Annotated in this window: 57 protein-coding genes, 1 tRNA gene, 1 pseudogene and 1 riboswitch (1 of these 60 running past the window's edge); of the genes and pseudogenes, 26 read left to right on the top strand and 33 right to left on the bottom strand. The window is 62.7% G+C overall.

Annotated elements, in window-relative coordinates; translation table 11 throughout:
- Positions 1-447 carry the 3' portion of an MFS transporter gene (locus tag J4P02_RS25560; RefSeq protein WP_426195546.1) on the top strand. The gene continues 771 nt to the left of window position 1, outside the view, so the window shows 447 of its 1218 coding nt (coding positions 772-1218); the start codon falls outside the window, past its left edge; it ends in the stop codon at positions 445-447.
- Positions 448-564: 117 nt separating this feature from the next.
- On the opposite strand, the gene J4P02_RS25555 is transcribed toward J4P02_RS25560, so the two are convergent.
- Entirely contained in the window at positions 565-1455 is an 891-nt protein-coding gene (locus tag J4P02_RS25555) for a helix-turn-helix domain-containing protein (RefSeq protein ID WP_426195544.1), read from the bottom strand.
- Positions 1456-1646: 191 nt separating this feature from the next.
- On the opposite strand from J4P02_RS25555, the gene pobA reads away from it, so the two are divergent.
- Both pobA and J4P02_RS25545 read left to right on the top strand, forming a co-directional pair.
- Entirely contained in the window at positions 1647-2834 is a 1188-nt protein-coding gene (gene pobA / locus J4P02_RS25550) for a 4-hydroxybenzoate 3-monooxygenase (RefSeq protein ID WP_426195542.1), read from the top strand.
- Positions 2835-2966: 132 nt separating this feature from the next.
- Complete coding sequence (locus tag J4P02_RS25545) at positions 2967-5021, top strand: TonB-dependent receptor domain-containing protein (protein ID WP_426195540.1); 2055 nt, start codon at positions 2967-2969, stop codon at positions 5019-5021.
- Positions 5022-5078: 57 nt separating this feature from the next.
- Here the strand turns inward: J4P02_RS25545 and ychF are convergent, their stop codons facing one another.
- The 8 genes from ychF to J4P02_RS25505 form a co-directional block, all read right to left on the bottom strand.
- Positions 5079-6179 (bottom strand): redox-regulated ATPase YchF, encoded by a 1101-nt coding sequence (gene ychF, locus J4P02_RS25540; protein ID WP_426195538.1) that lies wholly within the window; start codon positions 6177-6179, stop codon positions 5079-5081.
- Between the two features lie 22 nt (positions 6180-6201).
- Positions 6202-6786, bottom strand: coding sequence for an aminoacyl-tRNA hydrolase (gene pth, locus J4P02_RS25535; protein WP_426195536.1), 585 nt, complete (start codon positions 6784-6786; stop codon positions 6202-6204).
- 168 nt (positions 6787-6954) lie between these two features.
- Positions 6955-7551 (bottom strand): 50S ribosomal protein L25/general stress protein Ctc, encoded by a 597-nt coding sequence (locus tag J4P02_RS25530; RefSeq protein WP_426195534.1) that lies wholly within the window; start codon positions 7549-7551, stop codon positions 6955-6957.
- Positions 7552-7690: 139 nt separating this feature from the next.
- Entirely contained in the window at positions 7691-8632 is a 942-nt protein-coding gene (locus J4P02_RS25525) for a ribose-phosphate pyrophosphokinase (RefSeq protein ID WP_003171603.1), read from the bottom strand.
- Between the two features lie 47 nt (positions 8633-8679).
- Positions 8680-8754, bottom strand: a tRNA-Gln gene (locus J4P02_RS25520).
- A 37-nt stretch (positions 8755-8791) separates the two neighbouring features.
- A complete protein-coding gene (ispE, locus tag J4P02_RS25515; RefSeq protein WP_426195532.1) occupies positions 8792-9643 on the bottom strand; it encodes a 4-(cytidine 5'-diphospho)-2-C-methyl-D-erythritol kinase in 852 nt (283 codons plus the stop codon).
- Between the two features lies 1 nt (position 9644).
- Positions 9645-10262, bottom strand: coding sequence for a lipoprotein insertase outer membrane protein LolB (lolB, locus tag J4P02_RS25510; RefSeq protein ID WP_426195530.1), 618 nt, complete (start codon positions 10260-10262; stop codon positions 9645-9647).
- A gap of 4 nt (positions 10263-10266) precedes the next feature.
- Positions 10267-11991 (bottom strand): tetratricopeptide repeat protein, encoded by a 1725-nt coding sequence (locus J4P02_RS25505; protein ID WP_426195528.1) that lies wholly within the window; start codon positions 11989-11991, stop codon positions 10267-10269.
- Between the two features lie 180 nt (positions 11992-12171).
- On the opposite strand from J4P02_RS25505, the gene hemA reads away from it, so the two are divergent.
- From hemA to J4P02_RS25475, 6 genes are all read left to right on the top strand, one after another.
- Positions 12172-13446 carry a glutamyl-tRNA reductase gene (hemA, locus tag J4P02_RS25500; RefSeq protein ID WP_047285350.1) on the top strand — a complete coding sequence of 425 codons (1275 nt, stop codon included), beginning with the start codon at positions 12172-12174 and terminating at the stop codon, positions 13444-13446.
- Complete coding sequence (prfA, locus tag J4P02_RS25495) at positions 13446-14528, top strand: peptide chain release factor 1 (protein ID WP_426195525.1); 1083 nt, start codon at positions 13446-13448, stop codon at positions 14526-14528. Before hemA ends, prfA begins: the two co-directional genes overlap by 1 nt.
- Entirely contained in the window at positions 14529-15359 is an 831-nt protein-coding gene (gene prmC, locus J4P02_RS25490; protein WP_426195523.1) for a peptide chain release factor N(5)-glutamine methyltransferase, read from the top strand.
- Positions 15353-16108 (top strand): molybdopterin-synthase adenylyltransferase MoeB, encoded by a 756-nt coding sequence (locus J4P02_RS25485; protein ID WP_426195521.1) that lies wholly within the window; start codon positions 15353-15355, stop codon positions 16106-16108. The genes prmC and J4P02_RS25485 overlap by 7 nt, the downstream gene beginning before the upstream one ends.
- Positions 16101-16892, top strand: a complete 792-nt coding sequence (gene murI, locus J4P02_RS25480; RefSeq protein WP_426195519.1) for a glutamate racemase — start codon at positions 16101-16103, stop codon at positions 16890-16892. The genes J4P02_RS25485 and murI overlap by 8 nt, the downstream gene beginning before the upstream one ends.
- A gap of 115 nt (positions 16893-17007) precedes the next feature.
- On the top strand, positions 17008-17526 hold the full coding sequence (locus tag J4P02_RS25475; protein WP_426195517.1) for an acyloxyacyl hydrolase: 519 nt from the start codon (positions 17008-17010) through the stop codon (positions 17524-17526).
- 8 nt (positions 17527-17534) lie between these two features.
- Here J4P02_RS25475 and J4P02_RS25470 read toward each other — a convergent pair whose 3' ends face one another.
- The 12 genes from J4P02_RS25470 to J4P02_RS25415 all read right to left on the bottom strand — a co-directional run bounded on the left by J4P02_RS25470 (position 17535) and on the right by J4P02_RS25415 (position 27570).
- Positions 17535-17840 (bottom strand): YkgJ family cysteine cluster protein, encoded by a 306-nt coding sequence (locus J4P02_RS25470; protein ID WP_426195514.1) that lies wholly within the window; start codon positions 17838-17840, stop codon positions 17535-17537.
- Positions 17841-17894: 54 nt separating this feature from the next.
- The gene (locus J4P02_RS25465) at positions 17895-18410 is read right to left on the bottom strand and encodes a DUF2878 domain-containing protein (protein WP_426195512.1); all 516 of its coding nucleotides are present in this window, start codon (positions 18408-18410) and stop codon (positions 17895-17897) included.
- Positions 18403-19674: a class I SAM-dependent methyltransferase gene (locus J4P02_RS25460; protein WP_426195510.1), complete on the bottom strand. Its 1272-nt coding sequence runs from the start codon at positions 19672-19674 to the stop codon at positions 18403-18405. Before J4P02_RS25460 ends, J4P02_RS25465 begins: the two co-directional genes overlap by 8 nt.
- On the bottom strand, positions 19661-20476 hold the full coding sequence (locus J4P02_RS25455) for a DUF1365 domain-containing protein (RefSeq protein ID WP_426195508.1): 816 nt from the start codon (positions 20474-20476) through the stop codon (positions 19661-19663). The genes J4P02_RS25460 and J4P02_RS25455 overlap by 14 nt, the downstream gene beginning before the upstream one ends.
- Positions 20473-21720, bottom strand: coding sequence for an NAD(P)/FAD-dependent oxidoreductase (locus tag J4P02_RS25450; RefSeq protein WP_426195506.1), 1248 nt, complete (start codon positions 21718-21720; stop codon positions 20473-20475). The genes J4P02_RS25455 and J4P02_RS25450 overlap by 4 nt, the downstream gene beginning before the upstream one ends.
- Positions 21717-22487 (bottom strand): SDR family NAD(P)-dependent oxidoreductase, encoded by a 771-nt coding sequence (locus J4P02_RS25445; protein WP_426195504.1) that lies wholly within the window; start codon positions 22485-22487, stop codon positions 21717-21719. Before J4P02_RS25445 ends, J4P02_RS25450 begins: the two co-directional genes overlap by 4 nt.
- Positions 22484-22909, bottom strand: a complete 426-nt coding sequence (locus J4P02_RS25440) for a nuclear transport factor 2 family protein (protein ID WP_426195501.1) — start codon at positions 22907-22909, stop codon at positions 22484-22486. Before J4P02_RS25440 ends, J4P02_RS25445 begins: the two co-directional genes overlap by 4 nt.
- On the bottom strand, positions 22902-24347 hold the full coding sequence (gene phrB / locus J4P02_RS25435; RefSeq protein WP_426195499.1) for a deoxyribodipyrimidine photo-lyase: 1446 nt from the start codon (positions 24345-24347) through the stop codon (positions 22902-22904). The genes J4P02_RS25440 and phrB overlap by 8 nt, the downstream gene beginning before the upstream one ends.
- A gap of 13 nt (positions 24348-24360) precedes the next feature.
- Positions 24361-25296, bottom strand: a complete 936-nt coding sequence (locus J4P02_RS25430) for a MerR family transcriptional regulator (RefSeq protein WP_426195497.1) — start codon at positions 25294-25296, stop codon at positions 24361-24363.
- 3 nt (positions 25297-25299) lie between these two features.
- Positions 25300-26250, bottom strand: a complete 951-nt coding sequence (locus J4P02_RS25425; RefSeq protein WP_426195495.1) for a YbgA family protein — start codon at positions 26248-26250, stop codon at positions 25300-25302.
- A gap of 121 nt (positions 26251-26371) precedes the next feature.
- Positions 26372-26587, bottom strand: coding sequence for a TIGR02450 family Trp-rich protein (locus J4P02_RS25420; protein WP_426195493.1), 216 nt, complete (start codon positions 26585-26587; stop codon positions 26372-26374).
- The gene (locus J4P02_RS25415) at positions 26584-27570 is read right to left on the bottom strand and encodes an NAD(P)/FAD-dependent oxidoreductase (protein WP_426195491.1); all 987 of its coding nucleotides are present in this window, start codon (positions 27568-27570) and stop codon (positions 26584-26586) included. Before J4P02_RS25415 ends, J4P02_RS25420 begins: the two co-directional genes overlap by 4 nt.
- Positions 27571-27764: 194 nt before the next feature.
- Between J4P02_RS25415 and J4P02_RS25410 the strand changes: the two genes are divergently transcribed.
- Positions 27765-28667, top strand: coding sequence for a TIGR01777 family oxidoreductase (locus tag J4P02_RS25410; protein ID WP_426195489.1), 903 nt, complete (start codon positions 27765-27767; stop codon positions 28665-28667).
- A 13-nt stretch (positions 28668-28680) separates the two neighbouring features.
- Positions 28681-29703 (top strand): ferrochelatase, encoded by a 1023-nt coding sequence (hemH, locus tag J4P02_RS25405; RefSeq protein ID WP_426195487.1) that lies wholly within the window; start codon positions 28681-28683, stop codon positions 29701-29703.
- 64 nt (positions 29704-29767) lie between these two features.
- On the opposite strand, the gene J4P02_RS25400 is transcribed toward hemH, so the two are convergent.
- Positions 29768-31042, bottom strand: a complete 1275-nt coding sequence (locus J4P02_RS25400; RefSeq protein WP_426195485.1) for a uracil-xanthine permease family protein — start codon at positions 31040-31042, stop codon at positions 29768-29770.
- A 2-nt stretch (positions 31043-31044) separates the two neighbouring features.
- Positions 31045-31683 (bottom strand): uracil phosphoribosyltransferase, encoded by a 639-nt coding sequence (gene upp / locus J4P02_RS25395; protein WP_011063386.1) that lies wholly within the window; start codon positions 31681-31683, stop codon positions 31045-31047.
- A gap of 164 nt (positions 31684-31847) precedes the next feature.
- On the opposite strand from upp, the gene J4P02_RS25390 reads away from it, so the two are divergent.
- The 4 genes from J4P02_RS25390 to J4P02_RS25375 all read left to right on the top strand — a co-directional run bounded on the left by J4P02_RS25390 (position 31848) and on the right by J4P02_RS25375 (position 33779).
- The gene (locus tag J4P02_RS25390; RefSeq protein ID WP_426195483.1) at positions 31848-32405 is read left to right on the top strand and encodes a hypoxanthine-guanine phosphoribosyltransferase; all 558 of its coding nucleotides are present in this window, start codon (positions 31848-31850) and stop codon (positions 32403-32405) included.
- A 3-nt stretch (positions 32406-32408) separates the two neighbouring features.
- Positions 32409-32882, top strand: a complete 474-nt coding sequence (locus tag J4P02_RS25385; protein ID WP_426195481.1) for a WbuC family cupin fold metalloprotein — start codon at positions 32409-32411, stop codon at positions 32880-32882.
- Positions 32883-32942: 60 nt separating this feature from the next.
- Positions 32943-33428: a hypothetical protein gene (locus tag J4P02_RS25380; protein ID WP_426195478.1), complete on the top strand. Its 486-nt coding sequence runs from the start codon at positions 32943-32945 to the stop codon at positions 33426-33428.
- A 63-nt stretch (positions 33429-33491) separates the two neighbouring features.
- Entirely contained in the window at positions 33492-33779 is a 288-nt protein-coding gene (locus J4P02_RS25375) for a PA4642 family protein (protein ID WP_426195476.1), read from the top strand.
- 74 nt (positions 33780-33853) lie between these two features.
- Here J4P02_RS25375 and mqo read toward each other — a convergent pair whose 3' ends face one another.
- Both mqo and J4P02_RS25365 read right to left on the bottom strand, forming a co-directional pair.
- Positions 33854-35365 (bottom strand): malate dehydrogenase (quinone), encoded by a 1512-nt coding sequence (gene mqo / locus J4P02_RS25370; RefSeq protein ID WP_426195474.1) that lies wholly within the window; start codon positions 35363-35365, stop codon positions 33854-33856.
- 737 nt (positions 35366-36102) lie between these two features.
- Positions 36103-36336: a hypothetical protein gene (locus tag J4P02_RS25365; protein ID WP_426195471.1), complete on the bottom strand. Its 234-nt coding sequence runs from the start codon at positions 36334-36336 to the stop codon at positions 36103-36105.
- Between the two features lie 206 nt (positions 36337-36542).
- Here J4P02_RS25365 and J4P02_RS25360 point away from each other — a divergent pair, with 206 nt between their 5' ends.
- Positions 36543-37127, top strand: a complete 585-nt coding sequence (locus J4P02_RS25360; protein ID WP_426195469.1) for a YajG family lipoprotein — start codon at positions 36543-36545, stop codon at positions 37125-37127.
- Positions 37128-37209: 82 nt separating this feature from the next.
- Here J4P02_RS25360 and J4P02_RS25355 read toward each other — a convergent pair whose 3' ends face one another.
- Complete coding sequence (locus J4P02_RS25355; RefSeq protein ID WP_022640865.1) at positions 37210-37416, bottom strand: hypothetical protein; 207 nt, start codon at positions 37414-37416, stop codon at positions 37210-37212.
- A gap of 190 nt (positions 37417-37606) precedes the next feature.
- On the opposite strand from J4P02_RS25355, the gene J4P02_RS25350 reads away from it, so the two are divergent.
- The gene (locus J4P02_RS25350) at positions 37607-37894 is read left to right on the top strand and encodes a hypothetical protein (protein ID WP_426195467.1); all 288 of its coding nucleotides are present in this window, start codon (positions 37607-37609) and stop codon (positions 37892-37894) included.
- 62 nt (positions 37895-37956) lie between these two features.
- On the opposite strand, the gene J4P02_RS25345 is transcribed toward J4P02_RS25350, so the two are convergent.
- Entirely contained in the window at positions 37957-39123 is a 1167-nt protein-coding gene (locus tag J4P02_RS25345; protein ID WP_426195465.1) for a 1-acyl-sn-glycerol-3-phosphate acyltransferase, read from the bottom strand.
- A gap of 139 nt (positions 39124-39262) precedes the next feature.
- On the opposite strand from J4P02_RS25345, the gene J4P02_RS25340 reads away from it, so the two are divergent.
- The 3 genes from J4P02_RS25340 to J4P02_RS25330 are packed head-to-tail and all read left to right on the top strand — an operon-like array spanning position 39263 to position 40372.
- Positions 39263-39445: a CPXCG motif-containing cysteine-rich protein gene (locus tag J4P02_RS25340; RefSeq protein WP_426195463.1), complete on the top strand. Its 183-nt coding sequence runs from the start codon at positions 39263-39265 to the stop codon at positions 39443-39445.
- Between the two features lie 10 nt (positions 39446-39455).
- A complete protein-coding gene (locus J4P02_RS25335) occupies positions 39456-39716 on the top strand; it encodes a putative signal transducing protein (protein ID WP_426195461.1) in 261 nt (86 codons plus the stop codon).
- Positions 39717-39751: 35 nt separating this feature from the next.
- A complete protein-coding gene (locus J4P02_RS25330; protein WP_426195459.1) occupies positions 39752-40372 on the top strand; it encodes an SOS response-associated peptidase in 621 nt (206 codons plus the stop codon).
- A gap of 6 nt (positions 40373-40378) precedes the next feature.
- Here J4P02_RS25330 and J4P02_RS25325 read toward each other — a convergent pair whose 3' ends face one another.
- Both J4P02_RS25325 and J4P02_RS25320 read right to left on the bottom strand, forming a co-directional pair.
- Entirely contained in the window at positions 40379-41122 is a 744-nt protein-coding gene (locus J4P02_RS25325; RefSeq protein ID WP_426195673.1) for a methyl-accepting chemotaxis protein, read from the bottom strand.
- 111 nt (positions 41123-41233) lie between these two features.
- Positions 41234-41431, bottom strand: a pseudogene (locus tag J4P02_RS25320) (HAMP domain-containing protein); the annotation flags it as partial.
- Between the two features lie 1361 nt (positions 41432-42792).
- Here J4P02_RS25320 and J4P02_RS25315 point away from each other — a divergent pair.
- Positions 42793-43611, top strand: a complete 819-nt coding sequence (locus tag J4P02_RS25315) for a M48 family metallopeptidase (RefSeq protein WP_426195457.1) — start codon at positions 42793-42795, stop codon at positions 43609-43611.
- Between the two features lie 84 nt (positions 43612-43695).
- Here J4P02_RS25315 and J4P02_RS25310 read toward each other — a convergent pair whose 3' ends face one another.
- The 3 genes from J4P02_RS25310 to J4P02_RS25300 all read right to left on the bottom strand — a co-directional run bounded on the left by J4P02_RS25310 (position 43696) and on the right by J4P02_RS25300 (position 46541).
- On the bottom strand, positions 43696-44280 hold the full coding sequence (locus J4P02_RS25310) for a TMEM165/GDT1 family protein (RefSeq protein WP_426195455.1): 585 nt from the start codon (positions 44278-44280) through the stop codon (positions 43696-43698).
- Between the two features lie 88 nt (positions 44281-44368).
- Positions 44369-44492: riboswitch (yybP-ykoY riboswitch) on the bottom strand.
- Between the two features lie 51 nt (positions 44493-44543).
- Positions 44544-45542: a methyltransferase gene (locus J4P02_RS25305; protein ID WP_426195453.1), complete on the bottom strand. Its 999-nt coding sequence runs from the start codon at positions 45540-45542 to the stop codon at positions 44544-44546.
- A gap of 33 nt (positions 45543-45575) precedes the next feature.
- Complete coding sequence (locus J4P02_RS25300) at positions 45576-46541, bottom strand: 2-hydroxyacid dehydrogenase (RefSeq protein WP_426195451.1); 966 nt, start codon at positions 46539-46541, stop codon at positions 45576-45578.
- An 84-nt stretch (positions 46542-46625) separates the two neighbouring features.
- Here J4P02_RS25300 and J4P02_RS25295 point away from each other — a divergent pair, with 84 nt between their 5' ends.
- A complete protein-coding gene (locus J4P02_RS25295) occupies positions 46626-47255 on the top strand; it encodes a LysE family translocator (RefSeq protein WP_426195449.1) in 630 nt (209 codons plus the stop codon).
- Here J4P02_RS25295 and J4P02_RS25290 read toward each other — a convergent pair.
- Complete coding sequence (locus tag J4P02_RS25290) at positions 47239-48012, bottom strand: AraC family transcriptional regulator (protein WP_426195447.1); 774 nt, start codon at positions 48010-48012, stop codon at positions 47239-47241. The two genes, J4P02_RS25295 and J4P02_RS25290, sit on opposite strands and share 17 nt — an antisense overlap.
- Positions 48013-48096: 84 nt before the next feature.
- Here J4P02_RS25290 and J4P02_RS25285 point away from each other — a divergent pair, with 84 nt between their 5' ends.
- The 4 genes from J4P02_RS25285 to J4P02_RS25270 all read left to right on the top strand — a co-directional run bounded on the left by J4P02_RS25285 (position 48097) and on the right by J4P02_RS25270 (position 54721).
- Entirely contained in the window at positions 48097-49281 is a 1185-nt protein-coding gene (locus J4P02_RS25285; RefSeq protein ID WP_426195445.1) for an MFS transporter, read from the top strand.
- Positions 49282-49426: 145 nt separating this feature from the next.
- The gene (locus J4P02_RS25280) at positions 49427-51109 is read left to right on the top strand and encodes a fatty acid--CoA ligase (protein ID WP_426195443.1); all 1683 of its coding nucleotides are present in this window, start codon (positions 49427-49429) and stop codon (positions 51107-51109) included.
- A gap of 327 nt (positions 51110-51436) precedes the next feature.
- The gene (locus J4P02_RS25275; RefSeq protein WP_426195441.1) at positions 51437-53326 is read left to right on the top strand and encodes a DUF1302 domain-containing protein; all 1890 of its coding nucleotides are present in this window, start codon (positions 51437-51439) and stop codon (positions 53324-53326) included.
- Between the two features lie 30 nt (positions 53327-53356).
- Positions 53357-54721, top strand: a complete 1365-nt coding sequence (locus J4P02_RS25270) for a DUF1329 domain-containing protein (protein ID WP_426195439.1) — start codon at positions 53357-53359, stop codon at positions 54719-54721.
- The last annotated feature ends 178 nt before the right edge of the window (positions 54722-54899 follow it).

Below are 54899 nucleotides of genomic sequence, written 5' to 3'. Positions count from 1 at the left end.
TTCGACCTGTCGATGGCCAGCTCACAGCTGCACCTGTTCCTCTTCCTCGGCGCGGTGGCGGCGGGGACCTTCTTCGGCGGGCCCATTGGCGACCGGATCGGGCGCAAGGCAGTGATCTGGTTCTCGATCCTCGGGGTGGCGCCGTTCACCTTGCTGCTGCCTCACGTGGACCTGTTCTGGACCAGCGTCTTGAGCGTGGTGATCGGCTTTATCCTGGCCTCGGCGTTCTCCGCCATCGTGGTCTACGCCCAGGAGCTGGTGCCGGGCAATGTCGGCATGATCGCCGGGGTGTTCTTCGGCCTGATGTTCGGTTTTGGCGGGATCGGCGCGGCGCTGCTGGGGCGCCTGGCGGACATCCACGGCATCGAGCAGGTGTACTTCCTGTGCTCGTTCCTGCCGCTGTTCGGGGTGCTGGCAATCCTTCTGCCGCGCACTCGGAAAGCCTGATGGCTTGAGGCGGGGGCAGCGATAAAACCCCCGGGGCACTGCCGGCCCCGCGGGAGCAAGCTCCCTCGCCACACCTACAGTGCTGTCCTTACTAGGCCTCGTTTTTTTGCGTGTGCTTCAGCTGCCCTGGCGCCTGTGCCCGGCGTCCTGGCGGAAGGCATGGGGCGACTGGCCGCTCAGGCGCTTGAAGAAGCGCGAGAAGTAGGTGGGGTCGCTGAAACCCAGGTTATCCGAGAGCTGGCTGATGCTGATGTTGGTGTAGATCAGCGCGCGCCTGGCTTCCAGCATCAGGCGCTGGTGGATGATCTGCAGCGCGCTCTGCCCGGCCAGTTCGCGGCACAGGGTATTGAGGTGCACGCTGGACAGGCCAATGCGGTGGGCCAGGGCTTCCACCGTGGGATGCTCCTGATAATGCTGCTCCACCAACTTGATGAAGTGCCCCAGCAACTGCTGCTTGCGCTCGCTGCGGGTGCCAGGCACCACAGGCTGCTGGCCACGGCGGGCGATCCACACCAGCAGCACATTGACCAGGGAATGCAGCAGCAGCTCCCGGGCCGAGGCGCTGCCTTCGTATTCATCCAGCAATGCCTTGAACAGTGTGTTGAGGCTGTGCCGGTCACGGCCCACCTTGTAGCAGCCGGGGGCGGCGAGCACGGCCAGGGGGGCGCCCAGCTGGGTTTCCAGCTGAGCCACCAGCGCGGCGCCCAGGGTCAGTACATAACCCTCGATGTTCTCGGAAAACCGGAAGCCGTGGACCATCAACGGCGGCACCACCTGGATCGCCGCCTCACGCACTTCCTGGCGACTGCCTTCGACCTCCAGCAGCGCCTGCCCACGCTGCACATACAGCAGCTGGTAGAGGTCGGCATGGCGGTGCGGCTTGATCTCCCAGTGGTGCAGGCTGCTGCGTTTGGGGATGGATTCGCAGTGCAGCAGATCCAGTGCCGGCCAGGCCTGGTTTTCGCCGTAGAGCTTGAATACTGGAATGCCGGAGAGGCTGGCCTTCATGGCAAGCGACCTTTCTGACTGAGGGGCTGGAGTGCTCGATAATCGAACGCTATTTGCAAAAGTGCATTTTTTGGCCGGTTAATCACCATTTTCGCGGATTTTTCTCAGCAAAAATGCAGGGGTACAACAATAACCATAAATTCCAGCCGGCGCCTATGGCGTGACTGGAATGCCCTAGTGAGGCAACAACAATGAAGACTCAGGTTGCGATCATCGGTGCCGGACCTTCCGGCTTGCTGCTGGGCCAGCTGCTGCATCAGGCCGGTATCGACACGCTTATCCTTGAACGCCAGACCCCGGACTACGTGCTCGGCCGCATCCGCGCCGGGGTGCTGGAGCAGGGTACGGTGGACCTGCTGCGCGAGGCCGGCGTGGCCCGGCGCATGGACGCCGAGGGCCTGGTTCACGAGGGGGTGGAGTTGCTGGTGGACGGCAAGCGCGTGCGCATCGACCTCAAGGCCCTGACCGGCGGCAAGACGGTGATGGTCTATGGCCAGACCGAAGTCACCCGCGACCTGATGCAGGCCCGCGAGGCTTGCGGGGCGCCGATCATCTATTCGGCGGACAAGGTGCAACCCCACGACCTGCAGGGCGCACAGCCCTATATCACTTTCGAGAAGGATGGCCAGGTGCAGCGGGTCGACTGCGACTACATCGCCGGCTGCGACGGTTTTCATGGGGTGGCGCGCCAGAGCATTCCCCAGGAACTGCTGACCCACTACGAACGCGAGTATCCCTTTGGCTGGTTGGGGCTGTTGGCCGATACCCCGCCGCTCAACCATGAACTGATCTATGCCCAGCACGAGCGCGGTTTCGCGCTGTGCAGCCAGCGTTCCCTGACCCGCAGCCGCTACTACCTGCAAGTGCCGCTCGGCGATCGGGTCGAGGACTGGTCCGATGAACGCTTCTGGAATGAATTGCGCAAGCGCCTGCCGCAGGAGGTGGCGGCGGACCTGGTGACCGGCCCGGCGCTGGAGAAAAGCATCGCCCCGCTGCGCAGCTATGTGGTGGAGCCGATGCAGCACGGCAAGCTGTTCCTGGTGGGCGATGCTGCCCACATAGTGCCGCCCACTGGCGCCAAGGGCCTGAACCTGGCGGCATCCGACGTGTGCTACCTGTACCGCATTCTGCTCAGGGTCTACCGGGAAGGGCGCGTCGACCTGCTGGAAAAGTACTCCGAGCTGGCCTTGCGGCGGGTGTGGAAGGGCGAGCGTTTCAGCTGGTTCATGACCAACCTGCTGCACGACTTTGGCGAGCATCAGGACGCCTGGGCGCAGAAGATGCAGCAGGCCGATCGCGAGTATTTCCTCAATTCCCACGCAGGGCTGGTGAATATCGCCGAGAACTATGTGGGCCTGCCTTATGAGGAGCTTGATTGAGCCGGGGCAGGGCGGAGGTATCTGATTTGTCACAATTCTGTTTCTAAATGATATTCATTAGCATTACACTCCGATCCCTCTCTCCCTTAGTGCACCTTAAGGGTGCATTGAAACGACAAGGATCGTGTGCCAATGAAAGTCAGCTCCTGCCTGTTCCATACCCTGTTGCTGAGCGCCGGTGTCAGCCTTGCTGCCCCGGCGCTGCACGCCAACGAGGCCGACGAGGGCGTCGCGCCTGCGCCACTGGAACTGGATACTTCGTTCGTCACGGCCAGCGGTGGCGCCACCGATCTCAAGGATGCGCCGGCCAGTGTCAGCGTCATCACCCGCGAGGAAATCGAGCGCCAGCCGGTCTACGACCTGGGCACCCTGTTGCGTCGGGTGCCGGGGGTGACCGGCGGTTTCGGCCCGGTGGGCGAGCAGTCGAAGATCAAGCTGCGGGGGCTGGACGACAAGTACACGCTGATTCTGGTGGACGGCAAACGGGTCGGCAGTTCCGGCGACCTGAGCTATCGCCGTGACCTGGCGCGCCAGGACCTGAACTGGATCTCGCCGAACATGATCGAGCGCATCGAGATCGTGCGTGGGCCGATGTCGTCGCTCTATGGTTCGGATGCCATGGGCGGGGTGATCAATATCATCACCCGCAAGGTTTCGCGGACCTGGAGCGGTTCGGCCAGCACCAACACCACCGTGCCCAAGGATTCCGATCGCGGCCAGACCACCCAGTACAGCGCCAACCTGGCGGGCCCGCTGACGGAGTCCCTGGGGTTGCGCCTGGGGGCCAACGTGACTCGGAGGGCAGCGGACGAGGTGGAGGCACGGCGTGATGCCCAGGGCGAGTTCATCTACAGCGACGGTGCCGGCGGTTCCAAGGACCAGAGCATGAACGCCTTGCTCGACTGGCAGATCAATGACCAGCAGAGTCTGTCGTTCGAGGCGGTGCATGGGGTACAGCGTTCCTGGTCGTCGAAGAAGACCTTTGGCGACTGGGGCGACACCGTAGGGGGAGCCTTTGGCCCCAGTCGCCTGACTCGCGACAGCTACATTCTTTCCCACACCGGCGACTGGGGTTTCGGTACCTCGAAACTCGATGCCTACCTGAACAAGTACCGCAACGATATCGACTGGGGCAAGGCCAACTCCGAGGAGAAAATCGTCGAGGGCAGCCTCAATATGCCCTTCGAATTATTGCTGGATCAGCGGGTGACGGTGGGCGGGCAATGGAAGCGCGAGGAGCTGACCAATACCGACACCCTGGGCACCGTGCCAGTGGATTACCAGGGGGCGCCGGTCAGTGGTTCGACCTTGAAAGGGGACTACTCGGCGGCCTTTATCGAGGATGAACTGTTCCTGCTGGACAACCTGTCCCTGACCCTGGGCAACCGTTTCGACCACAGCGACAAGTACGGCAATCACAACAGCCCGCGGGCTTATGTGGTCTACCACCCGCACCCGGACTGGACCGTACGCGGTGGCGTGTCCAAGGGCTTTCGGGCGCCGAGCTTGAAAGAAGGCAGCGCTGGGGCGGCGACTGAATCCGGTGGCCGGGGCTGTGGTTCGCTGAAGCCATTGGGCTACACCAGCGGCAGTTGCTGGATGGCCGGCAATCCGAACCTGGCGCCGGAAATCAGTACCAACAAGGAGCTGGGGCTGTCCTTCGAACATGATGGCTGGGAGGCCGGCTTGACCTACTTCCACACCGACTTCACCGACAAGATCGAATACGGTCCGCTGGGCCAGTATCAGGGCCGTTGGTGGACCATGCTGGAAAACGTCGACAAGGCCCGCACCCGTGGCTGGGAAGGCACCGCTCGGGTTCCGCTGGGGGACTCCCTGAGCTGGCGCACCAACGCCACCTACATGCTGGAGAGCAGGAACCTGTCCACCGGCGAAGACTTGATCAGCTCGCCCAAGCTGTCGGCGTTCAGCGCCCTGGACTGGCAGATCAACGACCGAGTGAGCACCGAGCTATCGGCGCAGCATGTGGGCAAGCAGCGGGGGCTCGGCAATGATTTCGTGCAGTCGTACACCACCTACGACCTGACCGCGAACCTGGCGCTGACCAAGTGGCTGACCTTGAATGGCGGCGTGCAGAACCTGATGGACAAGGACCTGCGGGACGGTTCGACCAACTTCTATGTGCCCGGACGGGCGTTCTTCGCGGGGGCGACCACTTACTTCTGAGGTCGCTGGATAAAGCGGGGCATCAGCCCCATTGCCAGGCAATGGGGCTGAGGGGCATCAGACGTTGAAGCGGAAGTGCATCACGTCGCCATCCTTGACGATGTATTCCTTGCCTTCCAGGCGCCATTTGCCGGCTTCCTTGGCACCGGCTTCACCCTTGAACTGGATGAAGTCGTTGTAGGCGATCACTTCGGCGCGGATAAAGCCTTTCTCGAAATCGGTGTGGATCACGCCGGCGGCTTGTGGTGCGGTGGCACCGACGCGGACGGTCCAGGCGCGGACTTCTTCGACACCGGCGGTGAAGTAGGTCTGCAGGTGAAGCATTTCGTAGCCAGCGCGGATCACGCGGTTCAGGCCAGGCTCTTCCAGGCCCAGGGCCTCGAGGAACATGTCTTTCTCTTCACCGTCGTCGAGCTCGGCGATCTCCGCTTCGATCTTGTTGCAGACCGGAACAACCACCGCGCCTTCTTCTTCGGCAATGGCCATGACCACGTCGAGGTGCGGGTTGTTGTCGAAGCCGTCTTCGGCAACGTTGGCGATGTACATCACCGGCTTGGTGGTCAGCAGGTGGAAGCCCTTGATCACGGCTTTCTCGTCGGTGCTCATGTTCTTCATCAGGCTGCGTGCAGGCTTGCCTTCGGTGAAGTGAGCGATCAGTTGCTCCAACAGGGCTTTCTGAACGACGGCGTCCTTGTCACCACCCTTGGCGTTGCGAGCGACTTTCTGCAGTTGCTTCTCGCAGCTGTCGAGGTCGGCGAAGATCAGTTCCAGGTCGATGATCTCGATGTCGCGCTTGGGGTCGACGCTGTTGGAAACGTGGATCACGTTCTCGTCTTCGAAGCAGCGCACCACGTGGGCGATGGCATCGGTCTCGCGGATGTTGGCGAGGAACTTGTTGCCCAGGCCTTCACCTTTCGAGGCACCGGCTACCAGGCCGGCGATGTCGACGAACTCCATGGTGGTCGGCAGGATGCGCTTCGGATTGACGATGGCTGCCAGTGCGTCCAGTCGTGGGTCCGGCATCGGCACGATGCCGCTGTTGGGCTCGATGGTGCAGAAGGGGAAGTTCTCGGCCGCGATCCCGGATTTGGTCAGGGCGTTGAACAGGGTGGACTTGCCGACGTTAGGCAGGCCGACGATGCCGCAATTGAATCCCATGGTATTTCCCCTCGGATAAGAGTCAGGCCTTCTGGCTGTGCAGGTTTTTCATCGCCCGGTTCCATTCACCGGCGAAGATATCCGGCAGCACGCCGAGGGCAAAATCGATGCTGGCATCGAGCTTTTCCTGTTCGGCGCGTGGCGCACGACCCAGGACAAAATTTGAAACCATACTGGCAACGCCCGGGTGGCCGATGCCGAGCCGCAGGCGGTGAAAGGTATTCTGATTGCCGAGCTGGGCGATGATGTCGCGCAGCCCGTTGTGCCCGCCATGGCCGCCGCCGGTCTTGAGCTTGGCGACGCCTGGTGGCAGGTCGAGTTCGTCGTGAGCCACCAGGATTTCTTCGGGCTTGATCCGGAAGAAACCGGCAAGTGCCGCCACGGCCTGGCCGCTGCGGTTCATGTAGGTGGTGGGAATCAACAGACGAATGTCCTGACCCTGGTGACTGAAGCGCCCGGTCAGGCCGAAATACTTGCGGTCGGCGACCAGGCTGACGCCTTGCTTGTCGGCGACGCGCTCAACAAAAAGGGCCCCTGCGTTATGCCGGGTCTGTTCGTATTCGGTGCCTGGATTACCCAGGCCAACGATCAGTTTGATGGCAGTCACGATAGGGGCCCTTCTGTGGAGTGGTGGATGACATCGCCGCAACCGGTGCTACGGCGAAAGGGGACGACAAAAACTCGGTTGCCTTGCGGCTAACTTCGCGTTCTCGCCCGCTTTCTCGCTACGTTCCAGTCCGCGATGTGTTCCGCTCAACTCCCGCCGAGAGTGAAATTACTCTGCAGCGCCTTCAGCTTCTGGAGCAACACGTGGAGCGTGGACGTTGGCTACTGCCAGGTCGTTGCCGTGTGCCAGAGCGACGAACTCAACGCCTTTAGGGGCCTTGATGTTCGACAGGTGAACGATGGTGCCGATTTCAGCGTCAGCCAGGTCGACTTCGATGAACTCAGGCAGATCTTTTGGCAGGCAGGAAACTTCGATTTCCGACACTACGTGGGAGATCTCGCCGCCTTTCTTCACAGGAGCTGCTTCGTTGACGAAGTGCACTGGAACGATGGCGGTCAGTTTCTGGCCGGCAACTACGCGAACGAAGTCAGCGTGCAGCACGTGGCCTTTGGCTGGGTGACGTTGCAGGGCCTTGATCACGACGTTCTGCTTGGTGCCACCGACGTTCAGCTCGATGATGTGGCTGTAGGCAGCTTCGTTTTCCAGCAGCTTGGCGATTTCTTTGGCCAGCATGCTGATGGATTCAGGGGCTTTGTCGCCACCGTAAACAACTGCTGGAACCAGGCTAGCGAGACGACGCAGGCGGCGGCTCGCACCTTTCCCCAGGTCGGAACGCTGTTCAGCATTCAGAGTAAAATCGTTCATTGTGTATCTCCAAAATAACCACACTCGCCCTAGCGTTTGCGACCAGCGCTAAAGACGATATGGGCAAAAAAGCCCCGTCCCAACACAGGTTGGGACGGGGCGCTTTTCGTCAACGAGAGGTTCTGCCAGGGACTGACCCTTAGCGGAACATCGCGCTGATCGATTCTTCGTTGCTGATACGGCGAACCGCTTCGGCAACTACCGGGGCGATATCCAGTTGACGGATACGCGCACAGGCTTGTGCTGCGGCGGACAGCGGGATGGTGTTGGTCACCACCAGCTCGTCCAGCACGGAATTTTCAATGTTCTCGATGGCCCGGCCCGACAGCACAGGGTGTGTGCAGTAGGCAAAGACCTTGGCTGCGCCATGCTCTTTCAGGGCCTTGGCCGCGTGGCACAGGGTGCCGGCGGTATCGACCATGTCGTCGACCAGAATGCAGGTGCGTCCTTCGACGTCGCCGATGATATGCATCACTTCGGAGTGATTGGCTTTCTCACGACGCTTGTCGATGATCCCCAGATCCACGCCCAGGGACTTGGCCACGGCCCGTGCACGCACGACGCCGCCAATGTCCGGGGACACGATCATCAGGTTTTCGAAACGCTGGTCTTCGATGTCATCCACCAGAACCGGGGAGCCGTAGATGTTATCTACCGGAATATCGAAGAAACCCTGAATCTGGTCAGCATGCAGGTCAACCGTGAGTACACGGTCGATGCCGACTACGGTGAGCATGTCAGCCACGACTTTCGCGCTGATAGCCACACGTGCGGAACGCGGACGGCGATCCTGACGGGCATAACCAAAATAAGGAATAACAGCAGTGATACGAGTCGCCGAGGAACGACGGAAGGCATCAGCCATCACGACGAGTTCCATCAGGTTATCGTTGGTCGGAGCGCAAGTCGGCTGAATAATGAAGACGTCTTTACCGCGAACGTTTTCATTGATCTCGGCAGTAATTTCGCCGTCGGAAAATTTTCCAACAGAGATGTCACCGAGAGGGATATGCAGCTGACGTACGACACGCCGAGCCAGATCGGGGTTAGCGTTCCCCGTAAAGACCATCATCTTGGACACGCGCAGTACCTGAAGGCTGAGGGTATACCTGGATGAGTATAGGAAAATGGCAGGGGCGGCTGGATTCGAACCAACGCATGGCAGGATCAAAACCTGCTGCCTTACCGCTTGGCGACGCCCCTGTATCTGTTGCTTCGAGTGCCTGGCACTCGGTTCCTTTTAGAGCAGACTTTGCAGCTTGCGATGCAACATCGAAACGTTGCTTCCTTTGGCTACAAACCCTGTAAGGGTCTCTGTAAGAAGGGCCGAGACTTTATCAGCTTCAGCTTTGCTTGGGAAGCCCCCAAACACACAACTTCCAGTTCCAGTCAGTTTTGCTTCGGTAAATTTACCTAACAAATTCAATGCGTTACGTACTTCTGGATAACGCCTTGCGACTACCGGAAGGCAGTCGTTTCTGCTGTTTCCCTTGGGAACGGGGCGCACTTTAATGGGCGGCGTGTTACGTGTCAACAGTGGGTCGGAAAAAATTTCTGCCGTACTTACAGAGACTTGCGGCACCAGTACCAGGTACCAGGGTTCTTCCGGGTGTTCAGGGGTGAGTTTTTCCCCCACACCTTCGGCGAATGCGGCATGTCCGCGGACGAAAACCGGAACGTCGGCGCCCAGGGTCAGCCCCAGTGCGGCCAGTCGGTCCTCGTCCCAGCCCAGTTGCCAGAGATGGTTGAGGCCCAGCAGGGTGGTCGCGGCATTGGAACTGCCGCCGCCGATGCCGCCACCCATGGGCAGGATCTTGTCGATCCAGATGTCGATGCCGTGGGTGCAACCGGACTGTTCCTGGAGTTTTCTGGCCGCCTTGACGATCAGGTTGCTGTCGTGGGGCACGCCTTCGAACACGGTGTGCAGTTGAATCACGCCATCATCGCGTAGGGCAAAAGTGATTTCGTCGCCGTAGTCGAGAAACTGGAACAGGGTCTGCAGCTCGTGGTAACCGTCGGCGCGGCGACCGAGGATATGCAGCATCAGGTTGAGCTTGGCCGGCGAGGGCAGGGTCAGTTTTTCCACTGTCATGTCACTGCCCCAGCTTGCGCGGTTGCCATTCCTTGATCACCAGGGTGACGTCAAGGTCGCTGCCGTGCAGCTTGATGCGCTCGGGCAGCCAGTAGCCGTTCTGCTGGGAGTAGCCGCTGTATTCCACTTGCCAGCCGTCCTGTTCCAGGCTTGCCAGATGGCTGTCGCCGTCCAGGGTCAGGCGGCTCTTGCTGCCGGGCGCCGGCAAGCCGCGAACCCACCAGGCCAAGTGCGAGACCGGCAATTTCCAGCCCAGCTGTTCTTCCAGCAGGGTTTCCGGGCTGGCGGCTTCATAGCGGCCCTGGTTGGCCACTTCCAGGCTGACCTGGCCAGGGCGGCCGGTGAGGCGGGCGGCGCCGCGACCCAGCGGGCCAGACAGGCGGATGTCGTAGTAATCCTGGCGTTGCAGCCAGAACAGGGTGCCACTGCCGGAATCCTTGGGGGCGCGGATGCCGATCTTGCCGTTGATCTGCCATCCGTCGAGGCTGGTCAGTTGATCCTTGTGCAGGCGCCATTGCGCAGGGTTGCCCTGGCCCTGGACCGACTCACGGGCACCGAAACCGGCACAACCGGCCAGCAGGGCGATAAAGCTGAAAACGATAAGGTGGCGCAAAAACATGGTCTTAAAGAGTCTCTGATCCGGTCAGGCGTTTGATGGTGCCGCGCAGCACGGGGCTGTCGGGCTGATCCTTGAGGAATTTGCTCCAGATCTGCCGGGCTTCGCGCTGCTTGCCGTTGTTCCACAGCACTTCGCCCAGGTGCGCTGCCACTTCCTGGTCGGGGAAGCGCTCCAGGGCTTGGCGCAGCAGGCGTTCGGCCTCGTCCAGGTTGCCCAGGCGGAAATTCACCCAGCCCAGGCTGTCCAGTACGGCGGGATCATCCGGGGTCAGTTGGTGGGCCTGCTCGATCAGGGTCTTGGCTTCGGCATAGCGCGTGGTGCGATCCGACAAGGTGTAGCCCAGGGCGTTGAGGGCCATGGCGTTGTCCGGCTCGCGCTGAATGATCAGGCGCAAGTCTTTTTCCAACTGCGCCAGGTCATTGCGTTTTTCCGCCTGCATGGCCCGGGTGTAGAGCAGGTTCACATCGTCGGGGTACTGCACCAGGGCTTGCTGGATGACTTTCCAGGCGCGCTCGCCCTGGTTGTTCGCCGAGAGGGTCTCGACTTCGATCAGGTACAGCTGGATAGCGTAGTCAGGCTGGCTGTCGCGGGCCGCCACCAGGCGTTTCTGCGCCTCGTCGGTGCGCCCGTTGTTCATCAGGATATCGGCCTGGCGCAGTTGCGCCGGCAGGTAGTCGTTGCCCGGGCCGACCTGGGCATATTCGATTAGCGCGCCTTGTGGGTCGTTGAGTTCCTCGGCGATCCGGCCCAGGTTCAGGTGCGCGGAATCTTCATGGCTTTCCCGGGCGATCAGGTCTTCCAGGTAGCCCTTGGCCTCGTCCCAGGCCTTGGCTTCCAGGCACACCAGGGCCAGGGAATAGCGCAGTTCGTCATCTTCCGGGTACTGCTGGACCAGGCTGGAGAACTGGCTCTTGGCGTCTTCCATGCGGTCCTGTTCCACCAGCATGCGCGCGTAGGTCAGGCGCAGGCGCTTGTCGTCCGGGTACTTGCGAATGCTCTTTTCCAGCAATGGCAGGGCTTCCTTGCCGCGGTTCAGGCTTTGCAGCAGGCGCGCACGCAGCAGCAGCGGCGCCACTTCACCCTCATCCGGCGGGTTCTGCTCAAGCAGGCTCAGGGCTTCCTTGGCGTCACCATCCTGCTGCATCAGCAGGGCCTTGCCGAAGATCAGCTGGCTGTTGTGCGGGTGTTTCTGCAGCAGCCGGTCGAAGCTTTTCATCAGGCCGTTGCGGGTGTCCTGATCGGTATCGGCGGCCGACAGCGCGAGAAAATCGAAATGGGTATCGCCCTTGCCCTGTAGAACCTTCTCCATATAGACCATGGAGTCGTCATAGCGCCCGGAGCGCGCCAGCTGGATCGCGGCAGCGCGTTGCGCCTCGAGATCGTCCGGCGCGTTCTTGGCCCAGATCAGCGACGTGTCCAGGGCTGCCTGGTCGGCGCCCAGGTATTCGGCGATGCGGAAGGCGCGCTCGGAAATCCCCGGGTCCTGGGTGTTGATGGCCTGGGTCACGTAGTTGTCCAGGGCAATGTCGAAACGATTGCGTTGCCCGGCCAGCTCCGCACTCAACAGGCTGAAGACGGTGTCTTCGCTGAACGAGGAATAGACCTTGGGCTTTTCAGGGGCGGGGGTGCTGTCTTCCACCGGCGCGGTGGCGTCCGACGAAGTGGGTGCCCATGACTGGCAGCCACTGAGGAAGACAAAGGCAAGGAGCAACGCGGAGGATCTATTCATATAGGAAGAGGGCGACTAACCTGCGGTCGGAGCATCATGACACAAGCTTTCGGTCAAACATAACCGAGACTCAACGGGATGCCTCGGGGGCGGTCTATTAGGACAATAGTAGGCGGTAGTTGTTCTGCGTCTGTCGAAGTAGGACAATTGTCGGCTTCTCGACATCATCAGCGACCTTGAATGGCCTTCCTTGCACTCGGTATTAACCACAAGACTGCTTCCGTAGACGTCCGCGAGCGCGTGGCCTTTACTCCTGAGCAGTTGGTTGAGGCCTTGCAGCAGCTCTGCCGACTCACCGACAGCCGCGAAGCTGCGATCCTCTCCACCTGCAATCGCAGTGAGCTCTATATAGAACAGGATCATCTGTCGGCGGATGTGGTGCTGCGCTGGCTGGCGGAATATCACCATTTGAGCCTGGATGAGCTGCGCGCCAGTGCCTATGTGCATGAAGATGATGCGGCAGTTCGTCACATGATGCGGGTGGCCTCGGGCCTGGATTCCCTGGTGCTGGGCGAACCGCAGATTCTCGGGCAGATGAAGTCCGCCTACGCCGTGGCTCGCGAGGCCGGTACCGTTGGGCCGTTGCTGGGGCGGTTGTTCCAGGCCACCTTCAGCGCCGCCAAGCAGGTGCGTACCGACACCGCGATTGGCGAGAACCCGGTGTCCGTGGCCTTTGCCGCGGTCAGCCTGGCCAAGCAGATCTTCAGTGACCTGCAACGCAGCCAGGCGCTGCTGATCGGCGCTGGCGAAACCATCACCCTGGTGGCCCGGCACCTGCACGACCTGGGGGTCAAGCGCATCGTCGTGGCCAACCGCACCCTGGAGCGCGCCAGCCTCCTGGCGGAGCAGTTCGGCGCCCATGCGGTGCTGCTCTCGGACATTCCCCAGGAGCTGGTGCACAGCGATATCGTTATCAGTTCCACCGCCAGCCAGTTGCCGATCCTCGGCAAGGGCGCGGTGGAAAGCGCGCTGAAGCTGCGCAAGCACAAGCCGATTTTCATGGTGGATATCGCCGTACCGCGGGATATCGAGCCGGAAGTCGGCGAGTTGGACGACGTTTACCTGTATACCGTGGACGATCTTCACGAAGTGGTCGCGGAGAACCTCAAGAGCCGTCAGGGTGCCGCCCAGGCCGCCGAGGAACTGGTGAACATCGGCGCCGAGGATTTCATGGTGCGCCTGCGGGAGCTGGCCGCGGTCGATGTGCTCAAGGCCTACCGCCAACAAAGCGAGCGCCTGCGCGACGAAGAGCTGCAAAAAGCCCTGCGTCTGTTGAGCAACGGCAGCAGCGCCGAAGACGTGCTGGCGCAACTGGCCCGTGGCCTGACCAACAAATTGCTCCACGCCCCCAGCGTGCAGTTGAAAAAGCTGTCTGCCGAAGGCCGCCTCGATGCGCTGGCCATGGCCCAAGAACTCTTTGCCCTCGGTGAGGGCTCATCGGATAAAACCCCGTAATGAAAGCGTCACTGCTCAGTAAGCTGGACATTCTCCAGGACCGTTTCGAGGAACTGACCGCCTTGCTCGGCGATGCCGAGGTCATTTCCGACCAGACCAAGTTCCGCGCCTATTCCAAGGAGTACGCGGAGGTCGAGCCGGTCGTGGCGGCCTATCAAAAGGTGCTCAAGCTCCAGGCCGACCTCGAGGGCGCCCAGGCGCTGCTCAAGGACAGCGACCCGGACCTGCGGGAAATGGCCGTGGAGGAAGTGCGCGAGACCAAGGAACAACTGGCCGAGCTGGAAGGCGAGCTGCAGCGCATGCTGCTGCCCAAGGACCCCAACGACGGACGCAACGTGTTCCTGGAAATCCGCGCCGGCACCGGCGGTGACGAGGCGGCAATCTTCTCCGGCGACCTGTTCCGCATGTACTCGCGTTACGCCGAGCGGCGTGGCTGGCGCCTGGAGATCCTCTCGGAAAACGAGGGCGAGCACGGCGGCTACAAGGAAGTCATCGCCCGGGTCGAAGGCGAGAATGTCTATGGCAAGCTCAAGTTCGAGTCCGGTGCCCACCGCGTACAGCGTGTCCCGGCCACCGAGTCCCAGGGCCGTATCCACACCTCGGCCTGTACCGTGGCGGTGCTGCCGGAGCCGGATGAACAGGAAGCCATCGAGATCAACCCGGCGGACCTGCGCGTCGACACCTACCGCTCCTCGGGTGCCGGTGGCCAGCACGTGAACAAGACCGATTCGGCGATCCGCATCACCCACTTGCCCACGGGCATCGTGGTGGAGTGCCAGGAAGAACGTTCCCAGCACAAGAACCGCGCCCGGGCCATGGCCTGGCTGTCGGCCAAGCTCAACGACCAGCAGACCAGCGCCGCGGCCAACGCCATCGCCAGCGAACGCAAGCTGCTGGTGGGCTCGGGAGATCGCTCCGAGCGCATTCGGACCTATAACTTTCCCCAGGGCCGGGTCACCGACCACCGGGTCAACCTGACCCTGTATTCCCTGGACGAAATCCTCGCCGGCGGCGTGGAAGCGGTGATCGAACCGCTGCTGGCCGAGTATCAGGCCGATCAACTTGCAGCCTTGGGTGAGTAAATGACCATCATTGCCAGCCTGCTGCGCGCGGCCCAGTTGCCCGATTCACCGACCCCGCGCCTGGATGCCGAGCTGCTCCTGGCCGCGGCCCTGGGCAAGCCCCGGAGCTTTCTCCATACCTGGCCGGAGCGCATCGTGCCCAGCGAGGCCGCGCTGCTGTTCGCCGAGTACCTGCAGCGCCGGCGCTCCGGCGAGCCGGTGGCCTACATCCTTGGCCAGCAGGGCTTCTGGAAGCTCGACCTGGAAGTGGCGCCGCACACCCTGATTCCCCGCCCCGACACCGAACTGCTGGTGGAGGCGGCGCTGGAACTGCTGCCGGCAACCCCGGCCAAGGTGCTCGACCTGGGCACCGGCAGCGGCGCCATTGCCCTGGCCCTGGCCAGCGAGCGCCCGGCCTGGCAGGTGACTGCCGTGGACCGGGTACTGGAAGCCGTGGCCCTGGCCGAGCGCAACCGCCAGCGCCTGCAACTGGACAATGTGCAGGTGTTGAGCAGCCACTGGTTCAGCTCGATCCAGAGCCAGCGTTTCGCGTTGATCGTCAGCAACCCTCCTTATATAGCCGAGGCCGACCCGCACCTGGTGGCCGGTGATGTGCGCTTCGAACCGGAAAGCGCCCTGGTGGCGGGCCAGGATGGCCTGGACGATCTGCGCCTGATCGTCAGCCAGGCCCCGCAGCACCTGGATGCCGGTGGCTGGCTGATGCTGGAGCACGGTTACGACCAGGCCGCAGCGGTGCGTGAACTGTTGACGGCCCAGGGCTTTGTCGAGGTCCACAGCCGAGTCGACCTGGGCGGGCATGAGCGCATCAGCCTCGGGTGCCTGCCGTGCTGACCGATCAGGAGCTGTTGCGCTACAGCCGGCAGATCCTCTTGGCCCAGGTGGATATCGACGGCCAGTTGCGGCTTAAGCAAAGCCGGGTGCTGATCGTCGGTCTCGGCGGTCTGGGTGCTCCTGCGGCCCTGTACCTGGCAGCCGCCGGTGTCGGTGAGCTGCACCTGGCGGATTTCGACACCGTCGATATGACCAACCTGCAACGACAGATCATTCACGACAGCGCCAGCGTCGGGGTCAGCAAGGTGGATTCGGCCGTTGCCCGGCTGACTGCCCTCAACCCGGAAATCCGCCTGGTGCGCCATGCCCAGGCGCTGGATGCCGACAGCCTGGACGCTGCCGTGGCCGCGGTGGACCTGGTGCTGGACTGCTGCGACAACTTCGCCACCCGCGAAGCGGTGAACGCCGCTTGCATGGCCGCCGGCAAACCCCTGGTCAGCGGCGCGGCGATTCGCCTGGAAGGGCAGCTCTCGGTGTTCGACCCGCGGCGCGCCGAAAGCCCCTGCTACCACTGTTTATATGGGCATGGCAGCGAAGCTGAACTGACTTGCAGCGAAGCCGGAGTACTGGGCCCCTTGGTGGGTACCGTGGGCAGCCTGCAGGCGCTGGAAGCCTTGAAGCTGCTGGCCGGCTTTGGCGAGCCACTGGTGGGCCGCCTGTTGCTGATCGATGCCCTGGGTTCACGTTTTCGCGAGTTGCGGGTCAAGCGCGACCCGGCCTGCAGCGTGTGTGGAACACGCCATGAGTGAGGCTCCGATCGCGGTATTCGACTCCGGTGTCGGCGGCCTGTCGGTGCTGGCAGAGATTCAGCAACGGCTGCCCCAGGAGTCGCTGCTCTATTTCGGGGATTGCGGCTACATCCCCTATGGCGAGAAAACCCCCGAGTTCATCCGCCAGCGTTGCGGGTTGATGGCGCGCTACTTCCGCGAACAGGGCGCCAAGGCACTGGTGCTGGCCTGCAATACCGCCACCGTGGCGGCAGTGGCCGAGCTGCGCCGGGATTTCCCCGACTGGCCCATCGTCGGCATGGAGCCTGCGGTCAAGCCGGCCGCGGCCGCCACCCGCAGTGGCGTGGTCGGGGTGCTGGCCACCACCGGCACCTTGCAGAGCGCCAAGTTCGCCGCCTTGCTCGATCGCTTCGCCACCGACGTCAAGGTGGTCACCCAGCCCTGCCCGGGGCTGGTGGAGATGATCGAGGACGGCGACCTCAGCAGCCCCGCCCTGTGCCGCATGCTGCAAGGCTATCTCGAGCCGCTGCTGCAGGCCGGCTGCGACACCATCATCCTGGGTTGCACCCACTATCCGTTCCTCAAGCCGGTGCTGGAGCAGATGCTGGCGCCCGATATCAGCCTGATCGACACCGGCGCCGCAGTGGCCCGGCAACTGCGGCGGCTGCTGGATGAGAAACAACTGCTGGCTTCTGGGCCGGCCCGCGAGCCGCGCTTCTGGACCAGCGGCGATGTCGCGCACTTTGCCCAGGTGCTGCCGCTGCTGCTGCCGCAGACCGGCGCGGTACAAAGCTTCGATCTGTGAAAAATTCTCGGGTACCCACGGCTTGCAGCTGAACTTCTGCACGGGCCCGGGCTTCTATTGCCTGTCTAGTGGGTGGCAAGAAAACAGATAAATCAATCAGAAAAGGATGTTCTTGATGAAGCGACTATTTTGTCTGGCCGCGCTTGCGTCTGTGTTGTTGGGGCAGAGTTTTTCCGCGCAGGCAGCCGGTGTCGAGTTTGCCGTGGGGCAGACCAGCGATTCGACCCAGACCTATCGGCTGGGCCTGCAATGGGACTGGGACAAGAGTTGGCTGCAGAGCGATGTCGGGCGCCTGACCGGCTACTGGAGCGGCGCCTACACCTATTGGGATGGCGACAAGAAATCGAGCAATCACAGCCTGTCGTTCTCGCCGGTGCTGCTCTACGAGTTCGCCGGCGCCAGCATCAAGCCCTACATCGAGGCAGGGATCGGCGTGGCGGCCTTTGCCCACACCGTGGTTGAAGACAACAAGCTGGGTTCATCCTTCCAGTTCGAGGACCGCCTGGGCTTTGGTCTGCGCTTTGCCGGTGGGCATGAGGTGGGTATTCGCGCCACCCATTACTCCAACGCCGGTATCCGTACCCCCAACGACGGCGTCGAGAGCTACGCACTGCATTACACAATGCCGCTCTGAAGCCGCGCTCAGCGATACGCCGTGGCGATTCCCCGGCGTTCGCTGAGGCAGTCCGCCTCGCCCAGTTCGAACTCGCGGCAGATCAGCGGCCGCAGTTCATAGATGCTGCAACGCATGCTGTCGCGATCCAGGGCCGCACACCAGCCGTCATCCAGGCGGCGCATGACTTCGCCGCCCCAGTCGTCGGTGTCGATAAAGCGTTCGGGCACCCCGGTGTCGGTGATCAGCATGACTTCCAGCTGGCAGCAGCAGGCCGCGCAGGTGGAGCAACTGATGGCGGGTTCGGCGATGGGGGTAACGGGAATGGTGATCATAGGCGCGCAGTGTAAGGCAGTGAGCCGAGGCTGTGTGAAAGCCCTGACGGATGCTCAGTCGCCGGTGACCAGTGGCGGCTCGCCTGGCGTCGGTCGCGCCAGTACATGCAGCAGTGGCAGCAACAGGGCCCAGAGCAGTCCCAGGCCGATCAGGGTTGGCAGCACGCCGTAAGGAAAGGTCACTTCCGCCAGGCGGCCCCCGGCGTAGTAGGACAGCGGCCCGCCCAGCGCCCCCAGTGCGCTTGCCAGCCACCAGGGGTGTGCGCTCCAGGCCAGGCAATGGCGCAAGGTGGTGGCCAGCAAGGCCCAGAGCAGCATCAGCCACCAGGGAATCAGCAGGCTGACTTGCTGGAACTGAAAGACCCCGAGCCAATGCAGGAAACTGTCCAGGGTGATGCCGATCAGGGCAATGCCGACGATCATCGGGCCTTCGTCGGCCCAGCGGCCAACCCAGCGAAAATGCGCCAGCAGGGTCGCCAGTCCGAGCAAGAGCCAGGGGCTGTCGCCACTGAGCACGCAGGTGAACCAGCCCAGCTGGAACAGCAGGGCATTGGCCAGCTGCTTAGGCATCGAAGCACCCCAGCAAGGGTTCCGGCATGGCCGCGGGCTTGGCCAGCAACAACTGCGCAGCGCCGATGCTGCGTTCCAGGAAGCCGCCTTCGCAGTAGCACAGGTAGAACTCCCACAGCCGCAGGAAGTAGGGGTCGTAGCCCAGCTCACCGAGGCGCCCGTGGGCGCGGCGGAAGTTCTCGTGCCACAGGCGCAGGGTGCGGGCGTAGTGCAGGCCGAAATCCTCCATGTGCAACAGGTTCATGTCGGTGTCGCGGCCCACCACTTCGAGCATTTTCTGTACACAGGGCAGGGCGCCGCCGGGGAAGATGTAGCGCTGGATGAAATCCACGGTGTTCTTTGCTTGTTCATAACGCTGGTCGCGGATGGTGATGGCCTGCAGCAGCATCAGCCCGTCGCTTTTCAGCAGCTGCGCACATTGCTTGAAGTAGGTGGGCAGAAAACGATGGCCCACCGCTTCGATCATCTCGATGGACACCAGCTTGTCGAATTGCCCGCGCAGGTCGCGATAATCCTCCAGCAACAGGGTCACCCGATCTTCCAGGCCCGCGGCGAGGATGCGTTGCCGGGTGAAGGCAAACTGTTCCTTGGACAAGGTGGTGGTGGTCACCCGGCAACCATAATGCTGGGCCGCATACAGGGCCATGCTGCCCCAACCGGTGCCGATCTCCAGCAAGTGGTCGGTGGGCTTGAGGGCGAGCTTCTGGCAGATGCGTTGCAGCTTGTTCAACTGGGCCTGTTCCAGGCTGTCATCGGCACGGCGAAACTGCGCCGCGGAATACATCATGGTGGGGTCGAGGAATTGTTCGAACAGCTCGTTGCCGAGGTCGTAGTGGGCGGCGATGTTTTTCTGCGAGCCCTTGCGGGTGTTGCGATTGAGCCAATGCAGGCCAAGCACCAGGGGGCGCCCGAGTCGCGCCAGGCCGCCCTCCATGGCATCCAGTACCTCCAGGTTGCTGACGAACACGCGAATTACCGCGGTCAGGTCCGGGGTGCTCCAGTAACCGTGGATAAAGGCCTCGCCGGCACCGATCGAGCCGTTGCAGGCCACCAGGCCCCAGGCACTGGCGTCGTGCACCTGGATCTCCCCAAGCAGCGCCGCAGCACTGTTGCCGAAGAGCAGGCGCTCGCCGTTCTCGACTATCGCCAGTTGCCCGTGGCGCAACTGCGCCAACTGCCGCAGAACGCCACGGCGCAGCAGGCTGGCGGTCAGGTTATGGGTGCTGAACAGCGGGCTTCTGGCCAATACGCTAGGGGCTTTCATGGCGGCGATCCTTGGGTTGTGCAGTGGCTGTGCGGAAGGCGCCGGCGGCGGCCTGATGGGGGAAGAACTTGATGCCCTTGGCCGCCAGGCGCAGGGCCTGCCAGTAGATCGCCAGGCAGGTCTTGGCGGTCATCCAGGGAAAGCGGCGCAGGTAGCGGTGCAGGCTTGGGCGATCCAGGGCCTGGCGTTGCAGGCTGAGGGTGGCATCGAACAGCTTGAGCTCGCCCTGCCAGTCGGCCATATGCACGCCAAGCCGTTCGCCGGGCGGGCTGAAGCTCATGTGGTACTCAAGATCGCGGGGCAGGAACGGCGACACATGGAAGGCCTTGGCCACGGCGAAGTGCTGGTGCTCGGGAGCCTTGGCGCTGCAAGGGCGGGCCGGCAGCACATAGTGATAGCGCTCGCGCCAGGGGGTGTTGCTGACCTCGCAGAGAATCGCCGCCAGTTGCCCGTCGGCCTCGAAGCAATAGAAGAAGCTCACCGGGTTGAACGCCAGGCCCCAGCTGCGCACCTGGGTCAGCAGGCACACCGCGCCGCCCGGCGCATGGCCGATGGCCGCGGCCACTTGCTGGCGTACTGCGTCGATCAGGCGCTGGCCCTGGCGGGTGCAGCCTGGCAGGTAGTCGCTTTCACGGAAGGCGAAGGGCGCGAAGCGGCTGCGGCCGGCCAGGGGCGAGAGCCCGAGCACCGCGTCCTGTTCGTCCAGGTCGAGGTACAAGAGGCCGATCCGGTAGCCAAAGGCATGGCCCTTGGGGGCGAAGCGCCGGTGGCTGATCCAGCCGCTGTACAGGGCACTGTTCACAGTTGCTCACCAAAGGCCTGGGCCACGCGCAAGGCGCTGACCACGCCGTCTTCATGGAAACCGTTGGCCCAGTAGGCGCCGCAGTAGAAGCTGTGCTGGGCTCCTTGCAACTCGCTCCAGCGTGCCTGGGCCGCCACGGCGTCGAGGCTGTATTGCGGATGGGCATAGGTGAAGCGGGCAAGGACTTTTGCCGGGTCTATGGCTGGGCTCTGATTGAGGCTGACGCAGAAGGTGCTGCTGCTGTTCAGGCCTTGCAGAATGTTCATGTTGTAGGTCACCGCCGCAGCGTTCTCGCCACTGGCGTCGAGGCGATAGTTCCAGCTGGCCCAGGCCAGGCGGCGCTTGGGCAGCAGGCGGGTATCGGTGTGCAGCAGCACCTCGTTGTCGGCATAGGGCAGGGCCTGGAGAATTTCCTGCTCGGCGTGGCTGGGGCTGGCCAGCAGTTGCAGGGCCTGGTCGCTGTGGCAGGCGAACACCACCTTGTCGAAACGCTCACTGCCGGCGCTGCTGTGGATCACCACGCCGAGGGCATCGCGTTCGACCCGTTGCACCGGGCAGTCGAGGCGGATGTGCTGGCGGAAGGTTGCAGTCAGCGGCTCGATATAGCGACTGGAGCCGCCCTCGATCACGCACCATTGCGGGCGGTTGCTCACCGACAGCAGGCCGTGGTTCTTGAAGAAGCGCACGAAGAACTGCAACGGAAACCCCAGCATCTGCACCCGCGACATCGACCAGATCGCCGAGCCCATGGGCACTATGTAGTGCTGGATAAAGCGCTCGCCATAGCCCTCGCGGTGCAGGTAGTCGCCCAGGGTGGTGTCGGCGGCGATGCGTTGCTGCTGCAAGTCGCGCTGGGCGGCTTTATTGAAGCGCAGGATGTCCCGCAGCATGCCCCAGAAGCCTGGCGACAGCAGGTTGCGGCGCTGGGCGAAGAGGCTGTTGAGGTTGTTGCCGTTGTACTCCAGGCCCGAGGCCGGATCGCTCACCGAGAAGCTCATTTCGGTGGGCTTGAACCTGACTCCGATCTGCCCCAGCAGGCGGATGAAGTTGGGGTAGGTCCAGTCGTTGAACACAATGAAGCCGGTATCCACCGCGTGGGTCTGGCCATCCAGCTGGATATCCAGGGTATGGGTGTGGCCGCCGATCCAGCTGCCCGCTTCGTAGACGCGGATTTCATGGCGGCGATTGAGCAGGTAGGCGCAGGTCAGCCCGGCGATGCCGCTGCCAATGATGGCGACTTTCATGGGGCATCCTCTGTGCGGGCCATGCGCCGGGCGATGGCCAGTTGCAGGCGTCCGGGGAGCCAGGCCAGCAGCTTGAGGCCGAGGATGAAGCGAGTCGGGAAGGCGATTTCCAGGTCGCGATGGGCCAGGCGCTGGTGGATATGCCGCGCGGCCTTGGCGGCCGGCCAGCTCATGGGCATGGGGAAGTCGTTGCGCGCCGTCAGTGGGGTATCGACGAAACCCGGGCTGACCAGGGTGACATCGATACCCTCGGCCGCCAGGTCGATGCGCAGGGATTGCAGCAGGTAGCGCAGCGCCGCCTTGGAGGCGCCATAGGCACCGGCCCGGGGCAGCGGCAGGTAAGTCACGGAGCTGGCCACGCCCACCAGATGGGGGCGATTGCCGGCACGCAGCAGCGGCAGCGCCGCTTCGATGCAGTAGCCGGCGGACAGCAGGTTGCTGCTCAGCACGCGCTCGAGCAGCGCCGCTTCGAACTGCCGTACCTCGATGTACTCGCAGGTTCCGGCGTTGAGGATCACGCTGTCCAGGGCGCCCCAGGCCTGGGCGATGCGCTTGCCGATCTCGCGCACCTGCAGGGCGTCGGTCAGGTCGCCGGGCACCACCAGCACCCGCCCGGGGTAGCGCAGGGCCAGGGCTTCCAGCGGCTCGCGGGAACGGGCGCTGACCGCCAGTTGGGCACCGCTGTTCAGCAGCTCTTCGGCCAGGGCCGCGCCGATGCCGCTGCTGGCGCCGGTGAGCCAGATGCGCCGGGGCATACTCGGGTTCATCCGAGCCTCCTTTTCAGCCAGGCGATGGCCGTGCCGAGTAGGGGCAGGTGTTCATAGAGCAGGGCGCCGGCGTCGAAATAGTCCCGGTGGCGATAGACCTTGCCGTCGCGCCAGTGCAGGTGCGAGCAGCCAGCGACCTGGATCAGCCGGCCACCCTTGAGGCGCGGGTGGCGGTAGCTCATGGTCCAGCGCAGGTAACCCTGGTTACTGGCGCAGGTGTCGGCGCCGTGGAATTCGAAGCGCAGGTCGCCCACGTTGGCGTAGAGCTCGGCGAAGTAGTGTTGCAGGCGATCCAGCCCCTGCACCTGATGCAGCGGGTCGGTGAACTGGATGTCGTCGCTGTAGAGCTGAGCGAGGCGTGCCAGGTTATGCCGGTCGAGGCTGGCGAAGTCTCGGGCGAAGCCTTCGAGGAAGTCAGTCATCGGCACCTCCGGCATCCAGGCGCGAGGGCAGTGCCTTGAAGGCGGCCAGGGCGCGATCCCGGGACATCGACAGGTTGACCATGGGCGCGGGGTAATCGGCAACGCCGAACAGGCCGCCCATGGCCCCCGGGTTGTGGATATCTTTCTTGTTCAGGGCCGCCAGCTGCGGCAGCCAGTGCTTGATAAAGCGTCCTTCGGGGTCGAAACGCTCGGACTGGCTCACGGGGTTGAAGATGCGAAAGTAGGGCGCGGCATCGGTGCCGGTGGAGGCGCTCCATTGCCAGCCGCCGTTGTTCGCCGCCAGGTCGCCGTCGATCAGGTGGCGCATGAAGAAGCGTTCGCCCTCGCGCCAGTCGATCAGCAGGTTCTTGGTCAAAAACATTGCCACCACCATGCGCAGGCGATTGTGCATCCAGCCGGTTGCCAGCAGTTGGCGCATGGCCGCATCGATGATCGGCAGGCCGGTGCGCCCTTCCTGCCAGGCCGCCAGTTCGTCGGGGGCGTTGCGCCAGGCCAGGGCTTCGGTTTCCGGGCGGAAGGCGCGGTGCCGCGAGACGCGCGGGTAGCCCACCAGGATGTGCTTGTAGAACTCGCGCCAGAGCAATTCGTTGATCCAGGTGACGGCGCCGGGGTTGCCGCTTTCGAATTCGCCGAAGTTGCTGCGCAAGGCCGCATGCAGGCACTGCCGGGGCGAGACCACCCCGGCGGCGAGGTAGGGCGAAAGCTGGCTGGTGCCGGGCTTGGTCGGGAAGTCGCGCTCGTTCTGGTAGTAGCTGATCTGCTCCTCGCTGAAGGCGGCCAGGCGTGCCAAGGCTGCGTCTTCGCCGGCCGGCCAGAGCTCGCGCAGGGAAGGCTCGGGGCAGGCAAAACCGGCAATCTGCCGCGGCAGCGGATCGGCCTCGATCGTCAGTGGCGCCTGGGCCTTGGGCGCGCTCAGTAGCGGCGGCAGGCTGCTGTGCAGGCGGCTGTAGCAGACCTTGCGAAATTGACTGAACACCTGGAAGTAGCCGCCACTCTTGGTCAGCACGCTGCCGGGTTGGAACAGCAATTGATCGAGATAGCCCTGGACGCTGATAGCGGCTTGCTCCAGGACGCGCGTCACGGCGGCATCGCGGCGGCTTTCATGAACGCCGTACTCCTGGTTGAAGTGCAGCCCCTGTACCTGCAATTGCCGGCACAGATCCAGCAGCACCTGGGGCGCCTGGTCCCAGGTGGTGGCGCTGCGGATCAGCAAGGGAATATTCAGCCGGCTCAGGGCCGTGCTCAGGTGCTGCAGGTTGCGCAGCCAGAAATCCACCTTGCAGGGGGCGTCGTCATGGGCCTGCCACTGTTCCGGGCTCAGCAGGTACAACGCCACCGTCGGGCCGCGTTGGGTTGCGGCAGTCAGGGCGGTGTTGTCATGTAGGCGCAGGTCGCTGCGCAGCCAGATCAATTGCATGTGGGTTTCCGCTTTAGAAAAGTGCTTGCTGCAGCAGCGCCTGGTAGGCGTCGACTGGCCCTTCGGCCAGGTACAGCTCAGCGATGTCATGGGTATGTACGGACCACTGGGCGGGGTGGATGCAGACCGCGGGTCCGACGATGAATTTTTTGCCGGCAATGCCGCTCAGCAGCCGCGGCAATTGCGCCGGGTTGAGCGCCTTGCTCGAGTACAGCAACAGGCCCCGGGCCTGTAGGCGCTCGACGGCCAGGGCCAGTTCGGCGCCGGGTAGCGGCCAGTCGAAGACTTCCACCGGGCAGTCGGCGCTGCTGGCCAGCCAGGCGGTCAGCCACAGGTGAGGCTCCAGGGCCAGGTCCGACTGGTTAACCAGCAGCAGTGGCGGGCCTTGCAGTTGGCGATTGTTGTGGTAGATCCGCGCTCCCAGCTTGCTGCGCAGCCAGGAGTAGAAGAACACCTGCTCCATCTGGCTGCCGAACTGCCCTTGCCAGTGCTGCTCCAGTTCCGCCAGCAATGGCATCAGCAGGTGTTCGCACAGGGTTCGCGGTGGATACAGCGCCATGGCCTGGTTGAAAGCATCGTCGAGCTTGCGCTCCGCCAGTTGGCCGATGGCCAGGCGCAGGTTCTGGCGCAGGGGCTGCCAGTCATTCTCGGCCGGGGGGCTGGTGTTCAGGGCGCTGCCCAGCAAGTGCTTGACCTGGCTCACCGCAACCCCGCGATTGAGCCAGGTGAGGATGGTCAGGATCTCCTGCACCTGTTCCTGGGAATACAGGCGGTGACCCTTTGCCGTGCGCCGGGGCCGGATCAGCCCATAGCGCCGCTCCCAGGCGCGCAGAGTAACGGCGTTGACCCCGGTCTGGCGCGCCACTTCGCGAATCGGCAACCAGTCCTGATTGTCAGGCGAAGAGGCTTGGGCAAGGTCCTTGGCGGACGGCTGGGCGGGAGATTCCACGGCTCAGATTCCGTTGCGCAGGCTGAGGTTTTCCGGATGCGGCTGCAGGTACAGCTGCTGGGCGATATAGGGATCGGGATGCAGGCGGAAGTGATGCTTGAGCAGGGTCATGGGCACCACCAGCGGCACTATGCCGTGGCGGTACTGGCCAATGATGTGCTGCATTTCCTGTTTGTCCTCGCTGCTGATGGCCTGCTTGAGATAGCCGCTCAGGTGCTGCAGCACATTGCTGTGGGTGCCGCGGGTGGCGCAGCGGCTCAGGGCCGCCATCAGCTGGCTGAAATACTGCGGGCCGATAAGCGCCGGATCGCTCTTGCCCATGCTCCCCAGCAGTTTGCCCAGGGCCTTGTACTGCAGTGGATGGTGGGCCATCAGCAGGTACTTGCAGCGCGAGTGGAAGTCGGTGAGGGCGCGGCGGCTCAAGCCCTGCTCGAGCAGGGCCTGCCAGTCGCGGTAGACGTAGACCCGGGCCAGGAAGTTTTCCCGCAGCACCGGATCGTTCAGGCGCCCGGCTTCCTCCACCGGCAGGTCGGGGCGCCCGGCGCAGAATGCCTGGGCATAGATGCCGCGGCCGCCGTTGCGCTGGGGAATACCGTTGGCCTGATACACCTTGACCCGCTCCAGACCGCAGGAGGGGGAGTTCTGCATAAAGATGTAGCCGCAGATTCCGTCCAGTTGCGCCGCCATCTGTGCGCCGTACTCGGCCAGCGGGCGGGTGACGTCCAGGCTGGCATCCACACTGCCCTGGGCCCGAGGTTGCTCGGCGGCACCGACCAGGCGAATGGGTTCGCGGGGGGTACCCATGCCGATGGCCACTTCCGGGCACAGGGGCAGGAAGTCGAAATGTTCGCTGAGGATGCGGCTGCACAGGCGTGATTCCTTGTGTCCACCGTTGTAGCGGACCTCGGCGCCCATCAGGCAGGCGCTGATGGCAATCTTCGGCTTGGTAGACATAGCGGCTCTCCGGGATTTACCTGTACAAAATCGGATGGCTTGTACAACTTGTCTTCATCATAGAATTAAAGTTGTACAAGTCAAATCGTTTGTATAGGTATTGCCCGGGAAGGCGAGCGGGTCAGCGCCAGCCCATCTGCCAGTCGCCGTCGTTCTGCAGGGCTTGCCAGTTCAGGCGCTGGCAGCGCTGGGTGAGCACGGCTTGCAGCTCGATGTCCTGCACCTTGCCTGCGGCATCACAGAACAACTGGCTGACCAGAAAGTGTTTCTCGCGGTGTTGCGGGTGGGCTGCTGTCCATTTCGACAGCAGCAGCTTGCGCGGATTGAGACGGTTCACTGCAGGCTTTCATGCAGCCGGCGCGCTGCTTCCTGGCCACTGAGCCAGGCGCCTTCGACTCGGCCGGACAGGCACCAGTCGCCGCATACGTAGAGCCCCAGATCGGCATCGGCCAGGGCGCCCCATTCATGGCTGGTGGCCGGGCGCGCATAGAGCCAGCGGTGAGCCAGGCTGAAGGCCGGGGCCGGCATCACGCTGTGCAGCAGTTCGGCAAAGGCACCGTGCAATTGTTCGATCACCGCCTCTTTGGGCAGGTCGATATGTTGCCGGCTCCAGGCGCTGGTGGCGTGCAGGATCCAGGTATCGAGATGGGTATCGCGCCCGGGCTTGCTGCGGTTGCGGGCCAGCCAGTCCAGGGGGCTGTCTTGTACGAAGCAGCCCTGCATCGGGGTTTCCAGAGGGGTTTCAAAGGCCAGGGCAACGGCCCAGGTCGGCTCCATCTTGACCCCTGCGGCAACTCCGGCGAGCTTCGGCGCGGCGGCCAGCAGGGCTGTGGCCTGAGGTGCCGGCGTGGCGATCACCACATGGCTGAAGGGGCCGTGGGTGAAGCCCTCGGCATCCTGCAAGTGCCAATGCTGCTCGCCCCGGTAGACTTCGGTGATGCGGCAGGAGAAATGCACTTCCAGGTCGCCGATCAGGGCGCGGGTGATGGCGCTCATGCGCGGGGTGCCGACCCAGCGGGTCTGCTCGTCCGGGGAAGGGCTGAGCTGGCCGCCATGGGAGTTGTAGAGTTGCGGCGTCCATTCGGCGACCCAGCCCTTGGCTTGCCAGCGCTGGACTTCGGTGACGAAACGGCGGTCGCGGGCGGTAAAGTACTGGGCCCCCAGGTCCAGGCTGCCGGCATCGCTGCGCTTGCTCGACATGCGTCCACCACTGCCATGGCTTTTGTCGAAGAGTTGGACGCTGTGCCCGGCATCCTTGAGGGATTGGGCTGCGGAGAGTCCGGCAATGCCGGTACCAATGATTGCGATGGGTACTGTCATAGGGGCCTCGTTTACCTTTCTGTACAGATTACGCCGCTACTAAAACCTGTACAATATTGTTATTTGGTACAGGTTTCGGCGTCATCGGTTGTGCAGGTTGTCTATCGTTAAAACACAGCCTGTCCGATTGAAAAGATCCCTGCTTATAAAAATAGACTAGTGATTCGGGTAAAACGCCACGCGAGGAAGATGTCATGCATATATTGCTGACCGGCGGTACTGGTTTGATCGGGCGGGCGTTGTGTCGTCATTGGCAGGCCCAGGGTCATCAGTTGAGTGTATGGACGCGTCAGCCCGAAAAAGTGGCCGCGTTGTGTGGGCCCCAGGTGCGGGCCATCAAGACTTTGCAAGAGCTGGACCAGGCCCCGCTGGACGCGGTGATCAACCTGGCCGGCGCGCCGATTGCCGACCGGCCCTGGACTCACAAGCGCAAGGCGTTACTGTGGGGCAGCCGTATCACCCTCACCGAAACCCTGCTCAACTGGCTGGAAAGCCGCGAGCAAAAGCCCAGGGTCCTGCTCTCGGGGTCGGCGGTGGGCTGGTACGGCGATGCCGGCGAGCGTGAGGTGAGCGAAGATTCGCCACCGGTCAGCGAGGACTTTGCCAGCCAGCTATGCATCGCCTGGGAGGAAACCGCGCAACGAGCCGAGGCCATTGGAGTGCGTGTGGTGCTGTTGCGCACCGGTTTGGTGCTTTCTGCCGAGGGCGGCTTTTTGTCGCGCCTGCTGCTGCCGTTCAAGCTGGGGCTGGGTGGCCCGATTGGCAACGGTCGGCAGTGGATGCCGTGGATTCACATCGACGACCAAATTGCCCTGATTGATTTTCTTGTGCATCAGGATGAGGCACGGGGTCCTTATAATGCCTGCGCGCCGAAACCGGTGCGCAACCGGGAATTCGCCAAGAGCCTGGGGCGGGTCCTGCATCGGCCGGCGTTGATACCGCTGCCGGCCTTTGTCTTGCGCCTGGCGCTGGGGGAGTTGTCGGTGCTGTTGCTGGGTGGCCAGCGTGCCGTTCCCGCGCGGTTGCTGGAGGCGGGTTTCGCCTTCCGCTTCACTGATTTACCTGCGGCCCTGGACGATGTGTCCAGCCGCCTTTGAAATAGGACGTTGCATGACCGATCACGCGTTGCTCCTGGTCAATCTCGGTTCGCCGGCCTCCACCTCGGTGGCGGATGTGCGCAGCTACCTCAATCAGTTCCTGATGGACCCTTATGTGATCGACCTGCCCTGGCCGGTGCGACGCTTGCTGGTGTCGCTGATCCTGATCAAGCGCCCGGAGCAGTCGGCCCACGCCTATGCCTCGATCTGGTGGGACGAGGGCTCGCCGCTGGTGGTGCTCAGCCGTCGCCTGCAGCAGGTGATGCGCGAGCAGTGGCAGCAGGGGCCGGTGGAACTGGCGATGCGTTATGGCGAACCGTCGATCGAATCGGCACTGCTCAAGCTGGTGGCCCAGGGGCACCGGAAGATCACCCTGGCGCCGCTGTACCCGCAGTTTGCCGACAGCACGGTGACCACCGTGCTCGAAGAGGCCCGGCGCGTGGTGCGCGAGCATCAGCTGGATGTGCAGTTCAGCGTGCTGCAGCCCTTCTATGACCAGCCCGAATACATCGAGGCCCTGGTGGCCAGCGTCAAGCCGCACCTGGCGCAGTCGTTCGACCATCTGCTGCTGAGTTTCCACGGCCTGCCCGAGCGGCATTTGACCAAGCTCAACCCCGGGCATGCCCTGGGTGGGCAGGGTGACTGTTGCGCGGCGTCTTCGCCGCAGGTGCTTGCCAATTGTTATCGCGGCCAATGCTTCCGTACCGCCAAGCGCTTCGCCGAGCAGATGGGCCTGGCCGATGGGCAATGGTCGGTGTCCTTCCAGTCGCGGCTGGGGCGGGCGAAATGGATCGAACCCTATACCGAGGCGCGGCTCGATGAGTTGGCCAAGCAGGGGGTGAAGAAGCTGCTGGTGATGTGCCCGGCATTCGTCGCCGATTGCATCGAGACCCTGGAGGAAATCGGTGATCGCGGTCGTGAGCAGTTCCGCGAGGCGGGAGGGGAGGAGCTGTTGTTGATTCCGTGCCTGAATGACGATGCGCAATGGGCCAAGGCCCTGAGCACCTTGTGCGCACGAGCGCCCTTGGCATTGTAGAAGCTTCGCCGGCCAGCCGGCTCCTACCGGGTGTTGGTAGGAGCCGGCTGGCCGGCGAACGGGTTTAGATCAACGGCTCGTCGGACTTCTTCTGTTTCCAGCCGTCGTTGCCCGGCAGGATCAGGTTCAGGGCGATGGCGACAATGGCGCACAGGGCAATGCCCTTGAGGCCGAAGTCGTCCGGGCCGGTGCCGGTTCCCACCAGCACACCGCCAATGCCGAACACCAGGGTCACCGAGACGATCACCAGGTTGCGCGCTTCACCCAGGTCGATCTTGTGGCGAATCAGGGTGTTCATCCCCACCGCAGCAATCGAACCGAACAGCAGGCAGAGAATCCCGCCCATTACCGGCACCGGGATGCTTTGCAGCAGCGCGCCGAACTTGCCGATAAAGGCCAGGGTGATGGCGAAGACCGCCGCCCAGGTCATGATTTTCGGGTTGTAGTTCTTGGTCAGCATCACCGCGCCTGTGACTTCGGCGTAGGTGGTGTTGGGCGGGCCGCCGAACAGGCCGGCAGCAGTGGTGGCAACGCCGTCACCGAACAGGGTGCGGTGCAGGCCGGGCTTCTTCAGGTAGTCGCGGCCGGTCACGCTGCCCACCGCAATCACTCCACCGATATGCTCGATGGCCGGGGCCAGGGCCACCGGGACAATGAACAGGATCGCCTGCCAGTTGAATTCCGGTGCGGTGAAGTGCGGCAGTGCCAGCCAGGGCGCAGCGGCGATCTTCGCGGTGTCGACCACGCCGAAGTAGAACGACAGGGCAAAACCCACCAGCACCCCGGAGATGATTGGCACCAGGCGGAAGATGCCTTTGCCGAATACCGCGACGATCAGGGTAGTGAGCAGTGCCGGCATCGAGATCATCATTGCCGTCTGGTAATGAATCAGCTCGCTGCCGTCACCGGCCTTGCCCATGGCCATGTTGGCGGCAATCGGTGCCATGGCCAGGCCGATGGAGATGATCACCGGGCCGATGACCACCGGCGGCAGCAGGCGGTCGATGAACCCGGTGCCCTTGATCTTCACCGCCAGGCCGAGAAAGGTGTAGACGAAACCCGCCGCCATCACCCCGCCCATGGTCGCCGCGAGGCCGAACTGGCCCTTGGCGAGAATGATCGGGGTGATGAAGGCGAAGCTCGACGCCAGGAACACCGGCACCTGGCGCCCGGTCACTACCTGGAACAACAGAGTCCCGAGACCCGCCGTGAACAGCGCCACGTTGGGGTCGAGACCGGTAATCAGCGGCATCAACACCAGGGCACCAAAGGCCACGAAGAGCATCTGCGCGCCAGACAGCACCTGGCGCCAGAGCGGATCGTTGAACTCATCCTGCATGATCAGGAGTCCTTCTGCTTGGTGCCGAAGATCTTGTCACCGGCATCACCCAGGCCAGGAATGATGTAGCCATGCTCGTTGAGCTTCTGATCGATGGAGGCGGTGTAGATGGTCACGTCCGGGTGGGCCTGCTCCACGGCGGCGATGCCTTCCGGGGCTGCAACCAGGACCATGGCGCGGATATCCCGGCAGCCGGCTTTCTTCAGCAGGTCGATGGTGGCGACCATGGAACTGCCGGTGGCGAGCATCGGGTCGATGATCATCGCCAGGCGCTCGTCGATCTCCGGTACCAGTTTTTCCAGGTAGGTATGGGCCTGCAGGGTTTCCTCGTTGCGGGCCACGCCCACGGCGCTGACCTTGGCTCCGGGAATCAGGCTCAGCACGCCTTCGAGCATGCCAATGCCGGCACGCAGGATCGGCACTACGGTAATCTTCTTGCCGGCGATTTTCTCGACCTGGACCGGGCCGCACCAGCCTGGAATCTCGTAGCTTTCCAGGGGCAGGTCTTTGGTGGCTTCGTAGGTCAGCAGGGCACCGACTTCCTGAGCGAGCTCGCGAAAGTTCTTGGTGCTGATGTCTGCGCGGCGCATAAGGCCAAGCTTGTGTCGGATCAGCGGATGGCGGATCTCACGGATGGGCATAGGGAAAGGCTCCGGCGGCGGGCAAAAAAAACGGCCTAGATTAATCTATCCGGGGTGGTTGTCCTATAGACATAAAGTACGTTAGTCCAGAAATGCTTGATCTGACCGGGCCGGATGCGTACCTTTGCCCGCTTTTCCGAAACTGCCACCCCTTGGAGAGCGCCATGTCCGCTGATCTCGAGCATATCCGTCAAATCATGCGCGAGGCTGACTGCCTGTACACCGAAGCTGAAGTCGAGGCGGCCATCGCCCGGGTCGGTGCACACATCACTGAAGAACTGGCTGAGCGCAATCCGGTGGTGTTCTGCGTCATGAACGGCGGCTTGATCTTTGCTGGCAAGCTGCTGACCCACTTGCAGTTCCCACTGGAAGTCTCCTACCTGCACGCCACTCGTTACCGCAACGAAACCAGCGGCGGCGAGCTGTTCTGGAAGTCCAAGCCGGAAGTCTCCTTTATCGATCGCGACGTGCTGATCATCGACGACATCCTCGATGAAGGTCATACCCTCAGCGCCATCGTCGATTTCTGCAAGCACGCCGGTGCCCGTGCAGTGCACACCGCGGTACTGATCGACAAGGAGCACGACCGCAAGGCCCGTGCGGACCTCAAGGCCGATTACATGGGCCTGTATTGCGTCGACCGCTACGTGTTCGGCTACGGCATGGACTACAAGGGCTACTGGCGTAACGCTGCCGGCATCTACGCCGTGAAGGGCATGTAAGCGATGAGTGCGCCGAGCTTTCTCGATCAAGCCTTGTTTCATGACCTGGCCGGGAAAGCTGCGGCCAACCCCCGTGGTCGCCAGCACCACAACTTCCACAGTATGGAAGAGCCCTGCCATCGCATGGCGGTGGGCCTGCAACCTGCCACCTACATTCCTCCGCACCGGCACCTGAGCGCCGACAAGGCCGAGACCCTGCTGGTGCTCAAGGGGCGCCTCGGGGTGTTGATCTTCGATGAGCAGGGCCAGGTGCAGGGCAAGCGGGTGCTTGAAGCCGGCGGTGACTGCGTCGGCGTCGACTTGCCCGCCGGCGTATTCCACGGCCTGGTGGTGCTCGAGCCCGACAGCCTGATGTTCGAATGCAAGGCCGGCCCCTATCGCCCGGTGGGTGAGGGCGAGATGGCCAGTTGGGCGCCACGGGAAGGCGAGCCGGGTGTGGCCGAGTATCAGGCCTGGATGCGCGCGCAGTTCGACTGACGGCGCAAGATCTGCCGCGAAAACCCGTGCTAGAGTGCGCAGCCCTGCCTGGAGCCTGTCATGAACCTGTTGATTCGCGGTAGCGCGGCCTTTCTTCTGATTCTCAGCCTGCCTCTGGCAGCCGCCCCGGCGCCCATGCATGGGCAGTTTCTGCCGTCTGATGACCTGACCCTGCGCGATTCGGTTCCCGAACAGCAGCAACTGCTGCAGGTCACCGAGTATTCGGTGGTGATCGGCAGCCAGCGCCAGTCCAATCAGCAGCCGATTCCCGTGACCTCACCTGTGTGGGTGCGGCTCAAAGGCAAGCCGCTGAACAAGGGCGCGAGCATCAGTTCGGTGCTGGTGAATTTCGATGGCGAGAGCAAGAGCCTGAAAAAGCCCCAGTACGATGCCCAGAGCAAGACCCTGACGCTCTACTACCCGCTGGTGCAATACCGTGCGGTGATGGATCTGCTGCGTAACGACACCGTCTACTGTCAGTTCCTCAGCTACGCCAACGGCCATATCTGGGCCGACCTGCACACTGGCAGCGTGCGTCCGCGTTGAGGCCGGATGCGGGCAGAGGGTAAACTGCCCGCCCCGTGAAATGTCTGCGAGCTGGAGTCGGCAATGCGTAAAGATAAGAAACAAGTGATAGGTGACGAGATCGCTGACGAGCAGATCAAGTTGTTTCTCGATTTCGAACCGGCCGACGCTACCTCGCCGTCCCTGCACAAGCTGATCAAGGCCTATCGCGGCCTGCGCATCGATGATTTCGAGCGCTTCCTGACTTTCTTCGTCGCCGCCGGCCTGGACCTGGATGGCCAGGATGAGCACGGCCAGACCTTCGTCGAGCTGATTCGCGACCAGCGCAATGCCGCTGACTATATCGAGCTGATGGATAACGCTCGCGGTTAATCCGGGCCTTCGGCAAAGGCATAAAAAAAACGCCCCATCCTGCACAGGATGGGGCGTTTTTTATTGACCGCGGATCAGGCGCAGCTTTCGGTTTCCTTGCTTGGCTCGACCAGCTCCAGGCTCAGGTTATTTTCGCTGTTGATCTGGTGGTACAGCGCCGCGTCGCTGGCCAGGACCTTCTCCCGCGCCGGGAAGATCTCCTTGAGCTTGGCCGCCCACTCGCCACCGGCCTTGGCCGGGAAGCAGCGCTCGATCAGCTCCAGCATGATCGACACGGTGACCGAGGCACCTGGCGAGGCGCCGAGCAGGGCGGCGAGGGAGCCGTCCTTGGCCGCCACCAGCTCGGTGCCGAACTGCAGGATGCCGCCTTTCTTCGGGTCTTTCTTGATGATCTGCACCCGCTGGCCGGCCACTTCCAGGCGCCAGTCCTCGGCCTTGGCCTCGGGGTAGAAGCGACGCAGGGACTCCAGGCGCTGCTCCATGGACTGCATGACTTCGCTGACCAGGTACTTGGTCAGGTCCATGTTGTCGCGGGCCACGGCCAGCATCGGGCCGATGTTGCCGGCGCGAACCGACATTGGCAGGTCGAGGAACGAGCCGTGCTTGAGGAACTTGGTGGTGAAGCCGGCATAAGGTCCGAACAGCAGGGATTTCTTGCCGTCCACAACGCGGGTGTCCAGGTGCGGCACGGACATCGGTGGCGAACCCACGGCGGCCTGGCTGTAGACCTTGGCCTGGTGCTGCTTGACCACTTCCGGGTTGTCGCAACGCAGCCACTGGCCGCTGACCGGGAAGCCACCGAAGCCCTTGCTTTCTTCAATGCCGGACGCTTGCAGCAGCGGCAGGGCCGCGCCACCGGCACCGAGGAAGACGAACTTGGCATCGACTTCGCGAGTGTTGCCGCTGTTGACGTCCTTGATGCTCACGGTCCAGCCGTTGGCCTTGTTGCGCTTGAGGCCGGTCACCCGCTTGCAGTACTTGACCTGGGCATCGGGAGCGCTGGTCAGGTGCTTGAGCAACTGGTTGGTCAGGGCGCCGAAGTTGACGTCGGTGCCGTTGAGCACGCGGGTCGCGGCGATGGTTTCGTCCGCCGGGCGGCCGGGCATCATCAGCGGCATCCACTCGGCCATCTTGGCCTTGTCTTCGGTGTATTCCATGTCCGCGAAGGCATGGTGCTGGCTCAGCAGCTCGAAGCGCTTCTTGAGGAAGGACACACCCTTGTCGCCCTGGACGAAGCTCAGGTGCGGCACCGGGCTGATAAAGGACTTGCTCGAGCCGAACGTGCCTTGCTTGGTCAGGTAGGACCAGAACTGCTTCGACACCTCGAACTGGGTGTTGATGTGCACGGCTTTCTTGATGTCGATGCTGCCATCGGCGGCCTGTGGCGTGTAGTTCAGCTCACAGAGGCCAGCGTGGCCGGTGCCGGCGTTGTTCCACGGGTTGGAACTTTCCGCGGCACCCGAATCCATCAGCTCGACGACTTCCAGCTTGATCGCGGGGTCGAGTTCCTTGAGCAGTACGGCAAGGGTGGCACTCATGATGCCGGCCCCAACCAATACGACGTCTACTGCTTCGTTATGCGCCATTAACGCGTCTCCAAAATCTGCAGCACCAAATTGACGGCATGGCTGCCAGGAGTGACGGGGCGATTCACGTGGTGCCCCAGGTTACCCATGGCCAGGATCGCCATGTCCGAATCTTCGCAATTCTTTGCAACTACTGCGGACGCTGCCAACCGGGCCTCAAGGTGCGTATGAACGCATCTCGGGGCGCCTCGGGCAATTCGACTTATGGTCGAGACATCCGTTCGTGCAACCAAATCCGTCAGCGGACAGGCATCAAGCGCAACTATCTGAGTAGGGCTCGTTCCTGTGTAATCGGGCTGTTGTAGAGGCTAATGGTGCCAGTTCAGACGCAAAACTATTCATTTGCTCGCCACACTCTTGTGAAGTTGTGAAAACCCGTTTTTTCACGCTCTTTTGAAGACGTGAACCTCAAAAAGGGCTGCCTCGGCCTGGCACCTGGCCCGAGCGCTGATACCGGCATGCAGGCATGCGGGCACGACGGGCAAACAGCTTCAGTAGCCGAGCAATGGCAGCTCTGCAGATTCGCGAAAAGTGGAGGTTTGCACGGTGGTACAGCAAGCACGCCAGCTTCACTCGATCTGTGTGGGCGGCTCTCTGTGGGCGGTGCGGGGTGCCAATGCAGCGGCGTTGGCGGAACTGCGAGGCCCGATCAGGAGACGTCCTTATAATCGGGGGGAGATTGTAACTAAGAAACGCGCAGAAATGATCCTGTTTCGTGACTTTTATTAGGTTATTGGTCAGGTGGCCAGTATCGGTTGCACCTGGGACTGGGCGCAGCGTGGGCTGATCCGTGCGCTGGCGGGGAGTATCTGGTGCAACCAGTTCAGGCGGATTTCCTCGATTTCCACCCAGCCATCACCCACCGGGGCTGTCGGGCAGTGCTTGAAGGCTTGGCAGCGCCCCTGGCTATCGAGCAGGGCAAAGCTGCGAAAGGCGTGGCGTGGAGCGAACAGGGAGCGGAGGAAGTTCATGACCTGGCACCTGAATGTATCTGGTTTGATAAGAATGCCCTTGAGCCGTTACATGATGATGTATGGCGGGTGAACGGCAGGTTACAGGAACCTGCTTGTACGGCACCTGTCTGAGCCCTGGGCAACTCATGCCTGATGCTGGTTCGCTGCCATTGAGCACCGCTATACTGCGGGCCTGTTTGTGCCTGATTCCTGGAGAAATGAGCATGTTGCAACGCCTGTTGTTCGGTTTGATCACTGTGACCAGTCTGTCGCTGGTGGGCTGCGCCCATAGCCCGCAACAACTCAGTCCGGAGCCTAAGCTCACCACCCAGCTGGCCCCGGTCGGCCATGGCCAACCGGTGGTGGTGAAGGTGGTCGATGGACGTCCATCGCCGGTGCTCGGTACCCGGGGCGGTCTGTATCCGGAAACCAGCGCCATCACTGTGCAGGGGGCGCAGATCCTGCCGAAGCTGCAGGCTCAGGCCGAGGCGGCGGTGCGTTTGCTGGGCTTTACCCCGACGGCCAATGCCTACAACGCGCCGCAGTTGACCGTGACCCTGGCTGAGCTCAAGTACCAGTCGCCCAAGGAAGGCATGTACGTGACCGAGGCCACCATCGGCGCCACCTTCCGCTCCGATGTGCAGAACGCCAACCGTCGCTACAGCGGCCGCTACGGCGCGTCCCTGGACCAGCGTTTCGGCATGGCGCCGAACCAGGACACCAACACCAAGCTGGTGGGTGATGTGCTGAGCGATGCCCTGACTCGCCTGTTCAAGGACCCGACCATCGGTCAGATCCTCGGCGAGTAAGTCGCCTCTGGCACCCGTCAGGGCCGCAGAGACGCAAAAGCCCGGCGACCTTCAGGTCGCCGGGCTTTTTATTGCTCGTGGCTCAGGCGGCTTCGACGTAGAAATCCAGCACGCTGACGCCGGTCAGCAGGTCGGTTTCCGGCAGGTCGGCGTGCTGATGGCCGCCCAGGGCGCAATACACCAGCCAGTGCCGGTCCTGAACGTTGAAGGCCAGGGCACCGACCAGCGCCTGCTGTTCCTCGCTGGGGGCGATCAGGTAGAGGCGATCCTGGTTTTCTGCATGCAGCATGACAAGCTCCGTGGGGCATCGAGGGGCGACAGACTGGCTGCTTTAGATGACGAAAAGATGACGATCTAAATTAATCCGCCAATGCTTCGTTATTGGTCGGAAAGCCCACGCGTTGATTCGGCGATTGAGTAGAATCCGCGCCGCGGCCGCACTGGGTGGCCCGGACACAGGTTTCATTCGAGGTTCAAAGATGTCGCTGCAACTGATCTGGTCGATGTTCAACGCCCATCCCGGCAAATTGATCAACCTGTTCGCCCTGCTGTTCGCCTGCCCCGGGGCCTGGCTGTTGCATGCGACCCGGCGCCGCGAGTTGCGGGCCCTGGCCAGCCTGGCAACCCAGAGCGAGGGACGGGCCGTGGATCAGCCGCTGCTGATGCTGGACCCGGCAACCCTGCGCATCAATCGCTTCTTCTACCGTTTCGGCTTTGCCTGCCTGGGCCTGGCCTTGCTGGTGTCATGGGTCAGTACCCGCTACTGAGCCTTGCATGACAGAGACGACAACGGCGCCCTTGGGCGCCGTTGTGCTTTGCGGTGTGGCGCTTACAGCGCCAGGCCAGCCTTGGCCCGATACTGGTTGCGTACCGGGTTGGCGTACTGCAGCACCAGGTAGGGGCGCTGCTCCGCCGGGCAGGCGTCGAGCCGGCGTTGCCACTCTTGCTCGGCCTTGGCCAGTTCCTGCGCCGGGAACAGCTCGGCGGCCTTTGGCACCTGCAGCTGCGGGTCGGCATCGCTCCACTGGGCGTAGGCCAGGTAGTGCACCGGGAACAGGCGGTAGCCGCCGAGAATCTGCCGGTCCATTTCCTGGGCCAGTTGCTTGGTGTCCTCGAAGTGCTGGCTGATGGGTGCGGCGAAGTTCACATGCACCCGGCCCTTGTAGCCGGTGATGCCGGTGGCGATGCTCAGGTCGTCCTCGCCCGGGGCCTTGGTGTAGCTGCCGGTGGTGGCGCGGATGTACAGCTCGCGGGCCTTGGCCTGGTCGCACGGGTCGTATTCGTAGCTGATGGACACCGGAGTCAGGTTCAGCGACAGGATGACTTCACCGAACGGCTCGTCCTTGCGGCTCATGTGGAACATCTTGAGGATCGCCGATTCGGTGCGATCGTCACCATCCTTGGCCCGGCCTTCGGCCTGGGCGATCCAGATCGACTGACCGTCGTTGCGGATCGAATGGTTGATATAGGCCGAGAGCAGTTGATAGGCCGCGAGCTTCTCCCGCCGGCCGCTGATCGAGCGGTGCACGATAAAGCTCTTGTTCAGGCGCATCAGGTCGCTGACAAAGGGCTTTTGCAGCAGGTTGTCGCCAATGGCGATGCGCGGCGTGGGCAGGCCGGCGTGGTACACCGCATAGTTGACGAAGGCCGGGTCCATGACGATATCGCGATGGTTGGCCAGGAACAGGTAGGCGGTGCCCGACTTGAACTGCTCGACGCCGGTATAGGTCACGCCATCAGTGGCCCGTTCGATGGTGTGGTCGACGTAGAACTCCACCTTGTCCTGCAGGGTGGCCACCGAAGTGACCCCGGCGAACTCGCGACGCAGGCGATGGGCAATCAGGGGTTTGAGCAGCCAGCCGAAGGCATTGGCGAAACGCGGAAAGCGGAAGTGGGTGAGGATATCTAGAAACGCCTTGTCGCTGAGCAGCCGAGCCAGCACCGCTGGTACTTCGCTGTCGTGGTAAGGTCGGATGGCATCGAATTCGCCCATCATGCTCTCTTGTTAGAAACGGCTAGGGTAAGAAAAGGTTTGGATCGAAAAAGGGCCGGGCACGCTCTGAAAATCCAGCTCAAACAAAAAAGCCCCGCAAATAGACCGGCGATTATACGCATAAGTCACTCTGGAGACGGCGATGCTGGAAACCGACCATTATCAGTGCCCTTACTGTGGCGAACCGGCGGAAGTGGTACTCGACCTGTCCGGCGGTGATCAGACCTATATTGAAGACTGTCCCGTGTGCTGCCGGCCCATCGTCTTCACGCTGCAGACCGACGGTGAGGAATGGATGCTCGAGGTTCACACCGAAAACGACTGAAGGGGGCCTTATGCTGCGTATCTACGAGCCGGAAAACCTGATGGAAGGCGAGTTGCTCCAGCGCATGCTGGCCAGCGAAGGCATTGAGGCCCATCTGCAGGGCCGCGACCTGCTGGGCGGGGCAGGGGAGTTGCCACTGTTCGGGCTCTTGGCCCTGAGCGTGGAAAACCACCAGGCACAGCGGGCACGCGAGTTGATCGCTGGCTACAATGCCGCGTTGCCGTTGCCCTTTGATGAACCGGACAGTTTTGCCGGGGTGCTGGTCTGTTAGGCTGAGCGCCGATTTGCCGAGAGTCGTATTGCCCCATGTGTGGACGTTATGCCCTGTTTCGCTGGAACCCCGCCTTTGCCGCCTTGCCCGGATTTCCCGCCGATCAGCGGGCGCAGTGGAATATTTCGCCCAATGATTCGGTGCTGATCCAGCGCGTGGAAAATGGCCAGCGCACCCTGGCCCGGGCCCGCTGGGGCCTGACTCCGCCCTGGCTCACCGACCTGTCGCGCACCCCGGCCCATGCCCGGGCGGAAACCCTGGCCGAACAGCCGATGTTTCGCCAGGCCTTTCGCGAGCGGCGCTGCCTGCTGCCGGCCAACGGTTTCTATGAGTGGCGTGGCGGCAGCCGCAAGCGCCCCTACTGGCTGACGCCGGGAGAGGGCTCGTCGATTTTCTTTGCGGCTATCTGGGAAGCCTATCCGGTGCAGGAGCAGGTCTGGTTGAGCACTGCGGTGGTGACCCAGGCCGCTTCGACCCTGCGCCGCCCATTGATTCTCGATGCGGCCGGGCAGCAGGCCTGGCTCGATCCCGAGACCCCGCTGCACGCCCTGCATGCCTTGCTGGCCAGTCCACCCGCGGCGTTGCGCGAGCGGGTCCTGGCTAACCTGGTCAACGACCCCAAGCTCAATGGGCCGGAGTGCCTGACCCCGGCCTGAGGCCGTTCAGACCTTGAACTGATTGATCAGGCGCCGCTGCTGTTCCGCCAGCTTGGTCAGCCCGGCACTGGCGGCGCTGGACTCGTCGGCGCCGCCCGCCACTTCGTTGGCCACCTGACCGATATTGATCACATTGCGGTTGATGTCTTCGGCCACCGCGCTCTGCTCCTCGGCGGCGCTGGCGATCTGGGTGTTCATGTCGTTGATCACCGACACCGCCTGAGTGATGGTTTCCAGGGCCTGGGCCGCCTTGGCCGCGTGCTCCACGCTCTGGTCGGTCTTGTGCTGGCTGTCTTCCATGACCCGCACCACTTCGCGGGTGCCTTGTTGCAACTGCTGGATCATCGACTGGATTTCTTCGGTGGCCTGCTGAGTCTTTTGCGCCAGGTTGCGCACCTCGTCGGCGACCACCGCGAAACCGCGGCCCTGTTCACCAGCACGGGCTGCCTCGATGGCCGCGTTGAGGGCCAGCAGGTTGGTCTGTTCGGCAATGCCGCGAATGGCGGTGAGGATGGCGTTGATGTTCTCGCTGTCCTTGGCCAGGGTTTGCACCACCCCCACCGCGCGGCCGATTTCCTCGGCCAGGGCGCCGATGGCACTGGAGGTGTCGCGCACGATCTGCATGCCCTGGCTGGCGGCCTGGTCGGCGTGGCTGGCGGCTTGCGCGGCCTGGGTCGCGTTGCGCGCCACATCCTGGGCGGTGGCGGTCATTTCGTGTACCGCGGTGGCCACCTGGTCGATCTCCACCATCTGCTTGTGCACGCCCTGGTTGGTGCGGATGGCGATATCGGCGGTGTGCTCGGAAGAGTCGCTAACGCTCTGCACCGAGGTCACCACCTGGCTGATCATGGCCTGGAGCTTGGCCAGGAAGGTGTTGAAGCCCTTGGCGATGGAGCCCAGTTCGTCGGCACGGTCGCTGGTCAGGCGCCGGGTCAGGTCGCCTTCGCCCTGGGCGATGTCGTCGAGCATGGCCACCATCTGCCGCAGCGGTCGGGCGATGCCGTGGCCCACCAGCCAGATCACCAGCAAGCCGATGCCGGCGATGGCCAGGCCGACCATGGCCATGCCGAAGGTGTCGGCCTTGCGCTGTTCGGCCAGGTCGCTCTGCAGCTTGTTGAGGTCGGCCATCACCGCGCTCAGCGGCAGTTGCAGCATCAGGGTCCAGTTGGCGTCGGTCTGGCCGATGCCGAAGGGCAGGTACAGGGCGATAAGGCCGTTGGCCTGGTCGACGTTGTAGGTCACTTCGCCGCGCTTGACGCTGCCAAGTTTGGCCACTGTGTCCCGGGGCAGTACATCGCTGATCTTCTCGCCGAACTTGCTCGAATCCTTGGTGTAGGCCACCAGCCGGCCGTTGCCGCCGATCAGGGCCATTTCCCCGGCGCCGCCGTAGAGCTTCTGGTTGGCGCCCAGCAGCATGTCCTGGATGAAGTTCACCGACAGGTCGGCGCCGACAATGCCCTGGAACTTGCCGTTGAGCAGGATCGGTTGAATGAAGGAGGCGAGCATCACCACCTTGTCGCCGACCTTGTAGGGTGCGGGGTCGATCACGCAGGGCTTGAGGCTTTCCTTGGAGCACAGGTAGTACTCACTGGACCGCACGCCGGTGGACAGCAGGGTCTGGTCGTTGACGTCGGCCAGCTTGTCCAGGCCCAGGCTGCCATCCTGGTTGCGGAACCACCAGGGCAGGAAACGGCCGTTAGCGGCGTCGATGCCCACCACCTGGGTGCCCACATAGGTGGCGTCGTTATGATCGATTGCACCGGGTTCCCAGCCGATATAGGCACCGAGGATCTTCGGGTTCTGGGCGACGTTTTCTTTGATCAGGGCAATCAGCTGTTCGCGACTGAGGTTCAACTGCGCCTGGCCCTGGGCATTCTGGCTGCCCATCAGCGCGTTGACCCGCACCAGGCCACCGGCAATCAGCAGTGGCGCTTCCAGCTCGCGCTGGATCTGGCTGACCTGGGTCTGCGCCAGGCCGCTCAGGCGTTGCTCGATCACTTGCTCGAACTGGGCTTGGGTTCGTTCCTGCACCATCTGCTGGGTGCTGGCCCCGGAGAACAGGGCGTACAGCACCAGGGCTGCAACCACGCTGAGAACGATGGCACCGGCCAGGGCGGCCACGGAAAACTGGATCGACTTGAACTTCATAGAGGCTCCGGGCGCAGGAATTGAGGTCTGCCGAGCTGTATCGGCAGTAGCAGCGCTGGCCATTAGCCTGGAGTGAAAAAATGACCGTATCAGATGTTCATAGGTCGTTATTGGCTATGGGGAAACCTCGACTCCAAGCGGCTTGTCGGCGGATATGAAGGTTTTCCTACTGCAATGGTCTGTATCCGAATTGCGACCGATAGCCTGTTTTGCATCTGGCGTGGATACAGTTCCGCCCTTAGGATACGCGCCATGTTTTCAGGGAGGTTTTCATGAAGAAGTCGTTAGTTGTATGTGCATTGGGTGCTGCTGTTCTGCTCAGTGGTTGTGAGACGGTCAACACCACCAGCGGAGGCGTGGTGGGTGTGGATCGCAAGCAGTCCATGTTCAGCATGGTGTCCAGTGCCGAAGTCAACCAGTCCTATGCCCAGTCCTACCAGCAGACCCTGGGTGAGGCCAGCAGCCAGGGCGTGCTGGACAAGACCAGTGCCAATGCCAAGCGCTTGCAGGTTATCGCTGACCGTCTGATCGCTCAGGCGCCGACTTTCCGTCCCGATTGCGCGCAGTGGAAGTGGGAAGTCAACCTGATCAAGAGCGATGAGCTCAACGCCAACTGCGGTCCTGGCGGCAAGATCATTTTCTATTCCGGCCTGATCGACAAGCTGAAGCTGACCGACGATGAGATCGCCGCGGTGATGGGGCATGAAATTGCTCACGCCCTGCGTGAACACGGTCGCGAGGCCATGTCCAAGCAATATGCGGTAGGCGCCGGTAAGCAGATCGCTACCTTGTTCGGGGTTTCCCAGGAAACCGTTGCCTTGGGCGACAACGGTGTGAGTCTGCTGATGACGCTGCCCAACAGCCGCGAAAACGAGAACGAAGCGGACTTGATCGGTCTGGAGCTGGCGGCTCGTGCCGGCTACAACCCGAATGCTGCCATCAGCCTGTGGAACAAGATGGGCCAGGCTGCCGGTGGTTCCGCACCGCCCGAGTTCATGAGCACTCACCCGGCTTCCAGTAGCCGTATCGCTTCCCTGCAAGCGGCTATTCCCAAGGTGATGCCGCTGTATCAGGCGGCCAAGAAGTCCTGATCCCTTCGCGTCATTTTCAATGACGCCTGCGCCGGCACGCCGGCTCCTACAGCTTGTGTAGGGGTCGGCTGCCGGCGTTTTCATTTATACCCAGCCGCTAATTTGCATGGCCTTGTACACCGCCACCACGGCGAGGACGAAGAAGGCCGACGCCGCCAGGCGACGAATCAGGGTCAGGGGCAGTTTGTCCGCGGCAAAGTTGCCTGCCAAAACCACCGGTACGTTGGCGATCAGCATGCCCAGGGTGGTACCGATGATCACCAGCCACAGGTCCGGATATTGCGCCGCCAGCATCACCGTCGCGACCTGGGTCTTGTCACCGATCTCGGCCAGGAAGAAGGCGATCAGGGTGGTCAGGAAGGGGCCGAACTTGCGTGCGGTATTGGCTTCGTCATCGTCCATCTTGTCCGGCACCAGGGTCCACAGGGCGGTGGCGGTGAAGCTCGCGGCGAGAATCCAGTGCAGGGTCGCATCCGAGAAGAAGCTGCCGAACCAGGCACCGACCGCACCGGCGGCCGCATGGTTGGCCAGGGTGGCGGCAACGATACCGGCGATGATCGGCCAGGGTTTGCGAAAGCGCGCAGCGAGAATCAGGGCGAGCAGTTGCGTCTTGTCGCCGATTTCGGCCAAGGCAACGATTGCGGTGGGAACGAGCAAGGAGTCCAGCATCAGGGTTTTCCTAAGGGGCGGGTCGACACGGCTATGACACGTACAGCCTTCCCGCCCCGGGTAAGGTGTGCGTGTCATAGGTCTTGTCAAACCCTGCGGTCCGTCTGTGCGGACTCCTGGGTCGCATGCGCCATGGTCTGAGGACCAAGTATGTTGACGCATGCCGGACGAGCATGGCGCTCGTGGGAGACTACTCCCCTAGGACGGAGCGGATTCTGCCTAGGCAAAATCCATTCGGCAAGCCTTGTGGATAAAAAAGCCTGCTAGCGGCGCTTGGCTCGATAGATGCGAAAGCCCTGGTCGTCGGCGTCGATCGCACAGGGGCCCAGATGCTCTTCGATCAGCGGTTGGTAACGCAGGAAGCTGTTGGCAACCACGCGCATTTCGCCACCTTTTTGCAGGTGTTCGGCGGCTTTTCGCAACAGGTTTTCCGTGGCCTGGTAGTCGGTGTGAACACCGGTGTGGAAGGGCGGATTGGTCAGGATGCCATTGAGTTCCATGGGCGCGGCGTCGATTCCGTCGCCGGTCAGGACCTCGGCCTCAAGGCCGTTGGCGGCCAGGGTCAGGCGGCTGCTGGCGGCGGCGAAGGCATCGACGTCGAGCAGGGTCAGGCGATTTTCCGGGTAACGGCGCTTGAGCGTGGCCCCCAGTACCCCTGCGCCGCAGCCGAAGTCCAGCAGGTGACCACCGGGCAACTGATCCAGATGCTCCAGCAGCAAGGCGGTACCGCGATCCAGGCGCCCATGGCTGAACACCCCAGGCAGGCTGACCACTTTCAGCGGGCCTTCGGCCAGCGGCAGTTGGTATTCCCGGGCCAGGCTCTCCAGGGCCACAGGTTCAGGGGCCTGGGTCACGCTGACCTGCCACAGTTGGCAGTGCCGGGCGCTGTCGAGCTTGCGCGGCTTGCCGAAGGCGGCCAGCAGCTTGGCGGCGCTTTCCACGCCGGCACGTTTTTCCCCCACCAGGTACAGCTCGCGCCCGGCCAGGCGCGAGGCCAGGGCATTGAGCAGGTAGTGGGTCAGCTCCTTGGATTTGGGCAGGAACAGTACGGCGCTGTCGAAGGTTTCGGCCGGAGCCTCCACGCCAAAATGGCTGCGCCCGGGAAAGCGCGCCTGCAGCGCGGCCTGGTCGCCGGCATGCCAGCTCCAGCCCTGGGCCGCTGGCAGGCGGCCCAGCAGATCATCGGCACTCAGACCGGCCAGCAGCACCGAGCCTTGAAACAATTCAGCCTGGCGTAACAATATTTCGCTGCGTGTGTCCATCATCCGCACCTGAAAAAAAAGTGGCGCAGTGTATCAATTCACTACACGTAGCGGAGTGCCGCTGAAGAAGGCTTGGGCATTTTCCGCCAACTGGCCGACGATTCGCTGGCGTGCCTCGCGGCTGCCCCAGGCGTTGTGCGGAGTGACAATCAGGCGTGGAATATCGGCGTCCAGCAATGGGTTGCCGTTGACCGGTGGCTCGACACTCAGCACATCGGTAGCCGCGCCGCCCAGGTGGCCACTGCGCAGGGCGTCGGCCAGGGCCTGCTCGTCGATCAGGCCGCCGCGGGCAGTGTTGACCACCAGGGCGCCGGGCTTGAGCAGGGCCAGTTCCCGGGCGCCGATAAAGTGCCGGGTGTGTTGGTTGAGCGGACAATGCAGGGTCAGGGCATCGACCTGGGGCAGGAGTTCATCCAGCGGCAGGCGGTCGGCGCGGGCCGGGCGCCCGGGAATCTGCCCCAGCACCACTCGCATGCCGAAGGCTTCGGCCAGGCGCGCTACGGCGCTGCCCAGCTCGCCATTGCCCAGCAGGCCCAGGGTCTTGCCCGACAGTTCCATGATCGGAAAGTCCAGCAGGCAGAACTGCTTGGCCTGCTGCCAACGGCCGTCGGCCACCGCTCGCTGGTAGTCGGCGACGCGGGTGGCCAGGTTGAGCAGCAGCATCAGGGTGTGCTGGGCCACCGATGGGGTGCCATAGCCTTGGCAGTTGCTGACGCTGATGCCGAGCTTGCGGGCGGCGACGAGATCGACGTTGTTGGTGCCGGTGGCGGCCACCAGGATCAGTTTCAGCTCCGGGCAGGCGGCCAGGGTTTCGGCACTCAGCGCCACCTTGTTGCTGATGGCCACCTGGGCCCCTTGCAGGCGTTCTACTAGGTGTTCGGCAGTGGTGTGGGCGTGCACTTGCAAGGGGCTGAAACTGTCATGCAGCGCACCCAGATCCAGGTCACCCAGGTCCAGTGAGCTGTGATCGAGGAAGACGGCGCGGCGAGAGTTGATCATGAACTGTACCTTTTGCACGGGGGATCTAAGGCGTAATCTGCCGAGCCTAACAGATGAAATAATTAGACATACACAGGAGCCTGCATGTACCTCACCGAGTTCTTGACCGTTGCCCTGATCCACCTGCTGGCGGTGGCCAGCCCTGGCCCGGACTTCGCCGTGGTGGTGCGCGAAAGCGTGACCCACGGCCGTCGCGCCGGCACCTGGACCGCCCTGGGAGTGGGCACGGCGATCTTCCTTCACGTGGGTTATTCGCTGCTGGGCATCGGCCTGATCGTTTCCCAGTCCATCGTGCTGTTCAACGCCTTGAAATGGCTGGCCGCGGCCTACTTGCTGTACATCGGCTACAAGGCGTTGCGCGCCCAGCCGGCAAAACCGGCGAGCGATGACTTGCACCAGGAAGCCGGTGAGCGCACGGCGCGCGGAGCCTTTACTTCAGGCTTCGTCACCAATGGCCTGAACCCCAAGGCCACGCTGTTCTTCCTGTCGCTGTTCACCGTGGTGATCAACCCGCATACGCCTTTGGCGATCCAGGCCGGCTACGGGGTGTACCTGGCGGCAGCCACGGCGTTCTGGTTCTGCCTGGTGGCCATGCTGTTCAGCCAGCAGCGGGTGCGCGCCGGTTTTGCCCGCATGGGCCACTGGTTCGACCGCACCATGGGCGCGGTGCTGATCGCCATCGGTGTGAAGCTGGCCTTCACCGAGATGCATTGATCGCGCTGAGCTGATTCAGGGTCGCCACGTAATGCCGTGGCGTCTCCCCGAGCAGGCGGCAGAACATTGCGCTGAAGGCCCGGGCGCTGCCGTAACCCAGTGAGTCGGCCACGCTGTGCACGCTCTCCCCGGCGAGCAGCCGTGGCAGGGCTTCCATCAGGCGCAACTGCTGGCGCCAGGCATTGAAATTCATCTGCACTTGCTGCTGGAACAGCCGCGCCAGGGTCCGTGAACTGGCGCCCACCTGCTGTGCCCAATCTTCCAGGGTGTGAGGGTGATCCGGGGTTTGCAGCAAGGTCCGGCAGATGCCTTGCAGGCGCCGGTCCTGGGGCATGGGAATGTGCAGGGGGAGATTTTCCAGGGTGGCGATTTCCTCCAGCATCAGCTGCTGGATCAGCGGGTTTTCCGCCTGCTCCGGGCCTTGCACCGCACGCAGAATCAGCTCCCGCAGCAAGGGTGTCACTGCCAGCACGCAACACTGCTGCAAGGATGTCGGGCACAGTTGCGGCTCGATGAACAGCGAGCGCATGCGCACCTCACCGACCATGAAGATCTCGTGCTCCACCAGCGGCGGTATCCAAACCGCGCGGGTTGGCGGAATCACCCAGGCGCCCTGGGCCGTGATCACTCGCATGGTGCCGCAGGCGGCATAGAGAAACTGTGCCTCGCGATGACGATGGGTTTCCTGATGCGCCCCAGCGGGATAGTCGCGGGGATAGGCGCTGATCGGGCCGTGGTGGAAATGGCTGATTAACATGTCTGATCCAATGACTTTGTTGTCAGGAATACTGTTAAGCGCCAAATTAGCATAACCGCACAACCCTCCACTGTGCGTGCCGCCATGAATCAAACTCGAAATGTCATCCGCTACGTCAATGCCGCCCATGTCATCGATCACATGTTCATGCTGATCTATCCCGCGGCCGTGCTGGGCATGACCCAGGCTTTCGCCCTGGACTATGCCGCGCTGATTGGCCTGTCCCTGGGTGGTTTCATCGCCTTTGGCGCCTGTTCGCTGCCGGCCGGTTGGCTGGGCGATCACTGGAGCCGTCGACAGATGATGCTGCTGTTTTTCTTCGGCATCGGTGCGTCGTCGATCCTCACCGGCTTGAGCAGCAGCTCGAGCATGTTGGTGATCGGCCTGACCCTGATGGGGGTATTTGCCGCCATCTACCATCCGGTGGGGACGGCGATGCTGGTGTCCTACGCGCAGAATCGCGGGCGCGAGATCGGTATCAACGGCATGTGGGGCAACCTTGGCGTGGCTTTCTCGGCGCTGATTACCGGCCTGCTGGTGGCGCAGTTCGGCTGGCGCTCGGCGTTTATCCTGCCGGGAACCGTGGCGATTTTGCTGGGCATAGGTTTTGCCTTGCAGGTGCGTGACGAGCCGGTTCCCGTGCGCCCCCATGTACCGCTCAAGGGCAAGGGCGGCCAGCAGATCTCCATGTTCCTGGTGTTTGGCGTGCTGGCCCTGGCCACGGCCACCGGTGGCGTGGTGTTCAACGCCACCACCATGACCTACCCGAAGCTGTTCCAGGAGCGTTTGCAGGAAATCTTCAGCTCGCCACAGACCCTGGGGGTGGTGGTCAGCCTGGCCTATGCCTTCGGTGCGGTGGCGCAGTTGACCATGGGCCGTTTGCTGCACCGCTTCAGCCTGAAATGGCCGTTTATCGTCATGACTCTGTTCCAGGCGCCCTTGCTGCTGGCCATGGCCCACAGCCAGGGCTGGGCGGTGATAGTGCTGGGTGCGGCCTTTATGTTCGTGGTGTTCGGCCAGGTCACGGTCAACGATGCCATGGTGGCCAACTTCGTCGCACCGCAGTGGCAGGCTCGGGTATTTGCCTTGCGCTATTGCCTGTCATTCGGCGCCAGCGCCACGGCCATCCCGTTGATTGCCCTGGTGGAACCGCGCCAGGGCTTGAGCGGCCTGTACATCATCCTTGCGGGGTTCGCCGCCCTGACCCTGGCGGCTGCACTGGTCTTTCCTCGCACACCGGCGGAATCAGCAGTGCAGCAACGGGCATAAGACCAGCGGAGCCGCGCCAGTGCTGGCCTGGAGCTAGTATTGGTGCGGTTCTGCAAATCATCCCTTTGGCTGATTTGGCAGACACACGGGAGCTCTAGAGTGAGCGTTCTCCAGTCAAGACCGAGCAGTCAGAAAAGGGATTCTTATGTTGCAGACTCGCGTTATCCCGCCCGCCGAAGGCGCCTATCAATACCCGCTGCTGATCAAGCGACTGCTGATGTCCGGCAGCCGCTATGAAAAGACCCGCGAAATCGTCTATCGCGACCAGTTGCGCTACACCTACCCGACCCTGATCGAGCGGGTGGCGCGCCTGGCCAACGTGTTGACCGCGGCCGGGGTCAAGGCTGGAGACACAGTGGCGGTGATGGACTGGGACAGCCATCGCTACCTGGAATGCATGTTCGCCATCCCGATGATCGGCGCGGTGATCCACACCATCAACGTGCGCCTGTCGCCGGAACAGATCCTCTACACCATGAACCACGCCGAGGACCGCTATGTGCTGGTCAACAGTGAGTTCGTCGGCCTCTACCAGACGGTCGCCGAGCAGCTGACCACGGTGGAAAAGACCCTGCTGCTCACCGATGCGGCGGAAAAAACCGCCGAGCTGCCGAACCTGGTGGGCGAGTACGAAAGCCTGCTGGCCGCTGCCAGCCCCCAGTATCAGTTCGAGGATTTCGACGAGAACTCGGTGGCCACCACCTTTTACACCACCGGCACCACCGGCAACCCCAAGGGTGTGTACTTCAGCCATCGGCAGCTGGTGCTGCACACCATGGGCGTGGCCACCAGCATGGGAGCCATCGATAGCGTGCGCCTGCTGGGCACCAACGATGTCTACATGCCCATTACCCCGATGTTCCACGTGCATGCCTGGGGCCTGCCCTATGTGGCCACCATGCTCGGGCTGAAACAGGTCTATCCCGGGCGTTACGATCCGGAGTTTCTGGTCGAGCTATGGCGTCGGGAAAAGGTCTCTTTCTCCCATTGCGTGCCGACCATCCTGCAGATGCTGCTCAATGCCAAGGCGGCCCTGGGCACGGATTTCGGCGGCTGGAAGATCGTTATCGGCGGCGGTTCGCTGAACCGTGCGCTGTACGAAGCGGCCAAGGCCAAGGGCATTCAACTGACCGCTGCCTACGGCATGTCGGAAACCGGCCCGCTGGTGTCCTGCGCCCACCTCAATGACGAACTGCTGGCCGGCAGCGAGGATGAGCGCACCACCTACCGGATCAAGGCCGGGGTGCCGGGGCCACTGGTGGAGGCGGCGATCATCGATGCCGAAGGCAACTTCCTGCCGGCCGATGGCGAGTCTCAGGGGGAGCTGGTGCTGCGCGCGCCCTGGCTTACCGAAGGCTATTTCAACGAACCGCAAAAAGGCGCCGAGCTCTGGGAGGGCGGCTGGCTGCACACCGGCGATGTAGCAACCCTGGACAGCATGGGGGTGATCGATATCCGCGACCGGATCAAGGATGTGATCAAGACCGGTGGCGAATGGATATCCTCCCTGGGCCTGGAAGACCTGATCAGCCGTCATGTCGCGGTGCGCGAAGTCGCGGTGGTGGGTATCGCCGATCCACAGTGGGGCGAGCGCCCATTCGCCCTGCTGGTGCTGCGCGAAGGGCACGAGATTGGCGCTCGTGAACTCAAGGAACACTTGAAACCCTTCGTTGAGCAGGGGCACCTGAGCAAGTGGGCCATTCCCAGCCAGATCGCCCTTGTTACGGAAATTCCCAAGACCAGCGTTGGCAAGCTCGACAAGAAGCGCATTCGGCTCGACATCAGCCAATGGCAGGCCAGCAACAGCACCTTCCTCTCCACCCTTTAACGCCCCGCTGCCGTGCCCGCCCGGGCACGGCAGGCCCATCTGGCAAGCTCGCGCCTTGTGCTTACGGAATTATCAGCCATTCTTGCAGCACCATTTTTCAATGGTTATGGCAAAGGGCAGTTCCAGAACGGTCGAGTACTGCAAATCACACTTTAGAGGGATCAAGCAGTAATCCCTGCTGGATATAGTCCGTTCACGGATTTTTCTGAAGAACGGAGCGCAGGGTGGCGCTCGCACCACGCAACTTCGGGCCCGGGGCAACTGGATCTCCAGGGCGTATTCAGAAGAGCGTACTGCCATAACAATAATGCACATGGAGTAGCGTCGATGACATCAGTAAACCAGTTCTGGCGCCGGGCAAAACTGCCCCTGGCCGTCGGTCTCGCCTCCACGCTCGCCGGGCCAGCATTCGGCGTCAGTTTCAATATCGGTGAAATCGAAGGCAGCTTCGATTCGTCTCTGTCCCTGGGGGCAAGCTGGTCGACGGCTGGCCGCAACAAGGACCTGATCGGGGTCAACAACGGTGGCAAGGGCTTGTCCCAGACCACCGATGACGGCCACTTGAACTTCGACAAGGGCGATAGCTTCTCGAAGATCTTCAAGGGCATCCATGACCTGGAATTGAAGTACGGCGATACCGGTGTGTTTGTCCGTGGCAAGTACTGGTATGACTTCAAGCTCAAGGATGACGACCTGGACTTCAAGAACATCAGCGACCACAACCGCAAGGAAGGCGCCAAGTCTTCCGGCGGGCAGATTCTCGACGCCTTCGTCTATCACAACTATTCGATTGCCGATGAGCCGGGGTCGGTGCGTTTCGGCAAGCAGGTGGTGAGCTGGGGCGAAAGTACCTTTATCGGTGGCGGCATCAACTCGATCAACCCCATCGATGTGTCGGCGTTCCGTCGTCCTGGTGCCGAGATCAAGGAAGGCCTGATCCCGGTCAACATGTTCTATATCTCCCAGACCCTGACCGACAACCTGTCGGCCGAGGCCTTCTACCAGCTGGAATGGGACCAGACCGTTACCGACAACTGCGGCACCTTCTTCTCGCAGCCGGACAACATTTCCGATGGCTGTGATGACAACCTGCGCTTGCTGGCCAAGCGTTCGACCATTGCCGCCACTGCCCCGGGTCGCGCAGCCCTGGCCGCCATGCAAGCACGTGGGGTGGATGTCAACGAAGAGGGCACCCTGGTACGGCGCAGCGGTGACCGCGATGCCCGTGACAGCGGCCAGTTCGGCGTGGCCTTTCGCTACAACTTCGAACCGCTGGACACCGAGTTCGGCGCCTACTTCATGAACTATCACAGTCGTGCGCCGATCTTCAGCGCCACCGCTGCGCCTCAGTCGGCTTATGCCATGGCACCCGGCTTCGGCACATTGGCGCCAGTGTGGATTGCCGGCAACTCGAAATATTTCGTCGAGTACCCGGAAGATATCCGCCTCTACGGCTTGAGCTTCTCCACCACCCTGCCTACAGGTACGGCGTGGAGTGGCGAGCTCAGCTACCGGCCGAACGCGCCGGTACAGATCAACTCCACCGATATCCTGTATTCCGCGGTTCGCCCCCTGGGCGGTGCATTTAGCAATGCCTCGCTGCTCACGGGAATCCCGGGGCAGGATCTCAATGGCTATCGCCGCAAGGAAATCACCCAGTTCCAGACCACCTTCACCCACTTCTTCGATCAGGTCATGGGCGCCAGCCGTCTGACCCTGGTGGGTGAAATCGGGGTTACCCATGTGGGGGGGCTGGAGAGCAAATCGGATATCCGTTATGGCCGTGACCCAGTGTTCGGTCCAGGCGCGCTGCCTACTACCGGCGGGCAAAACACCTGCCGTGCACTCAACGCCAGCACCATCGCCGGTGCCGGCCCAGGTGCGGATGCCAGCAACCTCACCAGCAACTGCAACAATGACGGCTTCACCACCGCCACTTCCTGGGGCTACCGCGGTCGCGCGATCTGGGAATACCCGGATGTGTTCGCCGGTGTGAACCTCAAGCCCAACGTGGCCTGGTCCCATGACGTCAAGGGTTACTCCCCTGGCCCTGGCGGCAACTTCGAGGAAGGCCGCAAGGCCATCAGCCTGGGGCTGGATGCCGAGTACCAGAACACCTACACCGCGAGCCTGGCCTACACCAACTTCTTTGGTGGCGACTTCAGCACCGTGGATGACCGGGACTTCCTCGCCTTGAGCGTTGGCGTGAACTTCTAAGCACACTGTATTTTTGGGAAGAACAACCATATGAAAATCACCAAGAGTCTGTTGCACGTCGGCGTGCTGGGACTGTCACTGCTGGCCACCGGGGTCATGGCCGCGGTCTCGGCCGACGAAGCCGCCAAGCTGGGCACCAGCCTGACGCCGATGGGCGCCGAGATGGCCGGCAACGCCGCTGGCACCATCACCGCCTGGAAACCTCTGGCCACCAACGCCGGCACCGTGGACGCCAGGGGCTTTTTGTCCAACCCTTACGCCAGCGAGCAGCCGCAGTTCACCATCACTGCGCAGAACGTCGAGCAGTACAAGGACAAGTTGGCGCCGGGGCAGTACGCGATGTTCAAGCGCTACCCGGACACCTTCAAGATGCCGGTGTATCCAACCCACCGTGGCGCCACGGTGCCGGCTGATGTTTTCGCCGCGATCAAGCGCAATGCCACCAAGACCAACCTGGTATCCGGTGGCAACGGCCTGGAGAATTTCGAGATCGCAGTACCTTTCCCGATTCCGAAAAGCGGCGTGGAAGTGATCTGGAACCATATCACCCGCTATCGCGGCGGCAGCGTGACGCGCCTGGTGACCCAGGCCACGCCACAGGCCAACGGCTCCTACAGCCTGGTGTACTTCCAGGACCAGTTCGTGTTCCGCGACAAGATGAAGGACTACGATCCGAAGAACCCGGGCAACATCCTCTTCTACTTCAAGCAGAAGGTGACGGCACCGGCGCGTCTGGCCGGTGGCGTGCTGCTGGTGCATGAAACCCTCGACCAAGTGAAGGAGCCGCGTTCGGCGTGGGTCTACAACGCCGGTCAGCGTCGCGTGCGCCGCGCCCCGCAAGTCTCCTATGACGGCCCGGGTACCGCTGCCGACGGCCTGCGGACCTCCGACAACCTGGACATGTACAACGGTGCCCCGGATCGCTACGACTGGAAGCTGGAAGGCAAGAAGGAGATGTACATCGCCTCCAACAGCTACAAGCTCGATTCGCCAAGCCTGAAGTACGCCGACATCCTCAAGGCCGGGCACATCAACCAGGATCTGACACGCTACGAGCTGCGCCGGGTCTGGCATGTGGTCGCGACCCTGAAGGAAGGCCAGCGCCACATCTACGCCAAGCGTGACTTCTACATCGACGAGGACACCTGGCAAGCGGCGGTGATCGACCACTACGACGGTCGTGGCCAGCTGTGGCGCGTAGCCGAGGCCCATGCCGAGGACTACTACGACAAGCAAGTGCCGTGGTACGCCGTGGAAACCCTCTACGACCTGCAGTCCGGCCGCTACCTGGCCCTGGGCATGAAGAACGAAGAGAAGCAGGCCTATGACTTCGGTTTCAGTGCCAGCACCAGCGACTTCACCCCGGCCGCCCTGCGTCAGGATGGGGTTCGCTGACCTGCGTTAAATAGAGGCCGCATCCTCGAAATTGCCCCGGCTGGTCCGGGGCTTTTTTTTGGTTCTTCACGGAATCCCGGGAAACTCAGAAACAAAAACGCCGATTTGATAGATGATGTTCGTGCGAGCAAACAGATCTAAAAAACCGGCGTTCTTATGCGTGATATTAATACTTTCC

Origin of the sequence: Pseudomonas sp. NFXW11 (assembly GCF_049887815.1) — a bacterium.
GTDB lineage: Bacteria > Pseudomonadota > Gammaproteobacteria > Pseudomonadales > Pseudomonadaceae > Aquipseudomonas.
Note: the sequence above shows the minus strand (reverse complement) of the source record. Positions and strands in the feature narration are given on the sequence as shown.

What these genes read in the sequence shown, in the direction of transcription:
- J4P02_RS25440 (WP_426195501.1), bottom strand. Translation starts at nt 22,909, where the DNA reads ATGACTGACTTCCTCGAAGGCTTCGCCCGAGACTTCGCCAGCCTCGAC.
- J4P02_RS25340 (WP_426195463.1), top strand. Translation starts at nt 39,263, where the DNA reads ATGCTGGAAACCGACCATTATCAGTGCCCTTACTGTGGCGAACCGGCG.
- J4P02_RS25505 (WP_426195528.1), bottom strand. Translation starts at nt 11,991, where the DNA reads ATGAATAGATCCTCCGCGTTGCTCCTTGCCTTTGTCTTCCTCAGTGGC.
- ychF (WP_426195538.1), bottom strand. Translation starts at nt 6,179, where the DNA reads ATGGGATTCAATTGCGGCATCGTCGGCCTGCCTAACGTCGGCAAGTCC.
- J4P02_RS25325 (WP_426195673.1), bottom strand. Translation starts at nt 41,122, where the DNA reads ATGGTGGAGATCGACCAGGTGGCCACCGCGGTACACGAAATGACCGCC.
- J4P02_RS25355 (WP_022640865.1), bottom strand. Translation starts at nt 37,416, where the DNA reads ATGCTGCATGCAGAAAACCAGGATCGCCTCTACCTGATCGCCCCCAGC.
- hemH (WP_426195487.1), top strand. Translation starts at nt 28,681, where the DNA reads ATGACCGATCACGCGTTGCTCCTGGTCAATCTCGGTTCGCCGGCCTCC.
- J4P02_RS25270 (WP_426195439.1), top strand. Translation starts at nt 53,357, where the DNA reads ATGAAAATCACCAAGAGTCTGTTGCACGTCGGCGTGCTGGGACTGTCA.
- J4P02_RS25425 (WP_426195495.1), bottom strand. Translation starts at nt 26,250, where the DNA reads ATGTCTACCAAGCCGAAGATTGCCATCAGCGCCTGCCTGATGGGCGCC.
- J4P02_RS25410 (WP_426195489.1), top strand. Translation starts at nt 27,765, where the DNA reads ATGCATATATTGCTGACCGGCGGTACTGGTTTGATCGGGCGGGCGTTG.
- J4P02_RS25460 (WP_426195510.1), bottom strand. Translation starts at nt 19,674, where the DNA reads ATGAAAGCCCCTAGCGTATTGGCCAGAAGCCCGCTGTTCAGCACCCAT.
- J4P02_RS25415 (WP_426195491.1), bottom strand. Translation starts at nt 27,570, where the DNA reads ATGACAGTACCCATCGCAATCATTGGTACCGGCATTGCCGGACTCTCC.
- J4P02_RS25450 (WP_426195506.1), bottom strand. Translation starts at nt 21,720, where the DNA reads ATGAAAGTCGCCATCATTGGCAGCGGCATCGCCGGGCTGACCTGCGCC.
- J4P02_RS25360 (WP_426195469.1), top strand. Translation starts at nt 36,543, where the DNA reads ATGTTGCAACGCCTGTTGTTCGGTTTGATCACTGTGACCAGTCTGTCG.
- J4P02_RS25330 (WP_426195459.1), top strand. Translation starts at nt 39,752, where the DNA reads ATGTGTGGACGTTATGCCCTGTTTCGCTGGAACCCCGCCTTTGCCGCC.
- J4P02_RS25290 (WP_426195447.1), bottom strand. Translation starts at nt 48,012, where the DNA reads ATGTTAATCAGCCATTTCCACCACGGCCCGATCAGCGCCTATCCCCGC.
- J4P02_RS25390 (WP_426195483.1), top strand. Translation starts at nt 31,848, where the DNA reads ATGTCCGCTGATCTCGAGCATATCCGTCAAATCATGCGCGAGGCTGAC.
- J4P02_RS25385 (WP_426195481.1), top strand. Translation starts at nt 32,409, where the DNA reads ATGAGTGCGCCGAGCTTTCTCGATCAAGCCTTGTTTCATGACCTGGCC.
- J4P02_RS25310 (WP_426195455.1), bottom strand. Translation starts at nt 44,280, where the DNA reads ATGCTGGACTCCTTGCTCGTTCCCACCGCAATCGTTGCCTTGGCCGAA.
- J4P02_RS25350 (WP_426195467.1), top strand. Translation starts at nt 37,607, where the DNA reads ATGTCGCTGCAACTGATCTGGTCGATGTTCAACGCCCATCCCGGCAAA.
- J4P02_RS25300 (WP_426195451.1), bottom strand. Translation starts at nt 46,541, where the DNA reads ATGATCAACTCTCGCCGCGCCGTCTTCCTCGATCACAGCTCACTGGAC.
- J4P02_RS25380 (WP_426195478.1), top strand. Translation starts at nt 32,943, where the DNA reads ATGAACCTGTTGATTCGCGGTAGCGCGGCCTTTCTTCTGATTCTCAGC.
- J4P02_RS25470 (WP_426195514.1), bottom strand. Translation starts at nt 17,840, where the DNA reads ATGATCACCATTCCCGTTACCCCCATCGCCGAACCCGCCATCAGTTGC.
- J4P02_RS25465 (WP_426195512.1), bottom strand. Translation starts at nt 18,410, where the DNA reads ATGCCTAAGCAGCTGGCCAATGCCCTGCTGTTCCAGCTGGGCTGGTTC.
- J4P02_RS25365 (WP_426195471.1), bottom strand. Translation starts at nt 36,336, where the DNA reads ATGAACTTCCTCCGCTCCCTGTTCGCTCCACGCCACGCCTTTCGCAGC.
- J4P02_RS25275 (WP_426195441.1), top strand. Translation starts at nt 51,437, where the DNA reads ATGACATCAGTAAACCAGTTCTGGCGCCGGGCAAAACTGCCCCTGGCC.
- J4P02_RS25445 (WP_426195504.1), bottom strand. Translation starts at nt 22,487, where the DNA reads ATGAACCCGAGTATGCCCCGGCGCATCTGGCTCACCGGCGCCAGCAGC.
- J4P02_RS25345 (WP_426195465.1), bottom strand. Translation starts at nt 39,123, where the DNA reads ATGATGGGCGAATTCGATGCCATCCGACCTTACCACGACAGCGAAGTA.
- J4P02_RS25555 (WP_426195544.1), bottom strand. Translation starts at nt 1,455, where the DNA reads ATGAAGGCCAGCCTCTCCGGCATTCCAGTATTCAAGCTCTACGGCGAA.
- lolB (WP_426195530.1), bottom strand. Translation starts at nt 10,262, where the DNA reads ATGTTTTTGCGCCACCTTATCGTTTTCAGCTTTATCGCCCTGCTGGCC.
- upp (WP_011063386.1), bottom strand. Translation starts at nt 31,683, where the DNA reads ATGCCCATCCGTGAGATCCGCCATCCGCTGATCCGACACAAGCTTGGC.
- J4P02_RS25530 (WP_426195534.1), bottom strand. Translation starts at nt 7,551, where the DNA reads ATGAACGATTTTACTCTGAATGCTGAACAGCGTTCCGACCTGGGGAAA.
- J4P02_RS25400 (WP_426195485.1), bottom strand. Translation starts at nt 31,042, where the DNA reads ATGCAGGATGAGTTCAACGATCCGCTCTGGCGCCAGGTGCTGTCTGGC.
- J4P02_RS25280 (WP_426195443.1), top strand. Translation starts at nt 49,427, where the DNA reads ATGTTGCAGACTCGCGTTATCCCGCCCGCCGAAGGCGCCTATCAATAC.
- murI (WP_426195519.1), top strand. Translation starts at nt 16,101, where the DNA reads ATGAGTGAGGCTCCGATCGCGGTATTCGACTCCGGTGTCGGCGGCCTG.
- J4P02_RS25335 (WP_426195461.1), top strand. Translation starts at nt 39,456, where the DNA reads ATGCTGCGTATCTACGAGCCGGAAAACCTGATGGAAGGCGAGTTGCTC.
- J4P02_RS25475 (WP_426195517.1), top strand. Translation starts at nt 17,008, where the DNA reads ATGAAGCGACTATTTTGTCTGGCCGCGCTTGCGTCTGTGTTGTTGGGG.
- J4P02_RS25545 (WP_426195540.1), top strand. Translation starts at nt 2,967, where the DNA reads ATGAAAGTCAGCTCCTGCCTGTTCCATACCCTGTTGCTGAGCGCCGGT.
- J4P02_RS25295 (WP_426195449.1), top strand. Translation starts at nt 46,626, where the DNA reads ATGTACCTCACCGAGTTCTTGACCGTTGCCCTGATCCACCTGCTGGCG.
- hemA (WP_047285350.1), top strand. Translation starts at nt 12,172, where the DNA reads ATGGCCTTCCTTGCACTCGGTATTAACCACAAGACTGCTTCCGTAGAC.
- phrB (WP_426195499.1), bottom strand. Translation starts at nt 24,347, where the DNA reads ATGCAATTGATCTGGCTGCGCAGCGACCTGCGCCTACATGACAACACC.
- J4P02_RS25305 (WP_426195453.1), bottom strand. Translation starts at nt 45,542, where the DNA reads ATGGACACACGCAGCGAAATATTGTTACGCCAGGCTGAATTGTTTCAA.
- J4P02_RS25285 (WP_426195445.1), top strand. Translation starts at nt 48,097, where the DNA reads ATGAATCAAACTCGAAATGTCATCCGCTACGTCAATGCCGCCCATGTC.
- pobA (WP_426195542.1), top strand. Translation starts at nt 1,647, where the DNA reads ATGAAGACTCAGGTTGCGATCATCGGTGCCGGACCTTCCGGCTTGCTG.
- prfA (WP_426195525.1), top strand. Translation starts at nt 13,446, where the DNA reads ATGAAAGCGTCACTGCTCAGTAAGCTGGACATTCTCCAGGACCGTTTC.
- ispE (WP_426195532.1), bottom strand. Translation starts at nt 9,643, where the DNA reads ATGACAGTGGAAAAACTGACCCTGCCCTCGCCGGCCAAGCTCAACCTG.
- J4P02_RS25375 (WP_426195476.1), top strand. Translation starts at nt 33,492, where the DNA reads ATGCGTAAAGATAAGAAACAAGTGATAGGTGACGAGATCGCTGACGAG.
- mqo (WP_426195474.1), bottom strand. Translation starts at nt 35,365, where the DNA reads ATGGCGCATAACGAAGCAGTAGACGTCGTATTGGTTGGGGCCGGCATC.
- prmC (WP_426195523.1), top strand. Translation starts at nt 14,529, where the DNA reads ATGACCATCATTGCCAGCCTGCTGCGCGCGGCCCAGTTGCCCGATTCA.
- J4P02_RS25315 (WP_426195457.1), top strand. Translation starts at nt 42,793, where the DNA reads ATGAAGAAGTCGTTAGTTGTATGTGCATTGGGTGCTGCTGTTCTGCTC.